Annotated in this window: 53 protein-coding genes (1 of these 53 only partly in view); 37 read left to right on the top strand and 16 right to left on the bottom strand. The window is 64.1% G+C overall.

The features are described from left to right. Positions 1-111 precede the first annotated feature (111 nt). Positions 112-1,512, top strand: a complete 1,401-nt coding sequence (locus tag BLW56_RS19715; protein ID WP_093512920.1) for an amino acid permease — start codon at positions 112-114, stop codon at positions 1,510-1,512. Positions 1,513-1,521: 9 nt separating this feature from the next. Here the strand turns inward: BLW56_RS19715 and BLW56_RS19710 are convergent, their stop codons facing one another. The 3 genes from BLW56_RS19710 to BLW56_RS19700 form a co-directional block, all read right to left on the bottom strand. Beyond that, positions 1,522-1,839 carry a DUF2218 domain-containing protein gene (locus BLW56_RS19710; RefSeq protein WP_093512918.1) on the bottom strand — a complete coding sequence of 106 codons (318 nt, stop codon included), beginning with the start codon at positions 1,837-1,839 and terminating at the stop codon, positions 1,522-1,524. After that, positions 1,839-2,447 (bottom strand): PadR family transcriptional regulator, encoded by a 609-nt coding sequence (locus tag BLW56_RS19705; RefSeq protein WP_256203718.1) that lies wholly within the window; start codon positions 2,445-2,447, stop codon positions 1,839-1,841. Before BLW56_RS19705 ends, BLW56_RS19710 begins: the two co-directional genes overlap by 1 nt. Positions 2,448-2,558: 111 nt before the next feature. Continuing rightward, entirely contained in the window at positions 2,559-3,002 is a 444-nt protein-coding gene (locus tag BLW56_RS19700; protein ID WP_093512915.1) for an acetyltransferase, read from the bottom strand. Between the two features lie 367 nt (positions 3,003-3,369). Here BLW56_RS19700 and rplJ point away from each other — a divergent pair, with 367 nt between their 5' ends. Together rplJ and rplL are read left to right on the top strand one after the other, a co-directional pair. After that, positions 3,370-3,885 carry a 50S ribosomal protein L10 gene (gene rplJ / locus BLW56_RS19695; RefSeq protein ID WP_062182141.1) on the top strand — a complete coding sequence of 172 codons (516 nt, stop codon included), beginning with the start codon at positions 3,370-3,372 and terminating at the stop codon, positions 3,883-3,885. A gap of 58 nt (positions 3,886-3,943) precedes the next feature. Further along, positions 3,944-4,315 carry a 50S ribosomal protein L7/L12 gene (gene rplL, locus BLW56_RS19690; protein WP_093513122.1) on the top strand — a complete coding sequence of 124 codons (372 nt, stop codon included), beginning with the start codon at positions 3,944-3,946 and terminating at the stop codon, positions 4,313-4,315. Positions 4,316-4,435: 120 nt separating this feature from the next. Here rplL and BLW56_RS19685 read toward each other — a convergent pair whose 3' ends face one another. Next, positions 4,436-5,458, bottom strand: a complete 1,023-nt coding sequence (locus tag BLW56_RS19685; protein ID WP_093512913.1) for a hypothetical protein — start codon at positions 5,456-5,458, stop codon at positions 4,436-4,438. Positions 5,459-5,779: 321 nt separating this feature from the next. Here BLW56_RS19685 and BLW56_RS19680 point away from each other — a divergent pair, with 321 nt between their 5' ends. Further along, a complete protein-coding gene (locus BLW56_RS19680) occupies positions 5,780-6,805 on the top strand; it encodes a D-alanine--D-alanine ligase family protein (protein ID WP_093512912.1) in 1,026 nt (341 codons plus the stop codon). Further along, positions 6,802-7,662 (top strand): NTP transferase domain-containing protein, encoded by an 861-nt coding sequence (locus BLW56_RS19675; protein WP_093512910.1) that lies wholly within the window; start codon positions 6,802-6,804, stop codon positions 7,660-7,662. Before BLW56_RS19680 ends, BLW56_RS19675 begins: the two co-directional genes overlap by 4 nt. Here BLW56_RS19675 and BLW56_RS19670 read toward each other — a convergent pair. Next, positions 7,583-9,025, bottom strand: a complete 1,443-nt coding sequence (locus BLW56_RS19670; RefSeq protein WP_093512908.1) for an 8'-apo-carotenoid 13,14-cleaving dioxygenase — start codon at positions 9,023-9,025, stop codon at positions 7,583-7,585. The genes BLW56_RS19675 and BLW56_RS19670 overlap by 80 nt on opposite strands. A 134-nt stretch (positions 9,026-9,159) precedes the next feature. On the opposite strand from BLW56_RS19670, the gene BLW56_RS19665 reads away from it, so the two are divergent. The 6 genes from BLW56_RS19665 (at position 9,160) to BLW56_RS19645 (ending at position 14,028) form a co-directional block, all read left to right on the top strand. Further along, complete coding sequence (locus tag BLW56_RS19665) at positions 9,160-9,723, top strand: TetR/AcrR family transcriptional regulator (protein WP_256203717.1); 564 nt, start codon at positions 9,160-9,162, stop codon at positions 9,721-9,723. 67 nt (positions 9,724-9,790) lie between these two features. Continuing rightward, positions 9,791-11,575: a sensor domain-containing diguanylate cyclase gene (locus BLW56_RS19660; protein ID WP_093512904.1), complete on the top strand. Its 1,785-nt coding sequence runs from the start codon at positions 9,791-9,793 to the stop codon at positions 11,573-11,575. 192 nt (positions 11,576-11,767) lie between these two features. Further along, the gene (locus tag BLW56_RS19655) at positions 11,768-12,121 is read left to right on the top strand and encodes a hypothetical protein (RefSeq protein WP_143043524.1); all 354 of its coding nucleotides are present in this window, start codon (positions 11,768-11,770) and stop codon (positions 12,119-12,121) included. 36 nt (positions 12,122-12,157) lie between these two features. Further along, entirely contained in the window at positions 12,158-12,547 is a 390-nt protein-coding gene (locus tag BLW56_RS20720; protein ID WP_218140565.1) for a hypothetical protein, read from the top strand. Between the two features lie 137 nt (positions 12,548-12,684). After that, a complete protein-coding gene (locus BLW56_RS19650; RefSeq protein WP_093512900.1) occupies positions 12,685-13,353 on the top strand; it encodes a DUF4197 domain-containing protein in 669 nt (222 codons plus the stop codon). Between the two features lie 138 nt (positions 13,354-13,491). Further along, positions 13,492-14,028 carry an FKBP-type peptidyl-prolyl cis-trans isomerase gene (locus BLW56_RS19645; protein ID WP_093512898.1) on the top strand — a complete coding sequence of 179 codons (537 nt, stop codon included), beginning with the start codon at positions 13,492-13,494 and terminating at the stop codon, positions 14,026-14,028. Between the two features lie 36 nt (positions 14,029-14,064). Here BLW56_RS19645 and BLW56_RS19640 read toward each other — a convergent pair whose 3' ends face one another. Genes BLW56_RS19640 through pyrE form a run of 5 tightly spaced genes read right to left on the bottom strand, consistent with a single transcriptional unit; the run spans position 14,065 to position 17,785 of the window. Further along, positions 14,065-15,189 carry an AI-2E family transporter gene (locus BLW56_RS19640; protein WP_093512896.1) on the bottom strand — a complete coding sequence of 375 codons (1,125 nt, stop codon included), beginning with the start codon at positions 15,187-15,189 and terminating at the stop codon, positions 14,065-14,067. 20 nt (positions 15,190-15,209) lie between these two features. Then, positions 15,210-16,046 (bottom strand): signal peptidase I, encoded by an 837-nt coding sequence (lepB, locus tag BLW56_RS19635; RefSeq protein WP_093512894.1) that lies wholly within the window; start codon positions 16,044-16,046, stop codon positions 15,210-15,212. Positions 16,047-16,053: 7 nt separating this feature from the next. After that, positions 16,054-16,455 carry a holo-ACP synthase gene (gene acpS, locus BLW56_RS19630; RefSeq protein ID WP_093512892.1) on the bottom strand — a complete coding sequence of 134 codons (402 nt, stop codon included), beginning with the start codon at positions 16,453-16,455 and terminating at the stop codon, positions 16,054-16,056. Further along, the gene (locus tag BLW56_RS19625) at positions 16,452-17,198 is read right to left on the bottom strand and encodes a pyridoxine 5'-phosphate synthase (protein WP_093512890.1); all 747 of its coding nucleotides are present in this window, start codon (positions 17,196-17,198) and stop codon (positions 16,452-16,454) included. The genes acpS and BLW56_RS19625 overlap by 4 nt, the downstream gene beginning before the upstream one ends. After that, on the bottom strand, positions 17,195-17,785 hold the full coding sequence (gene pyrE / locus BLW56_RS19620; RefSeq protein WP_093512888.1) for an orotate phosphoribosyltransferase: 591 nt from the start codon (positions 17,783-17,785) through the stop codon (positions 17,195-17,197). The genes BLW56_RS19625 and pyrE overlap by 4 nt, the downstream gene beginning before the upstream one ends. A gap of 233 nt (positions 17,786-18,018) precedes the next feature. Here pyrE and coxB point away from each other — a divergent pair, with 233 nt between their 5' ends. From coxB to BLW56_RS19530, 19 genes are all read left to right on the top strand, one after another. Next, a complete protein-coding gene (gene coxB, locus BLW56_RS19615) occupies positions 18,019-19,113 on the top strand; it encodes a cytochrome c oxidase subunit II (RefSeq protein ID WP_093512886.1) in 1,095 nt (364 codons plus the stop codon). A gap of 15 nt (positions 19,114-19,128) precedes the next feature. Continuing rightward, positions 19,129-20,802, top strand: coding sequence for a cytochrome c oxidase subunit I (gene ctaD / locus BLW56_RS19610; RefSeq protein ID WP_093512884.1), 1,674 nt, complete (start codon positions 19,129-19,131; stop codon positions 20,800-20,802). Between the two features lie 73 nt (positions 20,803-20,875). Then, entirely contained in the window at positions 20,876-21,787 is a 912-nt protein-coding gene (locus BLW56_RS19605) for a heme o synthase (protein ID WP_093512882.1), read from the top strand. Then, a complete protein-coding gene (locus BLW56_RS20715) occupies positions 21,784-21,933 on the top strand; it encodes a hypothetical protein (protein ID WP_177176049.1) in 150 nt (49 codons plus the stop codon). The genes BLW56_RS19605 and BLW56_RS20715 overlap by 4 nt, the downstream gene beginning before the upstream one ends. A gap of 8 nt (positions 21,934-21,941) precedes the next feature. After that, entirely contained in the window at positions 21,942-22,499 is a 558-nt protein-coding gene (locus BLW56_RS19600; protein WP_256203716.1) for a cytochrome c oxidase assembly protein, read from the top strand. Positions 22,500-22,579: 80 nt separating this feature from the next. Continuing rightward, the gene (locus BLW56_RS19595) at positions 22,580-23,455 is read left to right on the top strand and encodes a cytochrome c oxidase subunit 3 (RefSeq protein WP_093512878.1); all 876 of its coding nucleotides are present in this window, start codon (positions 22,580-22,582) and stop codon (positions 23,453-23,455) included. Then, positions 23,415-23,849: a DUF983 domain-containing protein gene (locus BLW56_RS19590; protein ID WP_093512876.1), complete on the top strand. Its 435-nt coding sequence runs from the start codon at positions 23,415-23,417 to the stop codon at positions 23,847-23,849. Before BLW56_RS19595 ends, BLW56_RS19590 begins: the two co-directional genes overlap by 41 nt. Continuing rightward, positions 23,842-24,486, top strand: coding sequence for an SURF1 family protein (locus BLW56_RS19585; RefSeq protein WP_256203715.1), 645 nt, complete (start codon positions 23,842-23,844; stop codon positions 24,484-24,486). Before BLW56_RS19590 ends, BLW56_RS19585 begins: the two co-directional genes overlap by 8 nt. Before the next feature lie 27 nt (positions 24,487-24,513). After that, the gene (gene thrC / locus BLW56_RS19580) at positions 24,514-25,911 is read left to right on the top strand and encodes a threonine synthase (RefSeq protein WP_093512874.1); all 1,398 of its coding nucleotides are present in this window, start codon (positions 24,514-24,516) and stop codon (positions 25,909-25,911) included. Then, positions 25,904-26,794, top strand: coding sequence for a class I SAM-dependent methyltransferase (locus BLW56_RS19575; RefSeq protein WP_093512872.1), 891 nt, complete (start codon positions 25,904-25,906; stop codon positions 26,792-26,794). The genes thrC and BLW56_RS19575 overlap by 8 nt, the downstream gene beginning before the upstream one ends. Before the next feature lie 229 nt (positions 26,795-27,023). Beyond that, the gene (locus tag BLW56_RS19570) at positions 27,024-29,948 is read left to right on the top strand and encodes a TonB-dependent receptor (RefSeq protein WP_256203713.1); all 2,925 of its coding nucleotides are present in this window, start codon (positions 27,024-27,026) and stop codon (positions 29,946-29,948) included. Between the two features lie 106 nt (positions 29,949-30,054). Continuing rightward, positions 30,055-31,620 (top strand): tryptophan halogenase family protein, encoded by a 1,566-nt coding sequence (locus BLW56_RS19565; protein ID WP_093512868.1) that lies wholly within the window; start codon positions 30,055-30,057, stop codon positions 31,618-31,620. Further along, a complete protein-coding gene (locus tag BLW56_RS19560) occupies positions 31,617-32,336 on the top strand; it encodes a SapC family protein (protein WP_093512866.1) in 720 nt (239 codons plus the stop codon). The genes BLW56_RS19565 and BLW56_RS19560 overlap by 4 nt, the downstream gene beginning before the upstream one ends. Then, positions 32,329-33,360, top strand: coding sequence for a cupin-like domain-containing protein (locus tag BLW56_RS19555; protein ID WP_093512864.1), 1,032 nt, complete (start codon positions 32,329-32,331; stop codon positions 33,358-33,360). The genes BLW56_RS19560 and BLW56_RS19555 overlap by 8 nt, the downstream gene beginning before the upstream one ends. Beyond that, complete coding sequence (locus BLW56_RS19550) at positions 33,357-34,856, top strand: tryptophan halogenase family protein (protein WP_093512862.1); 1,500 nt, start codon at positions 33,357-33,359, stop codon at positions 34,854-34,856. The genes BLW56_RS19555 and BLW56_RS19550 overlap by 4 nt, the downstream gene beginning before the upstream one ends. 112 nt (positions 34,857-34,968) lie before the next feature. Beyond that, entirely contained in the window at positions 34,969-36,033 is a 1,065-nt protein-coding gene (locus BLW56_RS19545) for a LacI family DNA-binding transcriptional regulator (RefSeq protein ID WP_093512860.1), read from the top strand. Next, positions 36,026-37,222, top strand: a complete 1,197-nt coding sequence (locus BLW56_RS19540; protein ID WP_093512857.1) for an MFS transporter — start codon at positions 36,026-36,028, stop codon at positions 37,220-37,222. The genes BLW56_RS19545 and BLW56_RS19540 overlap by 8 nt, the downstream gene beginning before the upstream one ends. A gap of 119 nt (positions 37,223-37,341) precedes the next feature. After that, positions 37,342-39,825, top strand: coding sequence for a glycoside hydrolase family 3 protein (locus tag BLW56_RS19535; protein ID WP_093513118.1), 2,484 nt, complete (start codon positions 37,342-37,344; stop codon positions 39,823-39,825). 48 nt (positions 39,826-39,873) lie between these two features. Then, positions 39,874-41,169: a sugar MFS transporter gene (locus BLW56_RS19530; RefSeq protein WP_256203712.1), complete on the top strand. Its 1,296-nt coding sequence runs from the start codon at positions 39,874-39,876 to the stop codon at positions 41,167-41,169. A 77-nt stretch (positions 41,170-41,246) separates the two neighbouring features. Here BLW56_RS19530 and BLW56_RS19525 read toward each other — a convergent pair whose 3' ends face one another. Then, positions 41,247-42,380 (bottom strand): sensor domain-containing diguanylate cyclase, encoded by a 1,134-nt coding sequence (locus BLW56_RS19525; RefSeq protein ID WP_093512852.1) that lies wholly within the window; start codon positions 42,378-42,380, stop codon positions 41,247-41,249. Between the two features lie 203 nt (positions 42,381-42,583). Here BLW56_RS19525 and BLW56_RS19520 point away from each other — a divergent pair, with 203 nt between their 5' ends. After that, a complete protein-coding gene (locus BLW56_RS19520; protein WP_093512850.1) occupies positions 42,584-43,942 on the top strand; it encodes an ATP-grasp domain-containing protein in 1,359 nt (452 codons plus the stop codon). Beyond that, positions 43,939-44,730 carry a sulfite exporter TauE/SafE family protein gene (locus BLW56_RS19515; RefSeq protein ID WP_093512848.1) on the top strand — a complete coding sequence of 264 codons (792 nt, stop codon included), beginning with the start codon at positions 43,939-43,941 and terminating at the stop codon, positions 44,728-44,730. Before BLW56_RS19520 ends, BLW56_RS19515 begins: the two co-directional genes overlap by 4 nt. Here the strand turns inward: BLW56_RS19515 and BLW56_RS19510 are convergent. Continuing rightward, on the bottom strand, positions 44,727-46,859 hold the full coding sequence (locus BLW56_RS19510; RefSeq protein WP_218140564.1) for a S9 family peptidase: 2,133 nt from the start codon (positions 46,857-46,859) through the stop codon (positions 44,727-44,729). The genes BLW56_RS19515 and BLW56_RS19510 overlap by 4 nt on opposite strands. Before the next feature lie 293 nt (positions 46,860-47,152). Between BLW56_RS19510 and BLW56_RS19505 the strand changes: the two genes are divergently transcribed. Further along, positions 47,153-49,342: a TonB-dependent receptor gene (locus BLW56_RS19505; RefSeq protein ID WP_093512846.1), complete on the top strand. Its 2,190-nt coding sequence runs from the start codon at positions 47,153-47,155 to the stop codon at positions 49,340-49,342. A gap of 59 nt (positions 49,343-49,401) precedes the next feature. Here BLW56_RS19505 and BLW56_RS19500 read toward each other — a convergent pair whose 3' ends face one another. From BLW56_RS19500 to BLW56_RS19490, 3 genes are read right to left on the bottom strand one after another with little or no spacing between them, the layout of a single operon-like run. Further along, a complete protein-coding gene (locus BLW56_RS19500) occupies positions 49,402-50,409 on the bottom strand; it encodes a histone deacetylase family protein (RefSeq protein WP_093512844.1) in 1,008 nt (335 codons plus the stop codon). Continuing rightward, positions 50,406-50,984: an FMN-binding negative transcriptional regulator gene (locus BLW56_RS19495; RefSeq protein WP_093512842.1), complete on the bottom strand. Its 579-nt coding sequence runs from the start codon at positions 50,982-50,984 to the stop codon at positions 50,406-50,408. Before BLW56_RS19495 ends, BLW56_RS19500 begins: the two co-directional genes overlap by 4 nt. After that, positions 50,981-51,916 carry an alpha/beta hydrolase gene (locus BLW56_RS19490; RefSeq protein ID WP_093513115.1) on the bottom strand — a complete coding sequence of 312 codons (936 nt, stop codon included), beginning with the start codon at positions 51,914-51,916 and terminating at the stop codon, positions 50,981-50,983. Before BLW56_RS19490 ends, BLW56_RS19495 begins: the two co-directional genes overlap by 4 nt. A gap of 197 nt (positions 51,917-52,113) precedes the next feature. On the opposite strand from BLW56_RS19490, the gene BLW56_RS19485 reads away from it, so the two are divergent. Further along, on the top strand, positions 52,114-52,872 hold the full coding sequence (locus tag BLW56_RS19485; RefSeq protein ID WP_093512840.1) for an AraC family transcriptional regulator: 759 nt from the start codon (positions 52,114-52,116) through the stop codon (positions 52,870-52,872). 26 nt (positions 52,873-52,898) lie between these two features. On the opposite strand, the gene BLW56_RS19480 is transcribed toward BLW56_RS19485, so the two are convergent. Beyond that, on the bottom strand, positions 52,899-53,381 hold the full coding sequence (locus BLW56_RS19480; protein WP_093513113.1) for an Lrp/AsnC family transcriptional regulator: 483 nt from the start codon (positions 53,379-53,381) through the stop codon (positions 52,899-52,901). A gap of 187 nt (positions 53,382-53,568) precedes the next feature. Here BLW56_RS19480 and phhA point away from each other — a divergent pair, with 187 nt between their 5' ends. The 3 genes in view from phhA to kynB are tightly spaced (each overlapping or abutting the next) and all read left to right on the top strand, a layout consistent with a single transcriptional unit that may run on beyond the window. Beyond that, positions 53,569-54,441: a phenylalanine 4-monooxygenase gene (phhA, locus tag BLW56_RS19475; protein ID WP_093512838.1), complete on the top strand. Its 873-nt coding sequence runs from the start codon at positions 53,569-53,571 to the stop codon at positions 54,439-54,441. Next, the gene (locus BLW56_RS19470; protein WP_093512836.1) at positions 54,438-55,358 is read left to right on the top strand and encodes a tryptophan 2,3-dioxygenase; all 921 of its coding nucleotides are present in this window, start codon (positions 54,438-54,440) and stop codon (positions 55,356-55,358) included. The genes phhA and BLW56_RS19470 overlap by 4 nt, the downstream gene beginning before the upstream one ends. Beyond that, on the top strand, positions 55,355-55,678 hold the 5' portion of the coding sequence (gene kynB / locus BLW56_RS19465) for an arylformamidase (protein WP_093512835.1). 306 nt of this gene lie beyond the right edge of the window; 324 of the gene's 630 nt are visible here — the first part of the coding sequence; its start codon is at positions 55,355-55,357; its stop codon lies beyond the right edge, outside the window. The genes BLW56_RS19470 and kynB overlap by 4 nt, the downstream gene beginning before the upstream one ends.

Here is a 55,678-nt window from a genome sequence, read left to right as displayed (position 1 = left end):
CACCCCAAAACGGCCTTTCCCGTCGATCTTGATCGTACGTGCCTTGCGCTGCCGCCCGACACCCTTACAAGCGGCGCAAACCACAGTATGACGCCCCAGGGAGCCTACCGCATGACCGACAGCCTGTTCCGCCGCAAACCGATTGTTCCGGAACGGCGGGAGGGCGAGCAGACGTTGGCGCGGACCCTCGGGTGGCCGCATCTGATTGCGCTCGGTGTCGGGGCGATCGTCGGCACGGGAATTCTGACGCTGATCGGCGTCGGCGCCGACAAGGCGGGCCCGGCGGTCATCCTGTCCTTCGGTATCGCGGGGCTGATCTGCGCCTGCGCTGCGCTCGCCTATGCCGAAATGGCGACGATGATCCCCGCCTCTGGCAGCGCCTATACCTACTCCTACGTCGTGATCGGCGAGCTGCTCGCGTGGATCGTCGGGTGGAGCCTGATCCTCGAATATTCGCTCGTGGTCAGCGCGGTCGCCGTCGGCTGGTCGGGCTATGCCGCTCCCTTGCTGGAAGCTTGGGCGGGCTTTCCGATGGCGCTGATGCAGGGCCCCGAACTCGGCGGCATCGTCAACCTGCCGGCGATCGCGATCATTGCGGTCGTCGCGGGGCTGCTGCTCGTCGGCACGCGCGAAAGCGCAACGCTCAACGCGATCCTCGTGCTGGTGAAGGTCGTTGCGCTCGTCGTGTTCGTCGCGGTCGCGCTTCCCGCCTTCAACGCCGCCAATCTCGAACCCTTCAGCCCCTATGGCTTTCCCAAACATATCGGGCCCGACGGCGTCGAACGCGGCGTGATGGCTGCGGCGGCGATCATCTTCTTCGCCTTTTACGGATTCGATGCGATCGCGACCGCGGCCGAGGAAGCGAAAAACCCCGATCGCGACCTCAAGATCGGGATCGTCGGATCGATGTTCGCCTGCGTCGTCATCTATGTCGGCGTCGCGGTCGCCGCCGTGGGCGCGATCGCCTACACCCGCTTCGCCAACAGCCCCGAGCCGCTGGCGCTGATCCTGCGCGAACTCGGCAGTCCGCTCGCGGCGCAATATCTTGCGGTATCGGCGATCATCGCGCTGCTGACGGTGATCCTCGCCTTCTTCTATGGTCAGAGCCGCATCTTCTTCACGATGGCGCGCGACGGATTGCTGCCCGCGAGCCTCGCCAAGCTGTCGTCACGCGGGACGCCGGTGCGGATCACCATCTTTACCGCGCTCGTCGTCGCGGTGCTCGCGGGCTTCATCCCGCTCGGCGAGCTGGCGGCGCTCGCCAATGCCGGCACGCTGGCGGCGTTCACCGCGGTCTCGATCTGCATGCTGATCATGCGCCGCCGCGCGCCCGATGCTCCGCGCACCTTCCGCACGCCGCTGCCGTGGGTCGTCGGCGGCATCGCGGTGCTCGGCTGCATCTACCTCTTCTTCAGCCTGCCTGCGCAGACCCAGCTCTGGTTCCTTGTCTGGAATGTCGGCGGACTAGGCGTCTATTTCCTCTACGCCCGCCGGCACGCCGTCGTCGGCTGACGAGGAGGGCTACACGGCCTGCCAATCGAAGCGCAAAGGCGCCTCGCGAAACGCGAAGCGGTCGAGGTGCCGTGCGACGACGCCCTTCATCGCTTCGACATGCTCGTCGCTGCTCGCATCGATGCGGACCGACAATGCGTCGGCGCCCGCATCGAAGGTCACGAGCGCGTCGCCCGCCCAGGTGGCGCCGCGCGCATCCTTGGGAAAGGTCACGGTGCCATGCTCGGGGGTGAATTCGACCGCGAGGTTATGCTGCCAGTGCTTGCAGAGTTGCTGGAGATATTTGCTCGCGTGCGCGGTGGGGGTGTTGGCGATCGCACTCGTCATCACAGGCGCTCGATCTTCTGTGCAGCCTCGTCAATCAGCGCGACGATATCGTGCAACTTGTCGGCGCCCAGATCGCGGTCGCCGAGCCGGTTCATCAGAACCTGTCGCAGGTTGCCCATGGCGCGGCGGACCGAGGCCGAGTCGGTGCGCTGCGTCTCTTCGCCGACCGCGCTCAGCCGGGCGATGGCAACTTCCACGATCTCGCTGTTGGTTTCGAGTTCGGCGCGGCCGGTGTCGGTGATCGCGAACAGCTTCTTTGCGCCGTCGCTTTGCTGTGCTTCGATCAGGCCCATGTCGTCGAGCATTGTCAGCGTCGGATAGATCACGCCGGGGCTCGGCGCATAGCTACCGCCGGTGAGTTCCTCGATATGGCGGATGAGGTCATAGCCGTGGCGCGGCTCGTCGGCGATCAGCTTCAAAAGCACGAGCCGCAGCTCGCCGCCATCGAACATCCGGCGGCGTTCGCCGCGCTCGCCCCGTCCGCCGCCACCGCGCCGGCCGCCGCCGAAGCCATGTCCGAATCCGTGCCCGAAACCGCGTCCGCCGCCGCGGTGCATCGCATGCCGCCCGCCGCAGCCGCGACCTTCCATTTTCGCATAAAAAATCATCACATATTCCTTAGAGTGATTCTAGATGCGTCTAAGATATATCTTAATACGAACTTTGCAAGGGGCCGATGTCGCGCTGCGCGACACTTTCGCCAACTTCCGCCGTTCAGGTCAGATTTGCGAACCGAAGCGCAGATGAATCAGGGGATAGGCGCGGCCTTGCCCGTCGAACTCCGACCGGCCGACGGCGACGAAGCCCAATCGCTCGTAAAAGCCGACAGCCTGTTCATTCTGCTCGTTCACTTCGGTCGTGAGCACCGGATGGCGTTCCAGTGCATGTGCGACAAGCGCGCGCCCAACTCCTGCTCCGTGATGGGCGGGATCAATGAACAAGGCTTCCATGCTCGATCCGTCGAGCAGCATGAAGCCGACCGGCCGGTCGGTCGAATCGACCGCAAGCCAGAACGGGGCGGCGGGCAGGAAGGAGCGGACTTCGGCTTCGATCGCCACGCGATCGTCGGCGCTCAGAAAGTCGTGCGTCGCATCGACGGCGTCGCACCAGATCTGGACGGCGCGTTCGCCATCGGCGGGCGTCGATTGTCGGATATGGACCATCGCCGGACCTTTAGTTGTCGCGGGCATTTGCGCCAAGCCGGAAATGACTGGAAATCCGCTATCGGCCTTGACTCTCCGGCCATCGACGCTATTAGCGCCCCCGTGTTGTCCGGGCTCCGGCTCTGGCAATTCCGTCCGAGACAGTTGGTGAAGGGGATTTGCCCTTCTTAATTTCCAGCCGAGACGGGGAACAGTCTTTTTCGGTCGCCCGCCTGTATTCAGGCGACGCGTCTTGACCGACCCCATCGGACATCGTTGCGCAAATGCTGGTGAGCCTTGGCTCGCGTCTGTCTTTGCGTGTGTTAGCCGCCCGGCGGCGCGTGCGTTTCGGCGCCAGCGCATCCGGGCAGATGAGTGGAGTATAGGCATGGATCGTACGGAAAAGGCCGAAGCCGTATCCTCGCTGAACGCTACGCTGGCATCAGCTGCCTCGGTTGTGGTCGTCCGCAACCTCGGCATGACCGTCGCTCAGTCGACGGTGCTGCGCCAGCAGATGCGCGACGCAGGGGCCGACTTTCGCGTCACGAAGAACCGTCTTGCCAAAATCGCGCTCGATGGCACGTCCTACACCGGTATCGGCGAACTGCTGACCGGTCCCACGGCCCTTGCAACCTCGACCGACCCGGTCTCGGCTGCAAAGATCGCCGTGGAATTTGCCAAGACCAACGACAAGCTTGAAATCGTTGGCGGCGGCATGGGCGACGTGGTCCTCGACGTGGATGGCGTGAAGGCGCTGGCTTCGCTTCCCTCGCTCGACGAGCTCCGCGCCAAGATCATCGGTCTGGTGCAGGCTCCGGCCACCAAGGTTGCACAGATTGCTGCAGCCCCGGCGGGTCAGCTGGCGCGGGTTTTTGGCGCATATGCCGCCAAAGAAGCAGCGTGATTTCGAACTAACCTTGAAACTTACTGCCGGGATATCCCGGTTCTGATGGAGAATGAACATGGCTGATCTCGCAAAGATCGTTGAAGACCTGTCGGCGCTGACCGTTCTGGAAGCTGCTGAACTTTCGAAGCTGCTCGAAGAAAAGTGGGGCGTTTCGGCTGCCGCTGCTGTTGCTGCCGCTCCGGCTGCTGCCGCTGCTGGCCCGGCTGCTGAAGAGCAGACCGAATTCGACGTCATCCTGACGGGTGACGGCGGCAACAAGATCAACGTGATTAAGGAAGTCCGTGCGATCACCGGTCTGGGTCTCGGCGAAGCCAAGGCGCTCGTCGAAGGCGCACCGAAGGCCGTCAAGGAAGGCGCCAGCAAGGCTGAAGCTGAAGAGCTGAAGGCGAAGCTGATCGCCGCCGGCGCGACCGTCGAACTGAAGTAATCAGTTGGCGAGGGGGCCGGCCGGTTCGACCGGCTGGACTCCAGCGAAATAGAAAAGGGCGGTGCCGCGAGGCACCGCCCTCTTTATATGCGGTGAGGGGACCACCGCGGAGTGTCCGGCCTAATTCTTGGAATAACCCGGACGGAAGCTGGTCGAGGTCCGAACGCGGCCGGGTTCGGGGCGACGGACTTCCTGTTCCTGCATCGCCGGGGCGGGGCGTTGGGCGATTTCCCAGGCGCTGACCGGCTTGCGGGTTACATCCTTCTGACCAGCCAGCGTTTCCTCATAGGCGGTGCGTTCCTGACGATCGAGGAAGCGCGCGCGCTTCAGGCGCTTGCTGAGCGTTGCGAAGGGATTGTCGTCGGTCGGACCGGCGAGCGCCATCGCTTCGTGACGGCCCATGCTTCCGCTCGGCGCCGCGGCGAAGGCGGGAACGGTTCGCGGAGCCACTTCCTCGCGCGGGGCATAAGCAGGCGTGACCCACTGCGGCGCTTCGGCTCCCGCCGGATCGGCAGCGGGCGTGCGCGCATATTCATAGGTCGGCGTCTCCTCATAGGCCTCTTCCGTAGTGCGGCGACGACGGGCAAAGGCGAGGCCGAGACCCCCTGCGATGAGCAGCGCTGCTGCGCCGCCGGCGAGCTCCCACGGAAACTCGTTCCCCGTCGCACTGGTCCGTTCGACCGGCACCGGAGCCGGCTCGGCGATCGGTTCCACAGCAGTCGTCACCGGCGCGGCGATCGGCGCCGCCTCGTCGAGCAGCGGGGCGTCGGTTGCCGGCGTAGCGGCAGGCGTTGCGGCGGCCGGCGCCGTGGTTGCCGGCGCTGCGGCTGCGGGCCGTGCGCGTTGCGCCGGGCGCTCGGCGCGCGGGGCAGGGGCGGCGGCGCTTTCGGCAGCCTTCGGTGCCGGAGCGGTTGGTTCGGGGGCGATGTCGAGCGGTACGCGGATGACAGGGGTCGATGCCGGGGGCTGGGCCGCTTGAGGTGCAGCAACCGGCGCGACCGGCGCGGGCGTGCTCGGCTCGGCCACCGTCGGCGGGGTTTGCGGCGTCGGCGCCGCGACCGGCGGTGTCATCGTAACCGTCGGAGTTTCCTGTGCAAAAGCGCTGGGGGTGGACAGGACCAGGAACGCGGCAATCGCGCTCATGGCGGGGCGGGAGAGGGCGATATTCTTTGTCATAGTGAAGAACGAACGAACCGGCAGACGAAAGTGCTGCCCGGAAAGCGCCAATTCCGCGATGAGCCGTGTTCGTCGAACGGCGCGGCGAAGATTTCGATGTCACTGACCGTGGCGGGTGACCATTTTTGCGGTCAGGCGAGGAAGGCCGTAATCCCGGAAAAAGCTTGTTTGAAAGCCCACATTTCCGTGGCGGAACGAAATTTTATGACACGGATCTTCCGCTTTTGTGGCACGCCAGTCACCAATTCGTCATCCCGGCGCAACCCTGGGCGTGATCAACGCCGCGCCATGAAAACGACCGACCTTGCGCCGACCCGGCTGCCGAACCGCCTGCGCGACACGCAGCGGCTTCTCTTCATCGCCAAGCATGCGCGCTGGACCGGCGGGCTGCATGCCGACGACGGCAATCATGCGCTGTATCACCGCGAGATGCGCGAGACGCTCGAGGGGCTCGGTATCGAATTGCTGATCGCCGACAGCTATGCCGCGCTGTTCGACCGGCCCGCCGCTGATTTCGTCTTCCCGCTGCTCAACCGTGGCGGCTTCTTCAATTCGGAAATGCTGCTGCCGTTGCTCTGTAACCAGCACGGCCTGCCCTATCTTGGCGCGTCGCCGATCGTGCGCGGCCTCTCGGACGACAAGCATCTGACCAAGCTCGAGGCTGCGGCGCGCGGGGTGCCGACCGCGCCGTGGGCCTTGTTCCGCCGCGGCGCCCCGGTCGACGTGTCGCGCTGCCCGCCGGCGCGACGCTGGGTGATCAAGCCGAACAACAGCTCGGCCTCTTGGGGCGTCCGCGATGCGCACGACCGGGTTCAACTTGCGCAGGCGGTTGCCGAAATCCACGCGCTCGATCATGACGCGCTCGTCGAACCCTTTATCGACGGCAGCGATATCGAGGTGCCGGTGATTACCTTGGACGGCGAGCCGGCGATGCTGCCGATGATGATCTTCGAACAGGAAGACCCGACCCAACTGCGCACCTATCAGGAAAAGCGCGATCTCGTCGGCAACGTCGGATATTGCATCAAGCGCTTCGACGATCCCGCGATCGGCGAACAGATCGCTGATTACACAAAGCGCATGGCGGACATCTTTCGTCCGTTCGACTATGGCCGCTTCGAATTTCGCGTCGATCACGCGACGGGCGATGTCCGGTTGCTCGAGGTCAATCTCAACTGCAACCTCTGGTCCGAAAAGCTCTTCTCGCGCTCGGCGGTCGCCGCCGGCTTCACGCACGCGAGCCTGATCGAGACGATCGTCGCCGAAAGCATGATCCGCCAGATCGCGCCCGCGGCGCAGCGGAACGCCGCATGAGCGGTTCGATCCTGATCCTCGCGGGCCGCCGCCACGGCGCGGTTGACGCGCTCGCTGAGGCATATGGCGTCGCCGACAAATGTCTTGTGCCGGTCGCCGGGCGGCCGATGATCGCGCATGTGCTGGAAAGCGCGGCCGATAGCGGCGTCAGGCAGGTTTTTGTGTCAACGCATCATGCCGACCTGCTCGGCGATCTCAAGGATCCGGTCGTCGATCTGCTCCGCGATCGGTTGATCGTCGTTGCTGCGGCCGACAATCTCGCGGATTCGGTGCTCGCGATCGCGGGCGTCGCCAATTTTCCGCTGCTCATCACGACCGCTGACAATTGCCTGCTCACCCCCGCGACGATCGCCGAGATCGAGGGTGAGGCGGAACGGCTAGGCGCCGATGCCGGCGTGGCGTTGGCGCGGCGCGAGGATGTGCTGGCGGTCCATCCCGAAGGTCAGCGGCGCTTCTACGAATTTTCGGATGTCGCGGTGTCGAATTGCAACGCCTATTGGATCGGGCATCCGAATGCGCTGCGCGCGGCAGAGGCGTTTCGCGGCGGCGGCCAGTTCGTCAAGAAGCCCTTTCGCGTCATGCAGGCGTTCGGGCTGATCAACCTGCTCCGCTTTCGGTTCGGCTTGGGGCCGATCCATCACATCTTCGGGCAGATTTCGCGACACCTGAAGGTCGAAATCGCCCCGTTCCTGGTGAGCAACGGGGCGACTGCGATTGACGTCGATAACGAGCGTTCGCTGCGAGTAACCGAGGCGCTGATGAAGCGCCCCGATATCGTTAATCCGCGACCCAGTTCCCGTGGAAACCCGGCGGAACGCGGTGCGGCAGGTGAACGACAGCTTGCGGTGACCCGCTGAAGTCATCGGCGTTGAGGATGACCAGCTCGGTCGTCTCATGGTTCATGTCGACGACCAGCCCGATGAGCCAGCCGTCATCCTCCGCGCTCTCGGCGCTCCGCGGCACAAAGACGAATTCGCCGGGGTGGCGGCCGGGGCCGAAATCGTGGATGGCAGTCGTGCCCGCTTCGAGGTCGTGCTTGAACAACCGCGTCTCGGCCAGCGCCCATTCGGTGGATTCTCCGTCGGGGATCGCGATGCTGTAGGCATAACGATAGGGCCGCGTCGTCAGCCGCTCGTCATAGCGCGGAAATTCCTGCGCATGATCGTGGATGACAGTGCGGGTTGTCGTTCCCCCCACCGGATCGATCGTCCAGCGTTCGAGGCGCGATTTCTGGCTGTCCGGACCGCGCTTCGATTCGGCGAACATCGTTTCATGTGCCACGACGTCGACGATGACCTTGCCGTCCGCCGTCTCATAGGCGTTGGCGGGGTGGAAGACATAGCAGGGCTCGACCGGCACCCAGACGATGCTGTCGCCGCTGCCTTTCCTGGGGAGGAGGCCGACGCGGGCCTGATGCGCTTCGTTCCACGCATAGGGAAAGCGATAACCGCCGAGCAGCATCTTCATCGAGAAGGTGACGGGCAGGTCGAAGACCAGCACATGGTTTTCGGTGATCGCGCAGTCGTGGATCGAGGGGCCATCGCTGACCGCGATCGCTTCCTCGCGGATCACATGTGCGTCCTTGTCGAGGACGACGTGCCAGACCTTGTTGGGCTCGTCGCCGCGATAGGTGATCGCATGCATCTCGTCGGTGAAGGGGTCGTGATGCGGGTGCGCGGTGTAGCTGCCGACCAGCGTGCCGTCGAAAGGGTTGTGCGCGATCGTGTTCAATTCATAGCCGAGCTCGACCGGCTTGCCGCCCGCTTCGACGATCGCGAAGGTGCGACCGGCGAGGCCGACGACATTGGTGTTGGGGGCGTCGTTGCCGTCCGCGCGCTGGCCCGGGGGCAATTCCTCGCCGAGAACGGCGCAGGCTTCGCTGCCGCGGACCCAGCGGTTGCGATACCAGTCGGCCTTGCCGCCCTCGATGCGGATGCCGTGGACCATGCCGACGCCGGTGAACCAATGATAGCTCGCCGGGTCGGGCTGGGCGGCGGGGTTCGGTCCGTTGCGCAGGTAGCGGCCGGTCAGCGCAGCAGGGATTTCGCCGTCGACGCGCAGTTCCTCCAGCGTGAACTCCTCGGTCATCGGTTTGTGGATGCCGGTCAGGAAGGGGTGGGCGTCGGTGGGGCGGGGGAGGCGCTTGCGGTTGAAGTCGGCGACCTTGCCGATGCCTTTGACGACCGCGCCGCGAATCAGGGTTTCGACGTTGCTTGCCATGATGTTGCTCCTTACGGATGTTGGCGAAAGTGCCGCGTGGCGTGGGGCTTGTGCGGACGACTCGATATGTTTACAGTGGCAACATGATGGCAAGCAAAGATAACAGTGTCAACATAAAAAGCGACGGTCCGAAAGTGGCTGGCGCCTATCATCATGGCGACTTGCGCGCGGCGGTGATCGCGGCGGGGCTCAAGCGACTGGCCGAGGGGGACGGCGCCGAACTCGGCCTGCGCGCGCTGGCCCGCGATGTCGGAGTGAGCGCGACTGCGCTTTATCGACATTTTCCCGACAAGGAGGCGCTGCTCGACGCGCTGGCAGATGAAGGATTGCGGCGGCTGGGCGCGCTGCAGGCGCAGGCGTGGCTCAAGGCGGGCGGCGCGGTCGCCGGCTTCAAGGCGACGGGCATCGCCTATGTCCGCTTTGCGCATGACGAGCCGGCGCTGTTCCGGCTGAGCTTCACGCGGCAGAGGCCCGAACGCTGTCCCGACGGCAGTAGCGATGGCGGCGAAGTCGCCTATAATCTGCTCCGCGCCGGGGTCGGCGAGGCGCTTCCCGGCGTCGACGATCCCGATACCGCGGCGTTGCACGCCTGGGCGCTGGTGCACGGCCTTGCGATGCTGATCCTCGATCGGCGCATCGCATGGGACGAGGCGAAGGTGGCGGAAGTTGTCAGCCTGACCTTTGGCGGCGTCGGCTGACGGGCGGCCCGGCGTCCGCGCGATTAATATTAGCGGTTTATTTTCCCCTTTTGGGTTAACTGATCGCATGACCCAGTCGCTGACCCCCAGAGTCGAAGCGGTCTTTTGGTTCCTGCTGACCGCAACGGGATATTTCCTGCTTGCGAGCCTGTCGCTGCACACCACAAAGGGCGCCGACAATATCGCGGCGGTATGGCCGCCGAGCGGCTATTTCCTCGCGCTGCTGATCCTGATGCCGGCATCGGCCCGGATCGCGGCTTTTGCCGGGATGGGGGTGGCGAGCCTTGGCGCCAATCTGTACGGCGGCGCCCCTCTGGCCTCGTGCCTCGCTTTCACATTCTCCAACGGCTGCGAAGCCGCAGTAGCCTTGTGGATACTGCGGCGCCGCGAGCCGGGCGAGCTGTCGTTCATGGTGCCGCGATCGGTCGTCAGTTTTTGTATCGCGGCGTTCAGCGCCAGCGTGGTGAGTGCGATCCTCGCATGGGCTTTGGCGGGCAAGGGGCCGGACTTTCTCCTGTCCTGGCTGACCACCGTATTGCTCGGCATGCTGATCGTGACCCCACCGATCGTAATGCTCACCCGTCTGGTCGGCACGAATGCGATGACGAACGCATCGATCGCGATGAAGGGCGAAGCGACCGCGATCCTGACCGTTACCGGGCTGGTCACCATATTATGCTTTTCACAGTCGCAATTTCCCGTAACTTTCCTGCCGTGCATCGCGGTCGTCGCGGCCGCCTATCGGCTTGGGCCCTTCGGGGCCGCGGCGGGAATGCTGATCGTGACGATCATCGCGTCGCTGCTGACCGGGCAAGGCTATGGACCGATCGCCGCGATCGAGGGCGTGCAGAAGACCCGCGTGCTGTTCCTGCAATTCTATCTGCTCATCCTGTTGTTCACGACGCTGCCGCTCGCGTCGCTGCTGATCGGCCGTCAGCGGCTGGCAAAGCGTCTCGAACAGAGCAACCGCTGGCTGCTGCAGGCCGAGGCGGCGGCGCTGGTCGGGCATTGGCGCGTCGACCTGGTCGGCTGGACGATCACCTGGTCGGACCAGACCTATCGCGTGCATGGGCTGGAACCTGGGACGCCGGTCGACGTCGAATATAGCGTCAAACAATATGTGGCGGAGGACCGGCTGGCGGTCCGCAAGATTCTGGCCGAGGCGGTCCGGACCGGCGAGCCGTTCGAGTTTCAGGGCCGCATATTGCGAACCGACGGCGAGATCCGGTACGTCAAATCGCACGGGTCGATCGAGATGGGGCGCGGCAGCAAGGCCACCGGCATCTTCGGCACCGTGCAGGACGTGACCGAGACGGTCGAGAATGCGCGTATCCTCGAGGCGGCGCGCAGCGCGGCGGAGCGCGTCGCCAACACCGACATGCTGACCGGCCTGCCCAATCGCCGTCACACGCTGGCTTTCCTCGAAAGGGCGCTTGCGGGTGCGCGCGAACATGGCGCGCCGCTTGCCGTCGCGATTTTCGATATCGACCATTTCAAGCGGATCAACGACACCCACGGCCATGCGACGGGCGATCAGGTGATCCGCCGCGTCGCGCATCGCGCGCGGGCGGCGCTGCGCGACGAGGATATGGTCGGCCGCATCGGCGGCGAGGAGTTCGTCTGCATTCTCCAGCGATCGAGCGCGCAGGCCGCCGAGATCGTCGCCGAACGCGTCCGCAAGGCGGTTGAGGCCGGCACCGCGGTCGAGGACGACCTGCCCGATGCGACGATCAGCGTCGGGCTGGCGATCTATGACGGCGAGGCCGACGTCGAGGAACTGATGCACCGGGCCGACAAGGCGCTGTATGTTGCCAAGCGCGAAGGGCGAAACCGGCTGCGCATGGCGGCGTGACGACGGGCGGCCGATAACGCAATATTCGGGATTGGGCAGCATCGGTCAATTGCCAGTTATTTTCCGCAGAGAGGGGCCCCGGACTTTCGGAAAGGTTCTGCGCCATTTGACGAGCTTCTGAAAGCGCGTCAGCAACTTGCCGATGGCGGGTTCGAAGAATGGCTTTACGCCCGCGCCGAAGGCGAGGTGGAGGTGCCGGAAACCGAAGAGCAGGCCCTAGAAGCCCAATGGGCCGAGGATGATTTGCGGCTTCGCGTTCAGACGGCCGGCGGAGTCGCTATCGCAGCTGCTTTCCTGGGTATGCCGATCGTTACGCTCTTCTCGACGTCATTGGCGGTCCAAATTCCCTTCATCTGGGGCTTTATGAATATCCCGCTTTTGACGTTTGCTATCATCACTTGGCGGCGGCGCGAGCTGCGATTTGGCCTCAAGCGCCCGGTCAAAGGCCGCAAGGCCCGCATTATGGTTGTGCTGCTGGTGCTTTCTTCATTCGTCTCGTGGGTGTTGGCTGTTGCGAATGTCGCCATTGTCAGGGGAGGATCTTAGGGGGCGTCGAAGGGCTGAAAACGGCTGGTTGCGGACATGGGTCAACTCGTTCATTACCCAAATATGATGCAAAAGGCGCTATTGCTCATCGTAGCCGCCGGAGCGTTGAACGCATGCGATGCGGCAGACACGCGCGCAAAACGGCTGGCGGCCATAGAAGAAGTTGAAAGAGCGTGCCGCATACCTAAAGGCACTATTGATCGAATGGTAGCGGATGAACCGGCCAGCGATGGACAATCGTGCGATCCAATAAAGAAACAATGCCAGGAAAGTCGTTTTATTCACTTGGGCAATGCCGACTTCGAACCGAACCTTCTATGCCGCTTCTCCTGCATCAAAGGTTACAGGTCTAGCGACGGATATAATTTCGGCCTTTATCTTCATAGCATAAATGTCCGAGACGAACCTCAGACCGATAATTGTTGATCCGGCCAGAGATTGCTGAGGCGACAACTACGTAAGCGCTTGAGGGTCCGCTCTCCACCTCTAAGCGGCTGTTGCGCTTTGGCCGCGCCGACATTGCTGATAGGCTTCGCACCGATAGCAGGCAGAAAGGTGGCGTCATGGACAGGAACGAAGCGATGATGGAACGGCGCATGCTTCTGGCGGGCGCGGCCGCGATGTTCGCGTTGATCCATGCGCCGTTGGCGATGGCGAAGCTGCCGAAGAGCGGGGTGAAGGGGCTGATTGCGGGCGCATCGGATGGCGCGCTCGACAAGCTGGCGGAGCCCGGCGCCTTTTATCGCGACACGGCGGTGCGCATCCTGTTGCCGGGTGCGAACGGCAAGCTGGCCTCGAAGCTTTTTGGCGTGGGCGACAAACTTGGCCTGACGACCAATTTGACCAAAAGCCTGAACGACGCCGGCGGCAGGGCGGCGGGCGAGGCGAAGCCGGTCTTTCGCGCCGCGATCGACAATCTGCGCTGGACCGACGCGCCCGCGCTGGTGTCGAAAAATGACGGCGCGACCCGTTATTTGCAGACGAGTGCGGGCGATGTGCTGTTCACCAAAGTGTCGCCACTGGTCGGATCGGCGCTGGAGAATGTCGGCGCCTATCGCCAACTCGACCAACTGTCGAAGGGCAACCAGTTGATGGCATCGGCGGGGCTGACGCGCGACGGGCTGACGCGGTCGGTGACCGAGCAGGCGCTGAAGGGCATATTCCACTATATGGCGGGCGAGGAAGCGGCGCTGCGGCGCAATCCGGCGGCGTTGTTGAAGGGCGTGTTTTAGGGCCTGACTGCAGTAGCCGCCGCTGTCGATGGACTGGCGCACCGCACGCATATTGCCTCTGGACCGTTCCGCGCTGCTCCGCCTATAGGCCTCGCGAGCAATTTCGCCCCGGCCGGGGCAGCGGAAGGATCATCCAAGATGAGCGTAACGACGGTTCCATTGCGTCCGGTGAGCAAGGGCGGCCTTTGGCTGATGTGGTTCGGCCTCGCCGCGCTGCTGGTGGCGGGCGCGGCCTTTGCCTGGCACATGACCCCACGCATCGGGTTCGAGGTCGTCAAGGAAGGCACGGGAACAAGCCCGACCAAGGCCGATGTCGTCCTGGTGAAATATGAAGGCAAGCTCGACGACGGCACCGTCTTCGACGCCAACGAACAGGCGCCGATGCAGGTCGCGCAGGTCGTCCCCGGCTTTTCGGAAGCGCTGACCCGCATGAAGAAGGGCGGCGAGTACAAGATCACCATTCCCGCGCAGCTCGGCTATGGCGACCGCGCGGTCGGTCCGATCCCCGCGAACAGCACGCTGCATTTCAGCGTGACCTTGCTCGATTTCCGCTCGGAAGCCGAAGTTCGTGCGATGCAGCAGCAGATGCAGCAGCAACAGATGATGCAGCAACAGCAGATGCAGGGCGGCCCCGGTGGCCCGGCGGGTCCGCCGCCCGGCGCGCCGCAGCAATAAGCGGCCGGTCTTTACGAAACAGCAGCGGCGGTGGGCTCAAGTGCCCGCCGCCGTTTTCTTGTCGGCGGCACCGGCATTGCGTTCGGCCTCGCGTTCCAGCGCGACCTTGATCATCGCGACGATCGGGTCGGCAAGGAACAGGCCCATCAGGCCGAGCAACGCGCCGAAGAGGATCTGCGCGCCGAGGACGAGGGCCGGGGCGAGGTCGACCGTCTTTTTGGCGACCATCGGGACGATCAGATAGCCGTCGACCGTCTGGACGATGAAATAGATCGCGATCGCCCAGAGGCCGGTGTCGGTCCCCGCCGAAAAGCCGACGAGGACGAGCAGCACGCCCGACACGATCGCGCCGATGTTGGGGATGAAGGCGAGCAGTCCCGTGAGCAGGCCCATCAGCGCCGCCATCGGGATGCCGACGGCGAGGCAGGCGAGCCAGGTGCCGATCCCCTCGACGAGCATGCCGAGCAGGCGGCCCGCCATCAGGCGGCGCAGCGTGAAGCCCATGCGCGCGGTGGTGATGTAGAAATTCTCTCGGGCTTTCATCGGCAGCATCCACGCGACGCCGCGCTCGTACAATCGCGGTTCGATCGCGATGAAGATGCCGAGGACGAGGATCATGACGACGCTGGTCAGCCCGCCGAGCACCGTTCCCACCGCGGCGGTGACGCGCCCGAACGTGCCGGCGAGATTGTCGGTGATCGTCTTGGTGTCGAGCTGGAAATTGCCCATGCCATGATCGGCCGCCCAGGCCGCGATGCGTTCGATCTGCCCCATAACGACGGTTTGCAAGGTCGCGGCCTGGTCGGCGATCTGCGAACCCGCGAACATCACCGTCCAGATCAGGAAGGCGAGCAGCGACAGGCAGACTATCAAGAGGCGCCAGCCGCGCGCGATCGGCAGCACGCGGCCGAGCAGACGCGTCCCGCCGTCGAGCATCGATGCCATGACGATGCCGGCAAAGATCAGCAGGATCGGCTGGATCAATACGATGCACACACCGATGAGTAGCGCGAGGCCGATCCAGACGCCGGCCTTCAAAAGCTCGGTGCGGACAAGCTGGCTGCGGATTTCGGTGGGGCCGGGGGCTTCCCTGTGCGCCTCGGCCTTGGCGGCGGCAGATGCAGCGGTGCGCGTTGCTGCTGGTTTTCGTGTCGCCGCCATGCCGTATGTTCCCCGTAGTGTTAGCTGCCTTGACGCTCGGGCCGCAGGTCGGTTCCCGCGCGCCCCGATCTGAGGGCGTTAAACCAGCTCAATGGGTTATACCACTCGGCAGTTCCGTCGGTCGAAAAACTGATGATCTCCGCGCGTCCGGCAATCGCGTCGAAGGGAACGGGGCCGCCGAGACCCTTCTGATTCGTATCGACGCGGCTGTCGGCGCTGCCGTCGCGATTGTCGCCCATCAGGAAAACATGGTCGGCGGGCACGGTGATCGGGCCATAATCGTCGGTCGCATAGCCGGGCCCCATGTCGATCGTGTCGAATGTCGCGCCGCCGGGGAGGGTTTCGCGGACGATCGCCAGTTCGAGCACTTCCTTGCCCTTCGCATCGCGGTTCACGAAACGGAACAGGCTGCTGTCGGGGCTGGGCAGGTTCGGGTCGACGGGAAGCGCCAGCATCGGTTGTATCTCGCGCTTCACGGGTTTGCTGTTGATGCTGAGTTCGCCATTGCGGAGTTCGATGGTGTCGCCGGGCAGGCCGATCACGCGCTTGATATAATCGATGCGCGTTACCGGATGTTCGAGCACGACGATGTCGCCGCGTTCGGGCAGCTTGCCGAACAGCCGGCCCGCGATCTTGGGCGCGAGGTGGAAGCTGACAGACGAATAGGACCAGCCATAGGGATATTTGCTGACGATCAGCCGGTCGCCATTGCGCAGCACCGGCATCATCGAATCGGACGGAATATAGAAAGGCTTGGCGACGCAGCTGTGGATGCCGAGCACGAGGAGCAATATCACCACCACATCGCGGATCAGCTTGCCCCAGCCGCCGTCATCCTTCGTCCTGTCTTTCGCCATTATTCGTTCAGTCCTTGATTGCTTCGATGATGACGAAAGCCTGCGCCCACGGATGGTCGTCGGTCAGTGTCAGGTGGATATGCGCGCTATGGCCGGGCGGGATGATCGCCGCGAGCCGTTCGGCGGCGCCGCCGGTGAGCGCCAATGTCGGTGCGCCCGATGGGGCGTTGACGACGCCGATGTCCTTCATGAACACCCCGCGTTTGAACCCCGTGCCGACGGCCTTCGAGAAAGCCTCCTTGGCCGCGAAGCGTTTGGCGTACGTGCCGGCGCGGGTGAAGGGGCGCCGCGCCGCCTTGGCGCGCTCGACGTCGGTGAAGACGCGATTCTCGAATCGCTCGCCGAACCGATCGAGCGAATTCTGGATACGCTCGATATTGCAGAGGTCGGAGCCGAGGCCGATGATCACGCGCCCCGCGCCTCGTCCATCAAAGCCCGCATCCGGCGCACCGCATCCTCGAGCCCGGTGAAGATCGCCTCGCCGATAAGATAATGGCCGATGTTGAGTTCGGCGAGCTGCGGGATCGCGGCGACGGGCACGACATTCTCATAGGTGAGGCCGTGCCCCGCATGCGGTTCGATACCGTTTTTCCATGCGAGCGCGGCAGCGTCGGCAAGGCGGCGGAGTTCGGCGGCGCGGTCCTCGCCCTCGACATGCGCGTAGCGGCCGGTGTGGAATTCGACGACGGGCGCGCGGAGACGCATCGCGGCCTCGATCTGGCGCGCATCGGGTTCGATGAACAGGCTGACGCGGATACCCGCATCGTTCAGCCGGGCGACGATCGGCGCGAGATGATTATGCTGGCCCGCGGCGTCGAGCCCGCCCTCGGTCGTGCGCTCCTCGCGCTTTTCGGGGACGATGCACGCCGCGTGCGGTTTGTGGCGCAGCGCGATCTCGAGCATCTCGTCGGTCGCCGCCATTTCGAGGTTGAGCGGCAGGTCGGTCGCCGCCTGGATGCGCGCAAGATCGTCGTCGCGGATATGGCGCCGGTCTTCGCGCAGATGCGCGGTGATGCCGTCGCCGCCGACCGCCGCGACGATTTCGGCCGCGCGCACCGGATCGGGATGCTCGCCTCCACGCGCGTTGCGGATCGTCGCGACATGGTCGATGTTGACGCCGAGCCGCAGGCGGGAAGGGGGCGTGCCGTTCAAGCCGCGACGCTCCGGCTGCCCGGCTTGATCGCGGGGGTGCCCGCGAGTTCGGGCGGCAGTTCGTCGGCGGCATAGGTCGGGAAGTTGATCGCGACGAGCGGATAGAAGGGCACGCCGAGGTCGATATTGCTGCCCGCCGAGCGATCGACGAGTGCGGCTTCGGCGACGATCTCGCCGCCTGCGGCGCGGACGGCATCCATTGCTTCGCGCGACGAGAGGCCGGTGGTCACGACATCTTCGACCATCAGCACCTTGGCGCCGGGTTCGATCGCGAAGCCGCGGCGCAGTTCGAAGGTGCCGGTCGGGCGTTCGACGAAAATCGCCGGCTTGCCTAGCGCGCGGCCCATTTCATGCCCGATGATGACGCCGCCCATGGCGGGCGAGACGACGATATCGATCGCCTGGCGAAGGTCGCGCGGCAGCTTTGCGGCGAGCGCGACAGCGAGGCGCCCGGCACGCTCGGTATCCATGAGCACGCGCGCGCATTGCAGATAATATTCGCTGTGCCGGCCGGAGGAGAGCAGGAAGTGTCCCTGGAGCAGGGCGTCGGCGGCGCGGAACTCGGCCAGAATTTCGTCATCGGTCATGGGAGAATTATTCTTTTGTCCTGTGCTTCGCCCACGGCGGGCGAGCGGGTTTGAGCGGCGAAGATTATCCAGCCGCAAAATAGTGTTAGAGATGCTTGAGGCAAGCGGCAAGCGGGTCTATAGCGCCCGCGAGATTCAGCCTGTCCGATGGCTGCGTGGACCTGTGTCCAGCAGTGGGGAAAGGCCGGCTGGGGCATCAATAAGAACAACAGGCAACGGGCGGCACTATCCTTATGAAGAGCTTGAAAACCCTTGTAATTGCGGCGGCTTTGTCGCTCGGCGCGGTGGGCGCCGGCCATGCGCAGGCACCTGCTGCGGCTCCGGCCGAAGCACCCGCCGCAACGGCTCCGGCGAATCCGGCTCCGGCTGCCGCTGAAGCGGCTGCTCCGGCAGCGGCGCCGGCTACGACGACCGCCGCGGCTCCGGCTGGCGATGCAACTTATGTCCCGATGAAGCCGACCCCCGGGGTCGGTCAGCCGGTCGACGCGGGCATCGATTTCCAGCCGCAGGTGAGCCCGGTCGGCGAGCAGGCTTACTGGTTCAACCATGTGATCCTGCTTCCGGTCATCACGGTGATCACGCTGATCGTCCTCGGCCTGCTGCTCTGGGTTGTGTTCCGTTTCCGCGCCAAGGCGAACCCGGTTCCGTCGAAGACGACGCACAACACCTTCATCGAAATCATCTGGACCGCCATTCCGGTGCTGATCCTCGCGGTGATCGCGGTGCCTTCGATCCGGCTGCTGGCCCAGCAATATGAGCCGCCGAAAAAGGATGCGCTGACGATCAAGGTCACGGGTTACCAATGGTATTGGGGTTATGCCTATCCCGACCAGGGAATCGGCGAATATGTGTCGAAGATCCTGCCCGAGAAGGACGCCGTCGCACGCGGTGAGCCCTATCATCTCGCGGTCGACAATCGCATGGTCGTCCCCGTCGGTCGTCAGGTGAAGCTGATCATCACCGGCGCCGACGTGATCCACAGCTTCGCGGTTCCGGCCTTCTGGACCAAGATGGACGCGGTCCCCGGCCGTGCCAACGAAACGACGTTCACCGCGAATAAGGTCGGCGTCTATTACGGTCAGTGCTCGGAACTCTGCGGCGTCGATCACGGCTATATGCCGATCGCCGTCGAAGTGCTTCCGGTCGACAAGTGGGAAGCCTGGGTCCGCTCGAAGGGCGGTAATCCGGCCGGTCCGGTCGCCGCCGAAGCTGCGCCCGCCGCTGCTCCGGCCGCACCTGCCGCGGCTCCCGCAGCCACGCCGGCTGCTGCCACGACCGAAGCTGCACCGGCAGCGGCGCCCGCCGCCGCACCGGCCGCCAAGAATTAATAAGGGGTCCGACAGATGACCGATATCGCAGCGACTGCACCCGCGCACGGCCGCGACCATGCGCACGATCATGACCATGATCACGACACGCCCGGCTTCTTTGTCCGCTGGTTCATGTCGACGAACCACAAGGACATCGGTACGCTCTACCTGATCTTCGCGATCATCGCCGGCATCGTTGGCGGCGCGCTTTCGGGCATGATGCGTCTCGAGCTTGCGCATCCCGGCATCCAGTATCTGGGCAGCTGGGCGCAGGCGCTCGGCGGCGCGCAGGATCTGACCGCGGCCAAGCATTTCTGGAACGTGATGATCACCGCGCACGGCCTGATCATGGTGTTCTTCATGGTCATGCCCGCCATGATCGGCGGTTTCGGCAACTGGTTCGTTCCGCTGATGATCGGCGCGCCCGACATGGCGTTCCCGCGCATGAACAACATCTCTTTCTGGCTGACCGCAGTTGCGTTCGTCATGCTGATGGGGTCGCTGTTCGTCCCCGGCGGCAGCGGCAATGGCGCGGGCACCGGCTGGACGGTCTACGCTCCGCTGTCGACCAGCGGTTCGGTCGGCCCCGCGGTCGATATGGCGATCTTCTCGCTCCACCTTGCCGGTGCGGCGTCGATCCTCGGCGCGATCAACTTCATCACCACCATCTTCAACATGCGCGCGCCGGGTATGACCCTGCACAAGATGCCGCTGTTCGTATGGTCGGTGCTGGTTACCGCCTTCCTCCTGCTGCTCGCGCTGCCGGTTCTCGCCGCGGCGATCACGATGCTGCTGACCGACCGCAACTTCGGTACCACCTTCTATGATGCGGCCGGCGGCGGCGATCCCGTCCTCTACCAGCATCTCTTCTGGTTCTTCGGCCACCCCGAAGTGTATATCATGATCCTGCCGGGCTTCGGCATCGTCAGCCAGATCATCTCGACCTTCAGCCGCAAGCCGGTGTTCGGCTATCTCGGCATGGCTTACGCCATGGTCGCGATCGGTGTCGTCGGCTTCATCGTGTGGGCGCACCACATGTTCACGGTCGGCATGAGCGTGAACCTGAAGATGTACTTCACCGCGGCGACGATGGTGATCGCGGTCCCGACGGGCATCAAAATCTTCAGCTGGATCGCCACCATGTGGGGCGGTTCGATGAGCTTCAAGACCCCGATGGTCTGGTCGCTCGGCTTCATCTTCATGTTCACCGTGGGCGGCGTGACCGGCGTCGTGCTCGCCAATGGCGGCGTCGACACCAACCTGCACGACACCTATTATGTCGTCGCGCACTTCCACTATGTGCTGTCGCTGGGCGCGGTATTCTCGCTCTTCGCCGGCTTCTATTACTGGTTCCCGAAGATGTCGGGCCGGATGTACAGCGAAACCCTGGGTCAACTGCACTTCTGGATCTTCTTCATCGGCGTGAACGTCATGTTCTTCCCCCAGCACTTCCTGGGTCAGCAGGGCATGCCGCGCCGTTATCCCGACTATGCGGAAGCCTATGCGCACTGGCACCTGATCTCGTCCTACGGTTACGTGATCATGGGCGTCGGCATGCTCTTCTTCTTCGCGAACGTCCTTTACTCGCTGTTCGCCGGCAAGAAGGCCGCCGACAATCCGTGGGGCGAAGGCGCGACGACGCTCGAATGGACGCTGTCGAGCCCGCCGCCGTTCCACCAGTTCAACGAACTGCCCCGGATCGCGTAAGCTTTATCGCCTGATCGGTTTTGCCCCCTGCTGACATTCAGCAGGGGGCTTAGCCTTTCCGGCCGGAGTAATTATGGCGCAGAGCCTGACCCATGGCGAAACGGCGCTTCCCGCCGATTGGCGCGACTTGTTCGCGCTGACCAAGCCGCGCGTCATGTCGCTGGTGGTGTTCACCGCGCTGTGCGGCCTGCTTGCCGCGCCAGTATACGTTCCCCCTGTTCTTGCCTTTTCGTCGATCCTTGCGATCGCGTTGGGGGCAGGGGCCTCGGGCGCGCTCAACCAATGGTATGAAGCCGGAATCGACGCCAAGATGAAGCGGACCGCGGGCCGGCCGCTTCCCGCCGGGCGCCTCGATCCGCAGACGGCGTTGCAGTTCGGCGTCGGTCTCGCCGCTTTTTCGCTGTTCCTGATGCTGTTCGCGTCGAACTGGCAGGCGACCTTGCTGCTGCTTGCTTCGATCCTTTTCTATGTCTTCGTCTACACGATGTGGCTGAAGCCGCGGACGCCGCAGAATATCGTCATCGGCGGCGCCGCCGGTGCCTTTCCGCCACTGATCGGCTGGGTCGCGGCGACGGGTTCGGTCGCGCCGCTGCCGGTGCTGCTCTTCCTGCTGATCTTCCTTTGGACGCCGCCGCATTTCTGGGCGCTCGCGCTGTTCGTGCGTTCGGACTATGCCGCCGCGGGCATTCCGATGATGCCCGTCGTCGCAGGCGAGAAGTCGACGCGGCGCCAGATTCTCTTTTATGCCATCATCATGGCGATCGGTGCGATTGCCCCCTGGCCGCTGGGCTACACCGGTGCGCTCTATGGCTGGACCGCGGTCGTCTTGTCGGCGATCTTCGTGCTGCTTTCGATCCAGGTCGGAACGCGCTCGACGGGCGAGGGCGATTTGATGCAACCCGAAAAGCGCCTGTTCGCTTATTCGATCGCCTATCTTTTCATATTGTTCGGCGCAGTCGTCGCCGACCATTGGTGGCCGCTATGACCGACGAACCGAATCTCGAACCTTTCGATGAAGCCGAATATCGGCGTCGCCAGCGCAGTCGCGCGAACATGATGGCGTGGATGCTCGGCGCACTGGCGATCCTGTTCTTCTTCATCACGATCGCCAAGATGCAGATTTTCTCATGATCGGGCGCATGTCCCCGAACGCGAAGACCGCAAGCCTTGCCGCCTTGATGGCGCTCGCGATGACCGCCCTCGGCTTCGCAGCGGTGCCGCTCTATGATCTTTTCTGCCGCGTCACCGGCTTTGGCGGGACGACGCAACGCTATGATCCCGTCGCTGCCGCGGCCGAACCGCAGATCTTGTCGCACACGATCTCGGTCCGCTTCGACGCCAATGTCTCTCCGAACCTGCCGTGGAAATTCTATCCCGAGCATCCGCGCGATACGGTCAGCATCGGTGCGCGCGACATGGCGATCTTCATTGCCGAAAATAATTCGGCGCATCCCGTCGTCGGGACCGCCAGTTTCAACGTCACGCCCGATCAGGCGGGCAAATATTTTACCAAGATCCAGTGCTTCTGCTTCACCCAGCAACGGCTGGAGCCGGGGCAGCAGATGCGCATGCCGGTGTTGTTCTTCGTCGATCCGAAGATCATGGACGACCCCGACGCGCGCGACGTGCAGGAAATCACCCTCAGCTACACCTTCCACCCCTCCGATCCAGTAGACGAGGGTAAAAAGGCGAGCTAAGGCCGCGAACAAGAGTCTAACAAGACCGGCAGGTGATGGGGAATCATCATGCTGGGGCTGCTAAAAACGGGAAACACGCCATGTCCGGTGCGAAACATCATGACTACCACCTCGTAAATCCCAGCGTCTGGCCGCTGATCGGCTCGGTCGCTGCGTGCGTGATGTTCTTTGGCCTGGTGATGGCGATGCACGCCGATCATTTCGGCGGCATCGGCAAATGGGTTCTCGGCCTCGGCTTCATGGGCGTCATCGCCACCTTCTTCAGCTGGTGGTCGGACGTGATCAACGAAGCGCATGCGGGCGACCATACGCCGGTCGTCCAGCTGCACCTGCGCTATGGCATGATCCTGTTCATCGCGTCGGAAGTCATGTTCTTCGTCGGCTGGTTCTGGGCCTGGTTCGATTTCTCGCTCTTCCCGGTTCCGATCGAATATGCCGAAGGCGCGGTGACCTCGCTGTTCGGTCAGGACGGCGCTGCCGCCATCACCATGTGGCCGCCGAAGGGCATCGAAGTCATCGATCCCTTCTCGCTGCCGCTGCTCAACACGCTGATCCTGCTCTGCTCGGGCACGACGATCACCTGGGCACATCATTCGCTGATCCATGGCGACCGCGAAGGCCTGAAGAAGGGCCTGTGGCTGACGATCATCCTCGGCGCGGTCTTCTCGATGATCCAGGCCTATGAATATATGCACGCGCCGTGGGGCTTCGGGCAGAGCAACTACAGCTCGGCTTTCTACATGGCGACCGGCTTCCACGGGTTCCACGTGCTCGTCGGCACGATCTTCCTGATCGTCTGCCTCGTCCGCACCTACAAGGGTCACTTCACCCCGACGCAGCACTTCGGCTTCGAAGCGGCGGCATGGTACTGGCACTTCGTCGACGTCGTGTGGCTGTTCCTCTTCATCATCGTCTATGTCTGGGGCGGCTGGGGCGCACCTGTCGCCGCGCACTAAATTGCCGGCTGGCGACAACATTCAAAAGGGGCAGCCGCCGGTCTGGCGCGCTGCCCTTTTTGGTCTCTGCCCCGAATGCGGCGGCAAGACGCTGTTCGACGGGCCGGTGAAGTTTCACGCGGCGTGCAAGGACTGCAGGCTCGATTATGGCCGCTATAATGTCGGTGACGGCCCGGCGGCCTTTCTGACGCTGATTATCGGTGCGTTGCTGATCGCGATTGCGTTGACGCTCGATGCCGTGGTGCGGCCGCCCCTGTGGGTGCATGTCATCCTGTGGGTTCCGCTGACGGCGGCTGCGGTGGTGTATGGCCTGCGCGTCGGCAAAGGCGCGCTGCTGGCGAGCGAACATCAGCGCCAGGCCGCCGAAGGCCGCAAGGTGGACAAGAATGACTGAACCCGCCCCACGGCCCGCGCGGCGCTGGCCGGTAATCCCGACGATCCTCGTGCTCGCAGCGGTTGCGGCGATGATCGCGCTTGGTGTGTGGCAGCTTCAGCGCAAGAGCGAAAAGGAAGCGCTGATCGCGCTTTACCAGCGGAATATGGCGATGTCGTCGACCGTCGCCTATCCCGAATTGCCGCCGGTTCCCGATGCGATGCTCTATCGCAAGAGCAGTGTCGTGTGCCTCGAACCCGTGCGCTGGGATCCGCGCAGCGGCACCGACCGCTCGGGCAAATCGGGAATCCGGATGATCGCCGACTGCCGGACCGGCGCCGAAGGGCCGGGCGTGCTCGTCGATGTCGGGATCGGCGACGATTTCGCGCCGCCCGAATGGAGCGGTGGAACGGTGCAGGGGACGATCGTCCCGGGGCCCGAGCAGCCGACCGTGATGGAACGCGCGATGGGCAAGGCGATGCCTGCGCGCGCGATGCTGATCGCCGATGCGCCCGTTGCGGGACTGCGTGCGAGCGCGGTGCCGTCGGCCGACGATACGCCGAACAATCATCTCGCTTATGCGGGGCAGTGGTTCCTGTTCGCGGCCGCGGCGCTCGTCATCTATATATTGGCCGTGCGTCGCCGCTTGCGGCCTTGAGCCTCTCCCGCTAGGCGCTGGGCCGCCATGGAATATATCAGCACCCGCGGCTCTGCGCCGACCCTCGACTTTCGTGCCGCGACGCTTGCCGGCCTTGCCAGCGATGGCGGCCTCTATGTGCCGGCGAAATGGCCGCAGATTTCGGCCGATGAAATTCGCGCGCTCGCGGGTCTCGACTATGCCGAAACCGCGGTGCGCATCATGCGCCCCTTCGTCGAGGGCGTGCTGACCGAGGATGAACTGCGCGAGCTGTGCCGCGCCGCTTATGGCCGCTTCAGCCACGACGCCGTGACGCCGCTGGTCCAGCTCGATCATCGCCACTGGCTGCTCGAACTGTTCCACGGTCCGACGCTCGCGTTCAAGGATGTCGCGCTGCAATTGCTCGGCCAGCTTTTCGAGAAATTCCTGAGCGGCGGCGACACGGATATCACGATCGTCGGCGCGACGTCGGGCGACACCGGATCGGCGGCGATCGAGGCGGTCGCGGGGCGCGAACATATCCAGATCTTCATGCTCCACCCCGAAGGCCGCGTCAGCGACGTCCAGCGCCGCCAGATGACGACGGTGCTGGCGCCCAACGTCCACAACATCGCGATCGACGGCAGCTTCGACGACGCGCAGGCGATGGTGAAGCGGCTGTTCGGCGACGAAGAGGCGCGCAGCCAGGTCACGCTGTCGGCGGTGAATAGCATCAACTGGGCGCGGCTGATGGCGCAGGTCGTCTATTATTTCTACGCTGCCGTCCGGCTTGGCGGTCCCGATCGTCCGGTGGCGTTCAGCGTCCCCACGGGCAATTTCGGCGACGTGTTCGCGGGCTATGTCGCGGCGCAGATGGGGCTGCCGATCGCAAGGCTGGTCGTCGCGACCAACGTCAACGACATCCTGCATCGTGCGCTGACGCGCGGCGACTATAGCGCCGGGACGGTGACCGCCACCGCAACCCCCAGCATGGACATTCAAGTCAGCAGCAATTTCGAGCGGCTGCTGTTCGACCTCGCGGGCCGCGACGGCGCCGCGATCACCGGCATGATGGGCGAGTTCGACACGAACCGTGCGATGTCGATCCCGGCCGATATGCTGGCCGGCGCACGCGGGCTGTTCTCGAGTGCGAGCATCGACGGCGATGCGATGGCGCTCGCGTTGCGCTGGGCGCAGGAACATGGCGGGCAGATCATCGATCCGCACAGCGCGGTCGGCCTTGCAGCGGCGCGCACGCTTGAGATCGATGCCGACATTCCCGTGGTCACGCTCGCGACCGCGCATCCGGCGAAGTTCCGCGAAGCCGTCGAGCGCGCGACCGGCGTGCGCCCGCCGCTACCCGCGCGGCTGGGCAATCTGTTCGACCGCGAGGAACGCTATACGCGCCTGCCCGGCGACTATGATGCGGTAAAGGCCTTCGTCCTCGCGGAAGCCGCGCGTGGCTGAGCTTGCGCCCCTCGTCACGCTCGTCGGCGAGGCGTGGGACGATTATGGGCTGGTCGACAGCGGCAATGGCCGCAAGCTCGAACGCTATGGCCGCTTTCGCTTCATCCGTCCCGAACCGCAGGCGATGTGGGCGCCCGCGCTTTCGCAAAGCGAATGGGACGCCGCCGATGGCGAATTCATTCCGGCCTCGGACGACGATGGCGGCGGGCGCTGGTATTATAACAAGCCCGTGCCTGCCGAGGGCTGGCCGCTTGGCTGGCGCGAAACGCGGTTCACCGCCCAGTGCACGCCCTTTCGTCATCTCGGTTTCTTTCCCGACATGGCGCCGGTTTGGGACTGGCTGCGCGCGCAGGTCGCCGACAAGGCCGACCCTGCCTTCCTCAACCTGTTCGGCTATACCGGCGTCGGCAGTCAGGCGCTTGCGGCGGTGGGCGCATCGGTAACGCATGTCGATGCGTCGAAGAAGTCGGTAGGGCAGGCGCGCGAGAATGCGGCGCTTGCCGGCATGGCCGACAAGCCGGTCCGCTGGATTCTCGACGATGCCGGCAAATTCACCGCGCGCGAGGTCCGGCGCGAGAAGCGCTATGACGCGATCCTGCTCGATCCGCCGAAATTCGGACGCGGACCGGGCGGCGAGCGCTGGCAGATCGAGGAAGGCCTCGCGCCATTGCTTGCCGACTGCCGGCAATTGCTCGATGCGGATAGCCGCGCGCTGTTCCTGACCGTCTACGCCGTGCGCATGTCGGCGCTTGCGATCGGCGAGTTGCTCGCGCAGCTTTTCGCCGATTTGCCCGGCACGGTCGAATGCGGCGAGCTTGCGGTGCGCGAAGAAGCGCGGGGATTGTTGCTCCCGACAGCGATCTTTGCGCGCTGGAGCCGCTGATCCCGTTTCTTCGCACGTTCGCTGCATACGTTTGCTGCGCAAAATGCTGCAATATTGTGACCCAAATGTCACGGTCGGTGCGTTGACAATGATAACGTTCCCATTTAGATAACGTTCACATTAAGCGAATGCCGCCGGTAAAAGAGCGGTTGATCTGGGAGAAACGGGGATGCGGGCGTCTCAAAAGCAGTGGCTTGCCAAATTTCTGGCCGGGACTTCGGCGCTGTCCATGATGGGCATGGCGCAGGTTGCGGTCGCGCAGGAGGCGCCGGTAGACGGCGAAGCGGGCGGCGACGAGATCGTCGTGACGGGTATCCGCGCCAGCCTTGCCGCATCGGCCGATATCAAGCGCGAGGCGCAGGGTGTCGTCGACGCGATCTCGGCCGAAGACATCGGCAAATTCCCCGACACCAACCTCGCCGAATCGCTGCAGCGCATCACGGGCGTGTCGATCGACCGTTCGAATGGCGAAGGCTCGCTTGTCACCGTCCGCGGCTTCGGTCCCGAATTCAACCTGGTGACGCTCAACGGTCGCCAGATGCCGACCGCGCTCATCGGCGGCGGCGACAATGCCCCGTCATCGCGCTCGTTCGACTTCGACAATATCGCGTCGGAAGGCGTCGCCGGGGTCGAGGTATATAAGAGCGGCCGCGTCACGATGGAATCGGGCGGCATCGGTTCGGTCATCAACCTTCGCACGCCGCGTCCGCTCGACAAGCCGGGGCTGCGTGGCAGCCTTTCGGTCAAGGGCGTCTATGACTCGTCGCGCAACGAAGGCAATCCGATCACGCCCGAAGTGTCGGGCATTCTGAGCACGACCTTTGCGAATGATACGATCGGTATCCTGATCACCGGGTCGTATCAGAAGCGCAAATCGAGCGAAAACACGGCCAATGTCGGCTGGCGCGACGGCTATCTGGGCAGCGAGAACAATTGGGGTTCGCTGGCGCAGCCGGGAACGCCCCGCGCGGCGAACATCACCAACCGGCCCGATCCGACCGACGTCTATCAGGTGCCGCAGAATGCGTCCTACGATCTCAACGACATCAATCGCGAGCGCATCAACGGGCAGGCGGTTTTGCAATTCCGCCCGAGCGACGCGTTTACCGCGACGATCGATTACACCTATGCGCGCAACACCGTCGAAACGCGGAACAGCAACGTCGGCGTGTGGTTCAACCATGAAGATACGTCGAGTGCATGGACCGATGGCCCGGTTGCCGGGCCGCTGTTCTACACCGAACGCTTCGCGGCGCCCACCGGCGTCCCCGGGCCGAACGCGCTCTATGGCGGCAAGGATCTGTCCTATAGCGGGGCGCTGACCGAAAACCGCGCAGAGAATAAATCGCTCGGCGTCAATCTGGAATGGAACGGGCCCGGCGGCGTCACTTTCGAACTCGACGGCCATCACTCGACGGCGGCGGTGAATCCCGTCAATCGCTTCGGGTCGAGCATGTCGCTGGGCAATGCCGTATTCGGCGTCCAGAACCAGACGATCAATTTCGAAAACGACATGCCGGTCATTTCCTATGGAATGTACCCCGGTATCGATCCGCTGAACACGGCGCTGATCACCCCCACCGGCAACGCCTTCCGCAACGCCATATTCCGGAACCGGATCAACCAGGTGCAGCTGCGCGGTCAATATGACCATGACGGCGGCTTCCTCGACAGCATCGATTTCGGTGTGTCCTTCGTCGACAGCAAGGTGCGATCGGCGTTCGGTACGATCCAGAACGACGATACGTGGAGCGGCGCGGGCCCGGCATCGAGCATTCCGGACGACATCTTCACGCTGGTCACCCTGCCGGACAAATTCCCGGGCCTTGCGCAGCCGGGCATGATCCAGAGCTTCTACAGCTTCGATTTCGCGCGGATGGCGGATCTGGTCGAACAGAATTTCCAGACTTGCAGCAACCCGGCGACGGGGTCGGCGCAGCCCGGCACCTGCCTTGCGAATTTCAATACCGACCGGCGCATCTCCGAAAAGACGCTGGCGCCCTATCTGCAGGTCGCGACAGTGTTCGACCTGTTCGAGAATCCGGCGCATCTTGTCGCGGGTATCCGATATGAAACGACCGACATCGCCTCGTCGGCGCTGGTGCCGGTTCCCGTCACCACGACCTGGGTGGGCGACAATGAATTCAATGTCGTCTTTTCGGGCGACAGCGATTTCACGCGCTTCAAGGGCTCCTACGACAATTGGCTGCCCGCGATCGATTTCGACATCTCGCCGATGCAGGATGTGAAGCTGCGCGCGTCGTACAGCCACACGATTGCGCGTCCGAGCTATGACCTGATGCAGGGCGGACGGACGATCGACACGCTGTTCCGCGTCGGCGGGGGCGGGGGCGCACAGGGGAATCCCGGCCTGATCCCGTACAAGTCGAAGAATATCGACCTGTCGGCGGAATGGTATTACGCGCGCGACAGCTATATTTCCGCGGGCTATTTCCATAAGGATGTGAGCAACTTCATATCCTCGACGCGCATCGACAGCAGCGCGTTCGGACTGACGACGCCCGTCGAAGGGCCGCGCTGGAACGCTGCGGTGGCGGCGCTCGGCCCGAACGCGACCGTTGCGCAGATCCGCCAATATATCATCACCAATTTCCCGGGCACGGTCACGGGCAATATCATCAACGCCGCGCCCGGCGATCCGCTGGTCAATTTCGAGATCACGACGCCGGTGAACAGCGACCAGACCGCGTCGCTCAACGGTTGGGAGTTCGCGCTCCAGCATAGCTTCTGGGATACGGGCTTCGGCGTGATCCTGAACTATACGATCGTCAATGGCGATGCGACGTACGATAATGCACTACCGTCGACGGTGGCGCAATTCGCACTGGTCGGGCTTAGCGATACGGCCAACGCCGTGGCCTTCTATGACAAGGGACCGCTTCAGGCGCGCGTAGCGTGGAACTGGCGCGACAAGTTCCTGTCGGGGACGGGGCCCAACCCCACCTACACAGAGGCTTATTGGCAGATCGACGCCAGCGCGAGCTATGAGTTCATCCCTGGGCTGACCGCCTTTGTCGAGGCGATCAACCTGACCGGAGAAGGACAGCGCAAGCATCTGCGTCATCCCAATAATGTGACCTTCGTGTCGCCGGGCTTCGCGCGCTATGCGGCGGGGGTCAGGTTCAGCTTCTAAGGCGGATGAGCCACTTCCGCCGGGTCGCAGGCAAAAGGGTCGCGTCTTTCCCGGGCGCGGCTCTTTTGCGTGACGACGGCGCCAGCTTGGCCTAGGATCGACGGCAATGACTAACAAGGTCGAGAGGGTTGTCATCGTGGGCGGCGGCACCGCCGGATGGCTGGCGGCGTCGCTGATCGCGAGTTCGCGCCGCGCGAAGGCCGCGCCGCTGTCGATCACGCTGGTCGAGGCACCCGACGTTCCCATCGTCGGCGTCGGCGAGGGGACCTGGCCGACGATGCGCACGACGCTGGCGACGATCGGGCTGGACGAAGCGGATTTCCTAGCCGCGTGCGACGGGGCGTTCAAGCAGGCTTCGCGCTTCGATGGATGGGTCGACGGCTCGGCGGGCGACAGTTACCTTCATCCCTTCACCACCCCGCCTGCGGTTCCGACGGGTGAACTGCTTGCGGCTTGGCAGGCGTCGGCCCCCGACCAGCCGTTTGCGGCGGCGATGAGCGCGCAGGCCGCGGTCTGCAACCTTCATCTGGCGCCGCGGCAGCGGACGATGCCCGGCTATCAGGGTGCCGCCAATTATGCCTATCATTTTGCGGCGGAAAAATTCGCGGCGCTGCTGTCGGCGCACGCGACGAAGAATCTGGGTATCACCCATATCCTCGATCATGTCACAGGTGCCCGGCGGGCTGATAATGGCGACATCGCCGCGCTGACTACGGGCAGCGGCCGCGAGGTCGAGGGCGACCTCTTCATCGACTGCACGGGTTTCAAGGGCCTGCTGATCGATGGCGAACTGGGCGTCGAGTGGATCGATCGGAGCGCCCACGCCTTCAACGACCGTGCAATCGCATCGCAGGTTCCGGTACCCCCGGGCAGCCCCATCGCATCGCAGACGATCGCCACCGCACATGAAGCGGGCTGGATCTGGGATATCGGTTTGCCGTCGCGTCGCGGCATCGGCTGCGTCTATTCGAGCCGCTTTATGGACGCCGAGCGCGCGGAGGCGATCCTGCGCAACTATATCGCGCGCGAATTGCCCGGGGCGGTGCCCGAAGAAGGTGCGTTTGGGGCACCGTTCAAGCATATCAGCTTCCGCACCGGCCACCGTGCGCGTTTTTGGGAAAAGAATTGCATTTCGATAGGCCTTGCGGCCGGCTTCGTCGAACCGCTCGAAGCCTCGGCGATCGTCCTGATCGAATTGTCGTTGCGCGCGCTGACCGATAATTTCCCGGCTGATCGCGCCGCGATGGATATTCATTCCGGCCGCTTCAACAAGCTGTTCCGCTACCGCTGGGATCGCATCATCGAATTTCTGAAGCTCCATTATGTGTTGAGCCGACGCGAAGAACCCTATTGGCGCGCGCATCGCGACCCCGGGCATATCCCGCCACACCTGGCCGATCTGCTGACACTGTGGCGCGACCAGCCGCCCTCGCTGTCGGACTTTCCCTATGTCGACGAGATTTTCTCGGCGCAGAGTCATCAATATATTCTCTATGGCATGGGCTTTCCGGCGCCCGCCGGTTGGCCCGCCAGCGAGCGCGCGCAGGCAGCGCTCGCCGAGATGCGGCAGCGTGCCCGCACGCTCGCCGCCGGATTGCCAACGAACCGTCTTTATCTCGATGCGCTTGCGGCCGACCTCGCCGCGGCCAGGCAAGTAGAAGGAACCCGATGACCCGTCACGCCGTGCTCGACAACAAGACCCACCGCGAGTTGCGCATCCGGACCGACGCGGGCGCGGAGCTGGGCGACGACATCATGGCGACGCTAACGGTGCCGAGCGAGTTCCGCCGCGTGCAGGCGCATTTTCCGATCCTGTTCCGCCGCGAAACCGGACACGACGACTTTTCGGCGCTGGCGATGTTCGGTTTCCAGAACCGCGAGAATCTGTTCCTCGACGGGGATCGCTGGGACGCGCGCTATCGTCCGCTGTCGGTGGCGATCCAGCCGTTCCTGATCGGTCGCGCCGCGAACGGCGAGGGGCCGGGGCAGGTCCATATCGACATGGACCACCCGCGTATCGCCGCAGGCGGCGAGGGGATGCGCCTGTTCGACGCCGACGGCGCCATGACACCCTATCTGGAAGACATCGCCGAACGGCTCGGCGACCTCGACGAAGGCTATCGCGAGAGCAAGGCCTTCTACGATGCACTGCTCGCCTATGATCTGCTCGAACCGTTCAGCCTCGAGGTGACGCTCGACGATGGCTCGCTTCATTCGCTGGTCGGTTTCCACATCATCGACGAGGCGAAACTGCGCGCGCTGGACGGCGAGGCGCTGGGCACGCTGCACGCAGCGGGGCATCTGATGCCGATGTTCATGGCGCTCGCCTCGCTGTCGCAACTGTCGGTGCTCGTTGCGCGGAAGAACCGCAGGCTGGCCGGTGGCTGAACGCGACCCCGGCATATACGATCGCCTCGCGCCCGTGGCCGAGCGCGAATGGGATAAGGGGGCAGGGCTCGACGCGTTGCTGAAAGGCGCGCGCGAGCCCTTTGTCCTGCGCGGCCTCGTTTCCGACTGGCCGCTTGTCGATGCCGGCAAGCGCTCGGCGCGCGCGGCGCGGCGATACCTGCTCGATCATGCCCGCGAACGGCCGTTCAAGGTGTCGATCGGCCCACCGGGGCATGACGGACGCCTGTTCTACGATGCCGAAATGGAAATGAATTTCCGGATCGGTACGGGCAAGCTCGCCGACATCTTCAGCGGCATCGATACCGCCGAGGAACGCGGCGAGAACCGCACCGTCTACCTCGCGTCGATCGACATTCCCTCGCATTTCGACGGGCTCGACGAGGCCAACCGGGTCGATCTCGGTGACCGCGATCCGATGAAAAGCATCTGGATCGGGACGCGCACCAAGATCGCGGCACACAATGATTTCCCTGACAATCTCGCCTGCTGCGCGGTCGGTCGGCGGCGCTTCACGCTGTTTCCGCCGAGTGCGTTTCGCAACCTCTATCTGGGGCCGATCGACAACACGCCCGCGGGCCGCGTCGTCAGCATGGTCGATTTCGACGCGCCCGACCTTGCCGCGCACCCGCGCTTCGTCGATGCGATGGCCGAGGCGCGGACGGTCCTGCTCGAACCCGGGGATGCGATCTTCATTCCGTCGATGTGGTGGCACCATGTCGAGGGGCTCGAAGCTTTCAACGTCCTCGTCAATTACTGGTGGCGCCGGACGCCGGCGTGGCTCGGCCAGCCGCAGGCGGCGCTCAACCACGCGATCCTTGCGATCCGCGACCTGCCGCCCGAAGACAAGGCGATCTGGCGCGAGCAGTTCGACCATTATGTTTTCGACAATGATGCCAGTATCACCGACCATATTCCCGAAACCGCGCGCAGCATCCTGGCCCCGCTCACATCCGAGACGGCGGGACGGCTGCGCGCCTTTTTGCTGAGGGCTTTGAGTAAATGAGCGACAAGAAACCGGTCCAGCGCATCGTGATCGCGGGCGGCGGCACCGCGGGCTGGATGATGGCGTCGGCGATCGCGCGCACGATGGGAAAGACGGTCGACCTGACGCTGGTCGAGTCCGAACAGATCGGCACGATCGGCGTCGGCGAGTCGACCATCCCGCCGCTCGTCAATTTCAACCGCATCCTCGGCATTCCCGAACCCGAATTCATGCGCGCGACGCAGGCGACCTTCAAGCTCGGCATATTGTTCGATAACTGGAAACACGACGGCGACAGCTATTTCCACAGCTTTGGCCTGTCGGGCAAGGATCACTGGTCGGCGGGCTTCCAGCATTTCTGGCTCAACGCACGCGAGCGCGGGCATCAGCAGCCGTACAGTGACTATTGCCTCGAGCTGGTCGCGGGGATGCAAGGAAAGTTCGCGCATCTTCCCGAAGAGCGGATGAATTACGCCTATCATGTCGATGCGACGCTCTATGGCCGCTATCTGCGCAAGCTGGCGGAGGCCGACGGATGCAAGCGCGTCGAGGGCAAGATCGCGCGCGTCGAACTTGATGGCGAGACGGGCGATATCGCCGCGCTGCATCTCGACGGCGACCGCCGTATCGAGGGCGACATGTTCGTCGACTGCACCGGCTTTCGCGGCCTGCTGATCGACGGCGCGCTGCACGCGGGGTTCGAGGACTGGAGCCACTGGCTGCCCAACGACAGCGCGATCGCGGTGCAGTCGAAGCATCTGGGGCCGCCGCAGCCCTATACACAGGCGATCGCGCATGATGCGGGGTGGCAGTGGCGCATTCCGCTCCAGCACCGCATGGGCGCGGGCATCGTCTATTCTAGCGGCTATCTGTCGCGCGACGCCGCCTATGACCGGCTGATGGGCAGCGTCGGCGAGCCGCTGATCGAGCCGTTCGACATCAAGTTCAAGGGCGGGGTTCGGCGCAAGCAATGGTTCCGCAACTGCGTCGCCGTCGGACTGGCCGGCGGCTTTGTCGAGCCGCTCGAGGCGACGACGGTGCATCTGATCCAGCGCGCGGTGCTGCGTTTTATCCGCCTGATGCCGAACGGCCGCGTCAGCGAGCGCGATGCGCAGGAGTTCAACGACCAGCAGCGGACCGATATCGAACAGATCCGCGACTTCGTCGTCTTGCACTATAAGGTCACGAACCGCCGCGACAGCCCGTTCTGGCGCCATGTTGCGAACATGCCGGTTCCGGACTCGCTGCAGCAGAAGATCGAGCTGTTCCGGGAGACCGGGCGCGTTTTCCGGAAATATGAGGAATTATTTGCCGAGAACAGCTGGGTGCAGGTGATGATGGGGCAGGGGATCGAACCGCAATCCTATCACCCCATCGCGGACAAGCTGCGCGACGATGAGGTCGAACGACTGTTCCAGTCGATCCGCGACAATATCGCGCAGACGGTCGCGACCCTGCCCGAGCATCACGCCTATGTCGCGCGTTATTGCGGTGCCGAGGAGCCGAAGGCGGCATGATCATCGCGCGCCGGGAATATCGGCAAATTATGGAAGCGGAACGGGTTCGCGGCTGGCAATGTCGCCGCGATGTCATTAGCGATGGCGGAAAGACAGGGGGCCAAGGAATATAATGGGGCGTCGGCGTCAGTCGGTTACGATCAAGCATGTTGCAGCCGACGCGGGCGTGTCGCTGCAGACGGTGAGCCGCGTCATCAACAACGAGCCCAATGTCCGGCCCGAGATGAAGGAGCGTGTCCAGGCGTCGATCGACAAGCTTGGCTATGTCCCTTCGATCGCGGCGCAGCGGATGAGCGGATCGCGATCCTACCTGATCCTCGCGATCAACGATCGCGAACGCACGATCGCCGACTGGCGCGGACGACAGGGGGTCGACTGGGTCGACCAGATGCTGCTCGGCGGGATGCTGAAATGCGCCGAATATGGCTATCGAATGATCTTCGAACTGGTCGACACGCACAACGACCATGTCGAACGCGAATTGCGCGCGGCGATCGCGGCGCTCCAGCCCGACGGGGTGATCCTGACCCCGCCGCATTCGGACAATCCGCTGATCGTCGGCCTGCTCGACCAGCAGAAGATTCCGTTCGCGCGGATCGGATCGCGCGGCGGCGCAGCGGGGATTGCGCTGACGATGGATGATGAAGGCTCGGCGCGGCGCGCGACCCGGCACCTGATCGATCTGGGGCACCAGCGCATCGGCTTCGTCGCGGGATCGCCCGAATATAGCCTCAGCCGCTGGCGCATCGACGGCTGGCAGGGCGAGATGGAGGCCGCAGGCCTTGCCACCGACGGATTGCTTGTCGAGGGCGATTTCACCTTCGCGTCGGGAACCCTTGCCGCGCAGAAGTTGCTGCGCGGCGGCAATCCTCCGACGGCAATCATCGCGAGCAGCGACCAGATGGCGCTTGCGACGCTTGAAGTGGCGCGGGACATGGGGCTCGACGTTCCGGGGCGATTGTCGATCGTCAGCTTCGACAACACGCCGGTCGTCCGCTTTACCCAGCCCGCGCTGACCGCGGTCGACCAGCCGGTCGCCGAGACCGCGTCGCGCGCGGTCGAACTGATCATCGCGGCGCAGCGCGGGGCCCCGCGCCCGACCGAGCCGACACGCGTACAGGGCGGCCTTGTCGCGCGCGGGTCGACCGCAGCGCCGCCTGTCGCCGTTCATGGCTGACACCGAAGGTCCGCGCCGCCAATCTTCTTCCTTTCTGCTGCTTTATGCGCTCGCATCGGCGGGCGGGGCGATCGCCTATGTTCCCTTCCTGACCCTCTGGCTGCCCGGGCGGATGACCCAACTGGCGGGTGCGGCCGACGTACAGATGCTTGGATATGTCACCTTTCTCGGCGCGATTGCGGCGAGCGCGGGCGGCATCATTTTCGGCTGGTTCAGCGATCGCACCGGCAACCGGCGGGGATGGATATCGACCGGGCTGGTCCTGACGATCGCCTTGCTGCTGGTTGTTCCGCTGGCGCATGATATCTGGTCGCTGGTTGCGATCATCATCGCTTGGCAGCTCACACTCAACATGATGCTCGGACCGCTCGCGGCATGGGCGGGCGATTGTGTTCCCGACGAACAGAAAGGGCTGCTCGGCGGGCTGCTCGCCTTTTCGCCAGCACTCGGCGGCTGGTCGGGATGGCTTGTAACCTGGCCGGGGCTGGTGTCGGCGGAACAGCGGCTGATGGTCATCGCGCTGCTGGTGGCGGGCGCGGTTCTGCCTGTGTTGTTGCTCGGCCGTCCGCGCGCCTTCCCGGAACTCACCGCGCCGCCGTCGGCGCAAGCACCTGGCGATCGGCTGCGACGTCCAACGGGTCCGGCGGTGCGGATGTGGTTTGCGCGCCTGCTCGTCCAGATCGCCGAGGCGGCGCTGTTCGCCTATCTCTATTTCTGGTTCCGTTCGATCGATCCCACGATGCACGACAATGAAAAGGCGCGATTGTTCGGCATGGCGCTGACGATCGCGATCCCGATCGCGTTGGCGGGCGGCCGCTGGGCCGACCGCAACGACCGGCCCTTTGTGCCGCTGGTTGCTGCGGCGGCGATCTCGAGCCTTGGGATGGTCGGGATGGCGCTGGCGAGCGGGCTCGACGCGGCCAAGGCGAGCTACCTCGTCTTTGGAATCGCGTCGGCGGTGTTCCTGTCGCTTCATAGCGGCCAGACGCTCCGCATCCTGCCGCGGTCCGACCGGCGCGGGCGCGACCTTGGCATCTTCAACCTCACCAACACGATGCCGTCGTTGATCATGCCCTGGCTGACGATCTCGCTCGTCCCAGGCTTTGGTTTCGACGCGCTTTTCCTGTTACTCGCCGCGCTCTCTGCCATCGCGGTGCTGTTGCTCGCGACGATGCCGCGGCGGCGCTGACATAAACTGAAAACAGCGCGCTTGATTTCACTCGGTCGCTGTGCGAAACGGAATCTTGATAACGTTCACATTAAGTGCTGCGCATTAGAGCGATGCACATTAGGATGATGGGAGAGACGATGCGCCGACAGGCAATGGTCATGGCGACTGCGCTGCTTTTGGCGGGAACCGCGATGGCGGCACCCGAAACCACCGGAGCCGATGCCGCCGCGGTTCATCCCGAGCTATGGCCGGCCGCCAAAAGCCCTGCTGCGATCTCCGATCCCAAGACCGAGGCGCGGATCGATGCCTTGATCAAAAAGATGACGATCGAGCAAAAGGTCGGCCAGCTGGTTCAGGGCGATATCAGCACGATTACGCCCAAGGATCTGGAAACCTATCCGCTCGGTTCGATCCTTGCGGGCGGCAACAGCGGCCCGAACGGCAACGAGCGATCGAGCGCGGCGGACTGGGCGAAGCTGGTCGGCGAATTTCGCGCGGTGTCGCTGCGCCCGCAGGCGAACGGCGTCGCGATCCCGATCATCTTCGGCGTCGATGCCGTCCACGGCCACAATAATATCCCCGGCGCGACGCTGTTCCCGCACAATATCGGCCTTGGCGCCGCGCGCGATCCCGAGCTGATCCAGCGCATCGGCGCCGTGACGGCCGCCGAAATCGCCGGGAGCGGGATTGAATGGACCTTTGCCCCGACCCTGGCGGTGCCGCAGGATCTGCGCTGGGGCCGCAGCTATGAAGGCTATGCCGCCGATCCCAAGCTGATCGCCGAATATGCCAAGGCGATGGTGATCGGGCTGCAGGGGCGGCTGGTCGCGGGCAAGACCGTTGGTCCGCAGCATGTCGCTGCGACGGCGAAGCATTTCCTTGCCGATGGCGGGACGTTCGAGGGCAAGGATCAGGGCGATGCCAGGATCGACGAAAAGGAACTGATTGCGAAACACGCGATGGGCTATCCCGCCGCGATCGATGCGGGCGCGCTGACCGTGATGGCCAGCTTTTCGAGCTGGCAGGGCATCAAGCACCACGGCAACAAGGGGCTGCTGACCGACGCCCTCAAGCAGAAAATGGGCTTTGAGGGCTTTGTTGTCGGCGACTGGAACGGGCACGGACAGGTTGCGGGATGCAGCGTCACCGATTGCGCGCAATCGATCAATGCCGGGCTGGATATGTTCATGGCGCCCGACAGCTGGAAGGGGCTGTACGAGAGCACGCTGAAACATGCGAAGGACGGCACCATATCGGCGGCGCGGCTCGACGATGCGGTGCGCCGTATCCTGCGCGTGAAGTACAAGCTCGGCCTGTTCCCCGAGGGGCATGTCGATCGCAGCATCGTCAAGCCAGTGGGCTCGCCGGACCATCTTGCGGTCGCGCGCGAAGCGGTCGCGAAGTCGCTCGTCCTGCTCAAGAATAATGGCAGCGTGCTGCCGATCAAGCCCGGCGCACGCGTCCTCGTCACCGGCCCCGCGGCCGACAGCATGGCTATCCAGTCGGGCGGCTGGACGATCAGTTGGCAGGGGACCGATGTCACCCACGACGATTTCCCGAACGGTCAGACGATCTGGGAGGCGCTGAACAAGTCGGTGCGCGATGCGGGCGGTGTCGCGACCTTGTCCGATGGCGGCGTGTACAAGGAAAAACCCGACGTCGCGATCGTCGTGTTCGGCGAGGCACCCTATGCCGAATTTCAGGGCGATGTCGCGACGCTCGACTATCAGCCGACCGAGGCGACCGACCTTGCGACGCTCAAGAAGCTGAAGGCCGCGGGTATCCCGGTGGTCGCTCTGTTCCTGTCGGGGCGCCCGATGTTCACCAATCCGGAGATCAACGCTGCCGACGCGTTCGTCGCGGGCTGGCTGCCAGGATCGCAGGGTGTCGGCGTCGCCGATGTGCTCGTCGCGGGCAAGGATGGCAAAACGCCGCGCGCCTTCACCGGAACGCTGCCCTTCGCCTGGCCGTCGGATGCGCGCTCGCCGGTCGAAAAGCCGCAGTTCCCGGTCGGATATGGTCTGAAATATGGTGCGAGCACGACGGTTCCGCAGCTTTCGGAGGAGTTGGGCGTCGACATCGCGGCGGCGCTGAACGTCGAGAATTTCTTCTCGGGCGGCCGCGCGCGGGCGCCGTGGGTGCTTTCGATCACCGACGCGGGCGGCAAACGCCCGGTCGAATCCGCGCCGATCGCGAGCCCCGGCGGCATGATCGCGGCGCGCTCGGTCGACGTGCGCGCGCAGGAGGATGGCAAGTCCTTCATCTGGAGCGGCCCGGCGACACTCGAATTGACCGGCCCCTATGCCGACCTGTCGCGCCAGCTCAACAACAGTTTCGCGCTGCGCGTCGACTGGCGGATCGATGCGATCGGCAGCGCGCCGGTCAGCCTCGCGCTCGGCGGCAAGGCGTTCGACATCTCGGCGCTGGTCAAGGCGGCGCCCAAGGGACAGGTTGCGACGATCAAGGTGCCGCTGCGCTGCTTCGCCGACGCGGGCGCCAATCTGCGACAGGTCGACTATGCCGCCTCAATCGCGAGCGACAAGGGGTTCGCCGCGACGCTGCTGAATACGAATGTCGAGGCGGTCGGCGAAAATCTGCCTTGCCCGCCTGCGGCAAAATGACGAGACCGATATCCGGATCGGCCTGAAACAAGGCAAGGGGAGAGAAATATGGCATTGGCGCCGGATATGACATCGAGCGGCGACGCGCGCGCCGGCGAGGGGCAGGGGGCGCATGTCGATGCGCCCGAATTGCGGCTCTTCGTCATGGGGCTGTTCTTTATTTTTGGCGGCATCACCAGCCTCAACGACGTGATCATTCCAAAGCTCAAGGAACTGTTCACGCTCAACTACACGCAGGCAATGCTGGTGCAGTTCTGCTTCTTCACCGCCTATCTGGTGATCGGTATCCCGGGTGCGAAGCTCGTCAAGAAGATCGGCTATATGCGCGGTGCGGTTGCGGGTTTGCTGACGATGATGGTCGGCTGCCTGCTGTTTATCCCGGCATCGCAAAATGCGGTCTATGGCCTGTTCCTCTTCGCATTGTTCGTGCTCGCGAGCGGCGTGGTGATCGTGCAGGTCGTCGCCAACCCGCTGATCTCGCTGCTCGGCAAGCCCGAAACGGCGCACAGCCGCCTGACCTTCGCGCAGGCATTCAACTCGCTCGGCACGACGATCTTCCCGATCGCGGGCTCGGTGCTGATCCTTGGCAGCCTCGCGACGATGAAGGCGGAGGATCTGTCGGGCGCCGAGCTTGATGCCTATCGCACCGCAGAAAGCCAGGCGATCGTCCACGGCTATCTCGGCATCGCGGTCGCGCTGCTGGTCGTGGCGGGCGCGGTGTGGATGTTCCGCAACCGGCTGCAGGGCGAAAAGCATGAAGCGAGCGCCGGTCTGGCCGGTTTCGACCTTTTGAAGCGCCCGCGCTTCGGCTTCGGTGCGCTGTGCATCTTCCTCTATGTCGGCGCCGAAGTGTCGATCGGCTCGCTGATCGTCAATTATCTGATGCAACCGGGCGTCATGGGGCTTGCCGAGCAGGCCGCGGGCAAGCTGATCGGGCTCTATTGGGGCGGCGCGATGATCGGCCGGTTTATCGGGTCGGGCCTGATGCGCGTCGTGAGCCCCGGCAAGCTGCTTGCCGGTGTCGCGGTGGGCGCGATCGCGCTGATCCTGATTTCGACCAACACGGCCGGGGTCGTTTCGGGCTACAGCCTGCTCGCCATCGGCCTGATGAATGCGATCATGTTCCCGACGATCTTTAGCCTTGCGTCGGAAAAGCTGGGGTCGCGCGCCGCGGACGGGTCGGGGATCATCAATGTTGCGATCTTCGGCGGCGCGGTCGTGCCGCTCGCGACCGGCGCGCTCGCCGATATTACGGGCAGTCTGGCAACGGCGCTGCTGCTGCCGGCGCTCTGCTATGCGGTCATTGCGGCTTTCGGCGTCTACGCGCGCCGCCCCGCCGCCTGACACATGAAACTGCGGGCGATCGCGCTTTGGCGCGCAATCGCCCGCAGCCTCCCGCCCCCCGCGGGAATTTCGAAAAGTCAGGCCGGAGTGGCGATTTCGATGCGGTTTCGCCCGTTGGCCTTGGCCTGATAGAGCGCCGCGTCGGCGGCCTTGAGCGCCGCGCGCGTGTCGCCATAGCCAAAGACGTCGGCAACGCCGCCCGAGAAGGTGATCTGGCCGAAGGGCTCGTCGGTCTTGCGGTTGATCAGGCGCCGGTCGGCCAGCGCTTCGCGTGCGTCGTCGAGCTTCTCGGCCGCCTGCGTCGGTGTCAGGCCGCGGAACAGCATGACAAATTCCTCACCGCCGTGACGCGCGACATGGCAATGATCGTTCGAAATCCGCGCCAGCGTGTCGGCGATCGCCTTGATCACGCGGTCGCCGGCCTCATGGCCGTGGATATCGTTGACCTTCTTGAATTCGTCGATGTCGCAAAAGGCGATGCTGAGCGGTTCGACCGCGGCGCGCGCTTCCTTGTAATGCTGGTCGAGCAACGCCTCGAATGCGCGGCGGTTGGGCAGGCCCGTCAGATAGTCGAGTTCGGCGTCGCGCTTGGCGCGGTCGAGGCTCCGCCGCAGCGCCTTGGCCTCGTCCTCGCTCTTGCGCATATCATCCTCTGCCTTGCGCGTGCGTTCGAGCATGACCTTCGCAAGGTCGGCGAGGCTCGAGACGATGCGGCCCGTCTTCTGGAGCTGTTCGAGATCGACGACATGCTGTTCGAGCTCGGTCCCGTAATCGGTGGTAGCGGTCCGCGCTTCCTTCGTATTCGCCTGAAACGCCTCGATATTGGTTTCGAGCCGGGTCATCAGCCGGTCGAGCTCGACGCGATCGGGCTGGTTGCTGTCTCCCTCGTCGAGGTCGTTGAGCCATTTCTGGCTGATCCCGTCGGCCGTCTGCGCCTGCGCGACGATCTGCCGCGCGAGCCGCGGATTGCGGCCCGAAAAGGCGGCATGGGCGAGCAACAGATTGGCCGGCGAGACGTCGAGATCATTGTCGACGAGAAAGGATGTGATCGACGCAGCGAGCTCATAGCGCGCCTCACGCGCGAGGTCGCGGGCACCGCCGCCGGGTGGTGGATGGCCTCCGTCGGGAGAATCGTCACGAGCGTGGCGAAGCCCCAGCCAACCCAGGAGCCGTCCTACCGGCTCGTTCGATGCTGTCGCTTTGGTGGTCATGCGAGTTTTAACGAGCGAAAGAGCGCAGGTTTAAGGCGGATTCACCTTATGAGAGCGGGTTTTCGGAGCAAATTTCATCCGTTCGTAAGCGGTCGGCGCAATCGGCGTGACAAAACAGCAGCTTAGCGCATCATTGTCCGGGAACGATTGCGCGAGCGGCACATTTTCTGGCACTGAGTGCAGCCAATATCGAGGAGCGACCTTTGCTGGGCTGGATTTTCTTCGCGCGCGATCTCGACCCCGCCTTGCCCGAAGTGCCGGAAATCTTGCGCTTTCAGGAAGCCGCCGCGGCGCGCGGAGTCGAACTCCACGTCCTGAAACCGCATAATTTCGACATCGTCGCGGCGCCGGTCGAGGGCTGGTCGGTGCATTATGAAGGGCATTCGCTGGAGCGGCCCGATTTCATCCTGTGCCGGACGGGCGCCGAGACCGACTATTTCACGCTTGCCGTCCTCCGCCATTTCGAGCGCCGCGGTGTGCGCCTGATAAACGGTCCCGAGGCGATCGACCTCGTCGCCGACAAGCTGCACACGATGCAGCGGCTCGCCCGCGCCGGATTGCCGATTCCCGCCACCATCCTTGGCAAATTCCCGATCGGAGTCGATGTCGTCGAGGAAGAGCTCGGCTTTCCGCTGATCGTCAAGACGCTGCGCGGCACGCGCGGCACCGGCGTCCTGAAATGCGAAGATCGCAGCCAGTTCGAGGATCTCGCCGGACTGCTCGAAAGCGCCGACGCGAAAGCCGATTTCCTGTTCCAGCATTATGTCCGGTCGAGCCACGGGCGCGATGTGCGCGTGCTCGTGATTGGCGGGCGCGTGATTGCGGCGATGGAGCGGCGTTCGCCAGCAGGCCATTTCAAATCGAACGTTTCGCTGGGCGGCGTCGGCATCGCCTATACGCCAACGGGGGAGATGGCCGACCTCGCTGCGCGCGCCGCCGACACGCTGGGGCTGGAAGTCGCCGGGATCGACATCTTGTTCGACGAGGAAGGCTACCGGATCTGCGAAGCGAACAGCGCACCGGGGTTCCAGGGACTGGAACGCGCGTGCAGCATCGACGTGCCGAACGCGATCTTCGACTGGATCGAGGCGAGCCACGCCGTCGAAGCGCGCCCGATCAAGGCCTTGACGGGCGATGCGCTGATCGACCTCGTCTTCGGCGGCCGGCTCAGCCTGCGATCGATCGGCGATCGGCTTGAAGAGCCGCGCGCCTTTGCGCGTGCGGTGGGCGTTCGGCTGGTCGGGGCGGGGCTCGGATCGGTCATCTCTTCGCTGACGCCCGGACGGCGTGCCGCGCCGCACAGCCCCGTCGCCCGGCGGCTCGAGGCGCTGCGCGCCGACGCGCGCGGCGTGCCGCTTGGCGTCGACGCCGACATCGATCAGGAACAGACGCTGTTGACCGTTCTCGGCGTATCGATCTGGGCCGCGGTCTTGCCATGGCTGGCCGGCGGCGAGCCGGTTTTTGCCGGGGCCTTATCACTGATCGCGCTCGGGTTCCCGGCGGTTTTCCTGCTGACACGCCGCAAGGCCAGACCCGCCGGTCCCCGGAAAGCTGCGCAATGACGATTTTCGACGGGCTGACGCTCTGGGTCTTGCTGCCGTTCATCCTGATCGGCTTTGCCGCGCAATTGATCGACAGCGCGCTCGGCATGGCGTTCGGCGTCATCGGGACGGCGTTGCTGCTCGTGCTCGGATTGCCGCCGGTATCGGCGTCGGCGGCGGTCCATGTCGCCGAAAGCTTTACCGGTGGTGTGTCGGGGCTGTCGCACGCGATTCAGCGCAATGTCGACTGGCGGCTGTTCCGTCGGCTCGTCGTGCCGGGGATCGTCGGCGGGCTGATCGGCGTGTGGCTGCTGACCAACATCGACAATAGCATCGCGCGGCCGGTCGTGCTCGCCTATCTCGGCGCCGTCGGCATCTATCTTTTGTGGCGCGGCGCGCGGCGCCCCCAAACATACCGCAGCCTGAAACTCGTCGGGCCGCTGGGCCTCATCGGCGGGATCGCCGACGGATCGGGCGGCGGCGGCTGGGGACCGATCGTCAGCGCCAACCTGCTTGCGCAGGGCGCCGAACCGCGCACGGTGATCGGCACCGTCAACGCGTCCGAATTTTTCGTCACCGTCACGATCGCGGCCGGCTTCATCGGCACGTTGGGCTGGCAAAGCTTCAGCACCGCCGCGATCGGCCTGTTGATCGGCGGTGTGATCGCCGCGCCGATCGGTGCCTGGCTCGTCCGCCGGCTGCGCGCCGACTGGCTGGTCGGCGGCGCGGGCGTGCTGTTGCTGCTTGCGAGCGCCTATGGCTTCATCGCGCTGATGTTCGCGCCGGTGCCGTCGTTCCGGGGCTTTTAGACGCAGCGCATCGCAAAAGCCCAGAACAGCGCCTTTTGCCCATATTCGCTGGCGAGGTCGGCGCTGCCCTGATGCCCACTGTCCATGTCGGTGTGAAGCAGCGCGGGGTTGCCGCTCGTCGAACGGTGCCGCACCTCGGCGACGAGCTTGGCGGGCTCCCAATAGGGGACGCGGTCGTCCTTCAGCCCCGCCGTGCAGAGCAGCGGCGGATAGGGTGCGGCCCGGACATTCTCATAGGGTGAGATGGACACGATATAATCATACGCCTTGGGATCGGCGAGCGGATCGCCCCAATCGGGTCGGAAGAGCGGCACCAGCGGGTGCGCGCCGTCGCTCATCGTGTTGAGCATATCGACGAACGGCACCTGCGCGATCACGCCGCCCCAAAGCGTCGGGGCGATATTCATGCTCGCCCCGACCAGCAGGCCGCCCGCCGAAAGGCCGTAAGCGACGATTTTGCCCTTCGCGGTATAGCCCTCTGCTGCGAGATGTTCGGCGCAGGCGATGAAGTCTGTAAAGCTGTTACGCTTCGTGAATTTGCGCCCGCCGAGGAACCATTGGCGCCCTTTTTCCGACCCGCCGCGCACATGCGCGATCGCATAGCGCCAGCCGCGATCGACCAGTGCCAGTGCCGGAATCGAAAATTCGGGATCGCTGGCTACGCCATAGGAGCCGTAGCCATATTGGAGCAGCGGGGCCTTGCCATCCTTGGGTGCGCCGCGGCGTGAGAGCAGGGTGATCGGAACCATTTCGCCGTCGGGAGCCGGGGCGAACAGGCGTTCGACCTGATAGTCGTCGGGGTTGAAGTTTGCGACCTTCTGTTGCTGCACGACCGTCTGCTTGCCGCTGGCGAGGTCGACGCGGATCCAGCGCCGCGGCGACTTGGGCGACTGGTGGACGATCATCGCCGATGATGCGGCATAGCTCTGCTCGAGTGGCAGTTCGATCGCGTAGGCGGGGTCGTCGAAGGCGATAGTCTGTTCGTTCCCGTCGGGACGAAGGATGACGAGGCGGTGCAGGCCGTCGACGCGTTCGAGCCGGACAAGTGCGCTCTTGAAAGGCTGGATCTGGAGGATAGGGGTTCCCGGCCGGTGCGGAACGAGCGTCGCCAGCGTCCGGAAGTCCTTGGGATCAAGACGCAGGAGCGCCATGTCGAATGCATCGTCGGCGTCGGTGAGCGCGATCAGTCCGCCGTTCCACTCGTCGATCTCGTAGCGCACCCCGACCTTGCGCGGCCAGACGGTGGCGGGTGCGGCGGTTTCGTCGGCGGCCGGAACCAGCCGCACTTCCCCGGTTTCCGGGCCGGCGAGGGTCAGCGCGACGAAGCCGTCGGCCGCCGTGCGCTTCACCTGCATGAAGATCGCGGGGTCCGTCTCCTCATAGACGAGGTCGGTGGTCTTGCCGTCGATCGACGTGCGATAGAGGCGCGTCGGGCGGTTGCGTGCGTCGCGCCAGATCCAGAACAGCCAGCGCGATGACGGGCCGAAGACGAGCCCGCCATAACCATAGGCGTCCTTGTCGACGATCGTGCGGACCTCGCCGCTTTGATTGTCGCGAATGACAATGCGGTGCCGGTCGTTGCCGATGACATCTTCGGCCCAGGCGAAATAGCGATGGTCGGGACTCGGCTGATGACCGGTGCTGCGGAAATAGGGCTGTCCATTCGCGCGCGCCGCCTCGTCGACCAGTTGCTCGGGCTTTCCGCCCGTCCGGCTGCGCGTGTAGATCGCGTGCGCCGCGCCGGCGGGCCGCGCCGAGCCATAATTCCAGCCATCCCTTTCGAGTGCAGGTGCCGTCACGTCGCCCGACACGCGCGCAAGCATCGCGTCGAGCAGTTTCGCGCGTTCACCGGCGAGCGGCGCGAGGATCGCGTCGGCATAGCCATTCTCTGCCTTCAGCATGGTGCCGACCGCTTCGGGTAGGTTTTCGCGCGTGCGCTCGCCCGCGGCGGGAATGAACTTCATCCAGCTATACGCATCGTCGCGTGTGCGACCCAGTTGCTCGATCACATGCGAGACACGCGGAGATTGCGGCGGTGCCAACTTGGGCCAGCGGCCTCCCGCGCCTTTTTCCAGCGCGCGGGCTGCACCGCTTCCCAGCAGGATGGCCGTCATTGCAACGCCGCTCATAAATGCTCTCCGGCCCTTATTCTCTATGCTGTGCATGCGACCCTCTCTCGCTCGCTGGGGATGTCGCGTCCAGTGTATGTCGCCATGATTGGCTTACTGCGCCGATCAGGCCGCCCAATCCACAGATCGGGCAATTTGGTTCCGGCTCCTTGCGAAACCGCGGTTTCCCGCGCGAACGGGCTGGCCCGATCCGGCTGGAATATGGCCCGACCATCGCCGCCACGCCAATTTCGCATGATAGCTTCAGCATCGGATCTTCTTACCAATAGGCATTATCAATTAGGGAGGCAAAAATGGGGTTTGCATCGTTCAGGCGGGTCGCCGCGTATGGCATTTCGATCCTGGCACTGGGTCAGGCATCGGCCGCACTGGCGCAGGATGCCGACGACAGCGAAATCGTCGTGACCGCGGCGAAGCGCGAACAGTCGGTTCGCGACGTCAGCGGCTCGGTCTCCGCGGTCAGCGAAGCGACGCTACAGAAACTCAACGCCCAAAGCCTCTCGGACTATATCACGCGCGTTCCCGGTGTCGTGTTCAATGACTATCAGCCGGGCAACTCCGAAGTCGTGATCCGCGGCATCGCCTCGTCGACCTATCATGAGGCGAACCAGGCGACGACGGGCTATTATCTGAACGAACTGCCGCTGGGTGAGCCGGGCTTTCCGCTCGTCATCCCCGACGTCGACGCGTTCGACATCAGCCGCGTTGAGGTGCTGCGCGGACCGCAAGGCACGCTGTTCGGCTCGTCGTCGCTGGGCGGCGCGGTCAACTATGTCGTCAATGAAGCCGACCCGAGCCGCTTCGATGCCGGCTTCGAAGGCATGGCATCGACGACCAAGGGGGCGGGCGAACTGGGCTATGCCGTGAAGGGCATGATCAACGCGCCGATCGTGACCGACAAGCTTGCGGTGCGTCTTGTCGCGTTGCAGCGCGTCGATGCTGGCTTTCTAGACAATCCGGCGCTGGACGACAGCGGCAGCAACGATCTGCGCGTTCGCGGGCTGCGCGGGTCGATTGTCTTCACCCCGACCGAAACGACGCGCATTTCGGCGCTCAGCATGTATCAGGAATATGATCTCGACGATCAGACCTACGTCTTCATCATTCCCGGCACGCGAAATTATACGCGCCCGAATACCGAGCGCGAATATCAGGATAGCGACTTCCAGATGCACAGCCTGCGGCTCGAGCAGGATCTGGGCTTCGCGACGCTGACCGCGGTCGGCAGCTACACGAAGAAAAAGGCGAGTTCGCTCTTCGATTATGGTCTTGGCGCTTTCGATCCGCGCACCGATACGCCGCTCGTCGGCATCGGTTTCGGCAATTCGAACACCCGATATGCCGAAGTCCGCTTGGCGTCGCCTGACGGCGGCCGTTTCCGCTGGCTCCTCGGCGCCAATTACACGCGTCTCAAAGGCTTCGGAAACGACCGGCTGCGGCTCGAAGGCATCGCCGACTATGTCGATGCGAATCCGGGCGAATTTGGCGGCCAGCCGAGCAGTGTCATCACGCCCGATGATTTTACCAGCCGCTCGACCTATCGCAACCATGTCACCGAAAAGGCTATCTTCGGCGAAATCAGCTATGACATTGTCGATCAGTTGACGCTGACCCTTGGCGGGCGCCTGTTCGAATATCGCACGCGGGCGCAGGCGACGCTGGCCCCGAACATCGATCTTGTCCCGGCGTTCAGCTATGCGCCCGCCGCCGACAAACAATCCGATTTCATTCCGAAGGCGTCGCTGACGTACAAGCCGAGCGACGATTTCATGGTCTATGCGCTCTATTCGGAGGGCTTCCGCGTCGGCGGTCTCAACGTCTTCGCTTTACCCTATCCGGATTTGCCGCAGTCGTTCGGCAGCGACACGACGAAAAACTATGAAATCGGCACGCGCTTCGACCTGATCGACGGCACCCTGTCGGTGGATCTGACCGCCTATCATATCGACTGGGGCAATATCCAGGCGCGCCTCTTTACCCCCGACGTCCGCGCTTACACCGTGAACGGCGCCGGGGCGGACATCGACGGGGTCGAACTGAGCCTGACGTTGCGTCCGACCCGTGGCCTGACCTTTACCTCGAACGTGTCGTACAACGACGCGCGGCTGTCGTCGCTGTTGCCCGACAGCTTCGCACCGGGTGGGGGCTATGCCAAAGGGTCGCGGCTGCCCGGCGCGTCCGAATGGATATTGTCGAACGCGGTCGACCTGACCTTCCCCGATTCCCCGCTGAAGCCGCGGGTCGGTCTGTCGCATCGCTATATGTCGAGCGCCCCGGTGGCGTTCGGCGCGACGCTGGAAAAGGGCGATTTCCATCTGATCGACCTCAACGCGTCGGTGACGGTGAGCGAGCGGATCGAGCTCAGCCTGTTCGCGAAGAATCTGTTCAACCAATATGGTATCCTGAACGCACCCTTCTCGTTCGCGGGATCGGTCGCGCGCCCGCGCACGATCGGTGCGAGCGTAAGGTTCAGCCTGAACTGAGAATAAGAAAAGGGCCGCCCCGCTCACGCCGAGCGGGGCGGCCCTTTTTTGTGCGTTCTTCAGAAACCCGAGAGGAAAGCGGCGACATTCTTGCCGAGGTCGCCGACGGCGTACCCGCCCTCCATGAGGATCAGCGTCGGGATGCCCAGTGCGGCGATGCGGCCGGCCAGCACGACATAATCTTCGCGTTCGAGCGCGAAGCTCGAAATCGGGTCGCTGCTGTGGGTATCGGCGCCGAACGACAGGACGAGGAACTTCGCCCCCCAATCCGAAATCGCCGCCAGCGCGGTGTCCAGCGCGGGCGCATAGCTTTTCCCGTCGGTGCCGCGCGGGAGCGGGAGGTTGAGCGTTGTCCCCTTGCCCGCGCCTTCGCCGACCTCGTCCGCATGACCCCAGTAGAAGGGATAATCCGTGCGCGGATCGGCGTGGATCGAGGCGAAGAAGATGTCGGGATCTTCGTAGAAAATGTCCTGCGTGCCATTGCCATGGTGATAGTCGATATCGAGGATCGCCACCGGACCGAGACCGCGTTGATGCGCGGCGCGCGCCGCGATCGCGGCGTTGTTGAGGTAGCAATAGCCGCCCATATAATCGCGTCCGGCGTGGTGGCCGGGCGGACGGCAGAGCGCGAAGGCATTCGCATCGCCGCTCGTCGCGAGATGATCGAGCGCGGTCAGTGCGCCCTGCGCCGACCAATAGGCCGATTCCCATGTCCCCGCCGCGATCGGCGTTCCCGCGTCATAGCTGTAGGCGCCAAGATCGGCATCGATCCGCCCGAAGCCGAGCGGACGGCGGCGGCGGATCGGGAAGGTGTAGCCGATCGCGTCGCCGCTGCGTCCGGCCGCGAGCCAGTCGCGATGCGCACGTTCGAGGAAAGCGAGATAATCGGCGTCGTGTACGGCGAGCAGCGGCGCCATGCCGAAATCGCGCACCGCACCCCAATCGCTGAACTGTTCGACGATCGAGCGCGGCCGCTCGACATTTTCGGCATAGGGAACCCAGTCGCCATTGTGCAACTCGCGCAAGGGCGCATGCGCGGTCTGGCGATCGTCGAAGAAGAGCTTCACGTCCGGGCCTGTCCTTCCATCCATTTTACCAGCGCCGGGTCGGCGTGACCCGCGACGATCTCGGCAAAGCCCTGCGGGCTCTCATCCTGGCCGAGCTTGAAACTATGTTCGGCCGAGCGGACATGCGCGCGAAAGGCGATGATCTGGTCGAGCATCGTGTCATAGCGTCCGCCAAGGCTGGATGTCGACCAGGCGCCGTCCTCCATCTTGTCGACGAGTTGCTCGATCGCGTCGCGCGTTTCATGCTCGACGAACTCGACCTCGACGGTGAAGCGCAGCACCGCATAATTCCAGGTCGGCGCCCAATCGGGTTTCGACAACAGCGTCGTCGGAATATAGCCGGCGGGCCCGTTGAAAAGGATTAGCCCACGCGGGTCTGCGCGAAAATCGGCGACGAGCGGATTGCGGCGCGCGCAATGGCCAAAGAGCGAAACCACCACGCCGCTATCGTCGGTTTCCGCAATCAGCGGGAGCGGACTTGCGTGGAAATCGCGCGAGATGAGCCAGGCGAGGGGATAGTCGGCGACCAGCCGGGCGATGTCGGCGGGTTCACGCGGGGCGTAGAGGTTCGTCATGCCCCGACGATATCACGGATCCACGCCGCCTGCTCGTCGAGCGCGCGGCTGGCTAGCGGGGCGATCGAAACCGCTTCGAGGAAGCTGTGCGTCGCCCCTTCATAGGTCACCGCACGGGTGGGGATGCCCGCTTCTTCCAGCTTGCTGGCAAAGGCGTCGTTGCAGTCCGACAGGATGTCGCAATCGGCAATGGCGAGAAAGGCGGGCGGCAATCCCGTCAGATCGGCACGCAGCGGCGCGACGAGGGGATCGGCAAGCTGGTCGGGACCGTCGACATAATTGGCCCAGAATATGTCCATCTCGTCGGATTCGAGCGAATAGTCCCCGGCGCCGAACCGTGCATAGCTGGGGGTGTGTTCGGGCGCGAAGGCGCCGTAATTGAGCAGCATCGCGATCGGCAGCGGGCGACCGCGCTGGCGCTGCAACAGGCAGGTCGCGACCGACAGGTTGGCGCCCGCGGAATCGCCGCCGATCAGGACGCGATCGGCGTCGAGGTTCAGCGCCTCCGCCTGTGCCGCGATCCAGTCGAGTGCCCCGGCGCATTCTTCGAGCGCGACGGGGAATTTGCTTTCGGGGGACAGGCTGTAATCGATGCCCAGCACCGCGATGCCCGCGCGCGCGGCATATTCGCGCATAAGCCGGTCGTGCGTGTCGATGCTGAACAACGTCCAGCCGCCCCCATGGATATAGAGCATGACGGGCAGCTTCGCGTCGACGACGGGACGATGGAGGCGGAGGCGCACGCCGCCCATGTCCATTTCGCTGCTCGTCGCCATTATCGGGCCACCTTCGCGCCAGGGTTTGCGGACGCGTTCGGCGACTGCGCGGCGCGCCGCCATGCTCGCGCCCGGCGGCGCGCCATGTTCGACATAGGCGGCGTTGATCGCATCGACAAAGCGGCGGATATCGGGGTCGGCCATATCGTTCTGCATGGTGTCCAAGCCCTTTGGCATATCTGGCAAATCCTTCTCGAAACAATCCTTGATTACCTGATAGCTTTTACCCGGCCGCATCTATCGCCCGATCGGGCCAATCACCGCAGCGGACAGGCCAGCGGGCGCATCGCCGCTGGTCAGTCGCGCTCCCGGCCTATATTGTGTAATTGTCGAAGACTTGCGAGAATTGGGCCATGAAGCATAGTGTCGATGTTCTGACCAACGACCGGCCGGTCATTGCGCTGCAGGATGAATATCCTGCCGGCTTTATCGATCCTATGCACAGTCACGACCATATCCAGATCCTGTACGCTTCGGCGGGCGTCATGTCGGTGCGCACCCCCGAAACGAGCTTCGTGATTCCGCCGCAACGCGCCGTATGGCTGCCCGCGGGAACGCGGCACGAGGTCGCCTGCCGCGGCCCGGTATCGCTCCGCACGCTCTATCTGCCCTGCGCGGGGCATGAGCATGAGCGCGAATGCAGGGTTTTCGAGGTGTCGAACCTGGTGAAGTCGCTGATCCTCGAGGTTGTGGACTTTCCGGCTCTTTACGATGTCGACGGGCGCGAAGGGCGGATCATCTGTCTGCTGCTCGACGAGATCGGGCGGATGCCCAACGCGCCCTATCAGGTGTCGATGCCGTCGAACCCGCGCCTGCTGCGCGTCTGCAACGCGATCATCGCCGATCCGTCGGATCCGCGCGACATCGACGATTGGGCCGCGCTTGCGGCGATGGGACGGCGCACCTTTACCCGCAGTTTCAAGCAGGAGACGGGAATGGGCCTTGCCGTCTGGCGGCAACAGGTGCGGTTGATGGAGGCGCTTTCGATGCTCGCCGCGGGCGCGTCGATCACGCAGGTCACTTATGATGTCGGTTACGACAGCCCGAGCGGTTTCGCCGCGATGTTCCGCCGTGCCTTCGGTGTGCCGCCGAGCCAGTATCTGAAGCACTGACACCGCGCCGGCATCGGTAGCCGGGATCAGGAGGAAGCGGATGCACGCCCCTCGGTCGTTCGCGCCCATTCGGTGAGATGGCCGTGCCGTTTGATCGTCTTGAGGCAGACAACCGTCTTGAGCCGCTGGACACCCGGCAGTTTGGACAGATTGTGGCGGAGCAGCTCGTCGAGATGGTCGGCCGAGCGCGCGAAGATCTTGAGAAGATAATCGCTTTCACCCGCTGTGGTGTGGCATTCGACGACAGCGGGATGCGCCAGAACGGCCGCCTCGAATTCGGTATGCGCGTCGAAGCGGATCTGGACCTCGACGAAACTTTGTACCGCCAGGCCGATCGCGATCGGATCGATCCGCGCCGCATAACCCTCTATCACCCCGCTCTCCTCGAGGTTTTTCACCCGCGACCAGCAGGGCGATTTCGACAGGCCGATTTGCTCGCCAAGGTCGGCGTAGGATTGTCGCCCGTCGCGTTCGAGTTCGCCGACGATTTTCCAGTCGAGCTTGTCCATGTGTTTCATCCTGAGCGAACCTGCGACCCAATCGGCCGGCATATCAACATCCTGTAAGGACGTAGTTCCGAAAAATCCAATATTATCGGAACAATATCCTTGATTTTCTGGCATGCCGGGCCGAAATCGGCACAATGTTTGCGCGCGTGCGGACTAAGTTCTCAGCCGAAGGTTTGGAGAGAGACCGATGGCCGCGACACATATTTTCGACGCACCGCCCGAAGGCGTCGCGGCCGATTGGACGATGCCGCAAAACTGGACCGCCTTCACCGCCGAGCAGCATGCGACGTGGCGAAGCTTGTTCGATCGGCAGTCGGCCGCGCTGGATGGCTATGCGTGCCGGTCGTTCCTCGATGGTCTCGACATCCTCCGCAAGCTGAAACCCGGTGTTCCCGATTTCGCCGAGCTCAACGCGCTGCTGAAGCCGGCGTCGGGGTGGGAGGTCGTCGCGGTGCCGGGCTGGATTCCGAACGAGCCCTTTTTCGAGCATCTCGCGAACAAGCGCTTTCCTGCCGCCAATTTCGTCCGCCCGCCCGAGCAGATCGCGTACAGCGAAGAGCCCGATATGTTTCACGACATATTCGGTCATATCCCGATGCTCACCGACCCGGCCTTTTCGGACTTTCTGGTTGCCTATGGGCAGGCGGGGCTGCGCGCTGAAAGGCTCGGGGCGTCGGATTTTCTCGGGCGTCTCTGGCTCTACACTGTCGAATTCGGGCTGGTGGTCGAGGACGGTGAGCTTCGCGCCTTTGGCGGGGGCCTGATGTCGAGCCTTGCCGAAACGCTATCGGGGCTGACCGCGCCCGAACCGCGGCGCATATGGCTCGATATCGAGCGCGTGATGCGGACCAAATATCATTTCGACCAATATCAGCAGACCTATTTCGTCGTTGCCGGGTTCGAGCAATTGTTGCGCGCGACCGAGGAGACGGACTTTGCGAGCATTTATCGCAAGATCGCGGATGCCCCGGCGCTCGAACCCGGGGATGGCTGGGCCGGCGACTTGGCCTATGAAGGGCGTCTGCCGGCGGTTCCGGCGGATGGAGAGGCATCGCTATGATCAGGCAGACGCGCGACGGCGGCACCGACATTTTCGAGACCGAGATCGACGGCGAGACGATCCAGTGGGACAACGGCCTGACCTATGCGCGGCACCTGCAGACCGCGCAGTTACTCTCGGCGCAGGTGCCCGTGTCGGACAAGCCCGACGAGATGCTGTTCATCATCATGCACCAGACGATGGAGCTTTGGCTCAAGCTCGTGCTGCACGAGGGGCGGCTGGTCCATGATGCGATCAAGGCCGACCGGCTCGAGATCGCGGGCAAGGGGCTCGACCGCATCGCGACGATCCAGCGCCATATGATCCATAGCTGGGAGGTGCTCGCGACGCTCACCCCGCATGATTTCCTGACCTTTCGCGGCTTCCTGCGCCGTGCGTCGGGCTTCCAGTCGCAGCAATATCGCGAACTCGAATATCTGCTCGGCAACAAGCGCGGGGATATGATGATCGTCCACAAGGACGACCCGCAAGCCACTGAAAGGCTGCGCACGGTGTTCGAGGCGCCGTCGCTCTATGACGAGCTGCTGAAGCTGCTCGCGCGGCGCGGTTTCGCCATTCCCGCCGGTCATCTGGAGCGTGACTGGACGAAACCCTATGAGGCGTCCGAGGCGGTCGAGAAGGCGTGGCTGGCGATCTACACCGATCCCGAGCGGCATTGGGATCTCTATACGCTCGCCGAAAAGATCACCGCGCTCGAATATTATTTCCAGGAATGGCGCTTCAAGCACATGAAGACCGTCGCGCGCGTGATCGGGCACAAGCCGGGGACCGGCGGCTCTTCGGGGGTCAATTATCTCGTCAAGGCGCTCAGCCTCAGCTTCTTTCCCGAACTCTGGTCGATGCGCACCGAGATGGCCGCGCCGCGCCAAGGGGGCGATTATGGGGGCGGGGATTACTCGGAAGGGAAGGGCGCATGAGCCGGATCTGGGACATTTCGCAGCCGCTGCACGCCGCGGTCCCGGTTTGGCCGGGCGAGCCTGCGTTCGCGCTCCACAGCCATGCGGTGATCGGCGAGGGCTGCCCGGTGAATGTCGGCGGCATGTTCACGCCGCTTCATGCGGGCACGCATGGCGACGCGCCGCTGCATTATGCCAATGACGGGGTCTCGTCGGCCGACAGCGACCTCGGTCCCTATATCGGCCCGTGCCTGCTGCTCGATGTCCGCCACGCGCGCGGGCGGGTCGAGATTGCCGATGTGGACTGGAATGCGATCGAGGGCGCCGAGCGCGTTTTGCTG

The organism is Sphingopyxis sp. YR583 (assembly GCF_900108295.1).
Taxonomy (GTDB): Bacteria; Pseudomonadota; Alphaproteobacteria; order Sphingomonadales; family Sphingomonadaceae; genus Sphingopyxis.
The sequence above is the reverse complement of the archived record's forward strand: the minus strand, read 5'-3'. Positions and strand labels throughout refer to the sequence as shown.

What these genes read in the sequence shown, in the direction of transcription:
- BLW56_RS19600 (WP_256203716.1), top strand. Translation starts at nt 21,942, where the DNA reads ATGTCCCCGAACGCGAAGACCGCAAGCCTTGCCGCCTTGATGGCGCTC.
- BLW56_RS19535 (WP_093513118.1), top strand. Translation starts at nt 37,342, where the DNA reads ATGCGCCGACAGGCAATGGTCATGGCGACTGCGCTGCTTTTGGCGGGA.
- coxB (WP_093512886.1), top strand. Translation starts at nt 18,019, where the DNA reads ATGAAGAGCTTGAAAACCCTTGTAATTGCGGCGGCTTTGTCGCTCGGC.
- BLW56_RS19525 (WP_093512852.1), bottom strand. Translation starts at nt 42,380, where the DNA reads ATGACCACCAAAGCGACAGCATCGAACGAGCCGGTAGGACGGCTCCTG.
- BLW56_RS19545 (WP_093512860.1), top strand. Translation starts at nt 34,969, where the DNA reads ATGGGGCGTCGGCGTCAGTCGGTTACGATCAAGCATGTTGCAGCCGAC.
- BLW56_RS19565 (WP_093512868.1), top strand. Translation starts at nt 30,055, where the DNA reads ATGACTAACAAGGTCGAGAGGGTTGTCATCGTGGGCGGCGGCACCGCC.
- BLW56_RS20720 (WP_218140565.1), top strand. Translation starts at nt 12,158, where the DNA reads ATGGGTCAACTCGTTCATTACCCAAATATGATGCAAAAGGCGCTATTG.
- BLW56_RS19710 (WP_093512918.1), bottom strand. Translation starts at nt 1,839, where the DNA reads ATGACGAGTGCGATCGCCAACACCCCCACCGCGCACGCGAGCAAATAT.
- thrC (WP_093512874.1), top strand. Translation starts at nt 24,514, where the DNA reads ATGGAATATATCAGCACCCGCGGCTCTGCGCCGACCCTCGACTTTCGT.
- BLW56_RS19595 (WP_093512878.1), top strand. Translation starts at nt 22,580, where the DNA reads ATGTCCGGTGCGAAACATCATGACTACCACCTCGTAAATCCCAGCGTC.
- BLW56_RS19660 (WP_093512904.1), top strand. Translation starts at nt 9,791, where the DNA reads ATGACCCAGTCGCTGACCCCCAGAGTCGAAGCGGTCTTTTGGTTCCTG.
- BLW56_RS19585 (WP_256203715.1), top strand. Translation starts at nt 23,842, where the DNA reads ATGACTGAACCCGCCCCACGGCCCGCGCGGCGCTGGCCGGTAATCCCG.
- ctaD (WP_093512884.1), top strand. Translation starts at nt 19,129, where the DNA reads ATGACCGATATCGCAGCGACTGCACCCGCGCACGGCCGCGACCATGCG.
- BLW56_RS19700 (WP_093512915.1), bottom strand. Translation starts at nt 3,002, where the DNA reads ATGGTCCATATCCGACAATCGACGCCCGCCGATGGCGAACGCGCCGTC.
- pyrE (WP_093512888.1), bottom strand. Translation starts at nt 17,785, where the DNA reads ATGACCGATGACGAAATTCTGGCCGAGTTCCGCGCCGCCGACGCCCTG.
- BLW56_RS19480 (WP_093513113.1), bottom strand. Translation starts at nt 53,381, where the DNA reads ATGGACAAGCTCGACTGGAAAATCGTCGGCGAACTCGAACGCGACGGG.
- phhA (WP_093512838.1), top strand. Translation starts at nt 53,569, where the DNA reads ATGGCCGCGACACATATTTTCGACGCACCGCCCGAAGGCGTCGCGGCC.
- BLW56_RS19685 (WP_093512913.1), bottom strand. Translation starts at nt 5,458, where the DNA reads ATGAGCGCGATTGCCGCGTTCCTGGTCCTGTCCACCCCCAGCGCTTTT.
- BLW56_RS19515 (WP_093512848.1), top strand. Translation starts at nt 43,939, where the DNA reads ATGACGATTTTCGACGGGCTGACGCTCTGGGTCTTGCTGCCGTTCATC.
- BLW56_RS19470 (WP_093512836.1), top strand. Translation starts at nt 54,438, where the DNA reads ATGATCAGGCAGACGCGCGACGGCGGCACCGACATTTTCGAGACCGAG.
- BLW56_RS19540 (WP_093512857.1), top strand. Translation starts at nt 36,026, where the DNA reads ATGGCTGACACCGAAGGTCCGCGCCGCCAATCTTCTTCCTTTCTGCTG.
- lepB (WP_093512894.1), bottom strand. Translation starts at nt 16,046, where the DNA reads ATGGCGAAAGACAGGACGAAGGATGACGGCGGCTGGGGCAAGCTGATC.
- BLW56_RS20715 (WP_177176049.1), top strand. Translation starts at nt 21,784, where the DNA reads ATGACCGACGAACCGAATCTCGAACCTTTCGATGAAGCCGAATATCGG.
- BLW56_RS19530 (WP_256203712.1), top strand. Translation starts at nt 39,874, where the DNA reads ATGGCATTGGCGCCGGATATGACATCGAGCGGCGACGCGCGCGCCGGC.
- BLW56_RS19675 (WP_093512910.1), top strand. Translation starts at nt 6,802, where the DNA reads ATGAGCGGTTCGATCCTGATCCTCGCGGGCCGCCGCCACGGCGCGGTT.
- BLW56_RS19670 (WP_093512908.1), bottom strand. Translation starts at nt 9,025, where the DNA reads ATGGCAAGCAACGTCGAAACCCTGATTCGCGGCGCGGTCGTCAAAGGC.
- BLW56_RS19495 (WP_093512842.1), bottom strand. Translation starts at nt 50,984, where the DNA reads ATGACGAACCTCTACGCCCCGCGTGAACCCGCCGACATCGCCCGGCTG.
- BLW56_RS19605 (WP_093512882.1), top strand. Translation starts at nt 20,876, where the DNA reads ATGGCGCAGAGCCTGACCCATGGCGAAACGGCGCTTCCCGCCGATTGG.
- BLW56_RS19510 (WP_218140564.1), bottom strand. Translation starts at nt 46,859, where the DNA reads ATGAGCGGCGTTGCAATGACGGCCATCCTGCTGGGAAGCGGTGCAGCC.
- rplL (WP_093513122.1), top strand. Translation starts at nt 3,944, where the DNA reads ATGGCTGATCTCGCAAAGATCGTTGAAGACCTGTCGGCGCTGACCGTT.
- BLW56_RS19650 (WP_093512900.1), top strand. Translation starts at nt 12,685, where the DNA reads ATGGACAGGAACGAAGCGATGATGGAACGGCGCATGCTTCTGGCGGGC.
- rplJ (WP_062182141.1), top strand. Translation starts at nt 3,370, where the DNA reads ATGGATCGTACGGAAAAGGCCGAAGCCGTATCCTCGCTGAACGCTACG.
- BLW56_RS19485 (WP_093512840.1), top strand. Translation starts at nt 52,114, where the DNA reads ATGAAGCATAGTGTCGATGTTCTGACCAACGACCGGCCGGTCATTGCG.
- BLW56_RS19505 (WP_093512846.1), top strand. Translation starts at nt 47,153, where the DNA reads ATGGGGTTTGCATCGTTCAGGCGGGTCGCCGCGTATGGCATTTCGATC.
- BLW56_RS19640 (WP_093512896.1), bottom strand. Translation starts at nt 15,189, where the DNA reads ATGGCGGCGACACGAAAACCAGCAGCAACGCGCACCGCTGCATCTGCC.
- BLW56_RS19680 (WP_093512912.1), top strand. Translation starts at nt 5,780, where the DNA reads ATGAAAACGACCGACCTTGCGCCGACCCGGCTGCCGAACCGCCTGCGC.
- BLW56_RS19560 (WP_093512866.1), top strand. Translation starts at nt 31,617, where the DNA reads ATGACCCGTCACGCCGTGCTCGACAACAAGACCCACCGCGAGTTGCGC.
- BLW56_RS19715 (WP_093512920.1), top strand. Translation starts at nt 112, where the DNA reads ATGACCGACAGCCTGTTCCGCCGCAAACCGATTGTTCCGGAACGGCGG.
- BLW56_RS19705 (WP_256203718.1), bottom strand. Translation starts at nt 2,447, where the DNA reads ATGATTTTTTATGCGAAAATGGAAGGTCGCGGCTGCGGCGGGCGGCAT.
- BLW56_RS19590 (WP_093512876.1), top strand. Translation starts at nt 23,415, where the DNA reads ATGTCTGGGGCGGCTGGGGCGCACCTGTCGCCGCGCACTAAATTGCCG.
- BLW56_RS19645 (WP_093512898.1), top strand. Translation starts at nt 13,492, where the DNA reads ATGAGCGTAACGACGGTTCCATTGCGTCCGGTGAGCAAGGGCGGCCTT.
- BLW56_RS19570 (WP_256203713.1), top strand. Translation starts at nt 27,024, where the DNA reads ATGATGGGCATGGCGCAGGTTGCGGTCGCGCAGGAGGCGCCGGTAGAC.
- BLW56_RS19490 (WP_093513115.1), bottom strand. Translation starts at nt 51,916, where the DNA reads ATGCAGAACGATATGGCCGACCCCGATATCCGCCGCTTTGTCGATGCG.
- BLW56_RS19550 (WP_093512862.1), top strand. Translation starts at nt 33,357, where the DNA reads ATGAGCGACAAGAAACCGGTCCAGCGCATCGTGATCGCGGGCGGCGGC.